Annotated in this window: 56 protein-coding genes and 3 tRNA genes (1 of these 59 cut by a window edge); 26 read left to right on the forward strand and 33 right to left on the reverse strand. The window is 66.8% G+C overall.

The features are described 5' to 3' along the window. Window positions 1–210: 210 nt before the first annotated feature. The 6 genes from EPN29_00005 (at window position 211) to groL (ending at window position 5,645) form a co-directional block, all read left to right on the forward strand. Window positions 211–564 (forward strand): LuxR family transcriptional regulator, encoded by a 354-nt coding sequence (locus EPN29_00005; GenBank protein TAN35050.1) that lies wholly within the window; start codon window positions 211–213, stop codon window positions 562–564. Between the two features lie 17 nt (window positions 565–581). Beyond that, window positions 582–1,340: an ABC transporter ATP-binding protein gene (locus EPN29_00010; protein ID TAN35051.1), complete on the forward strand. Its 759-nt coding sequence runs from the start codon at window positions 582–584 to the stop codon at window positions 1,338–1,340. Beyond that, window positions 1,337–2,302 (forward strand): hypothetical protein, encoded by a 966-nt coding sequence (locus tag EPN29_00015; protein TAN35052.1) that lies wholly within the window; start codon window positions 1,337–1,339, stop codon window positions 2,300–2,302. Before EPN29_00010 ends, EPN29_00015 begins: the two co-directional genes overlap by 4 nt. A 512-nt stretch (window positions 2,303–2,814) precedes the next feature. Continuing rightward, complete coding sequence (locus tag EPN29_00020; GenBank protein ID TAN35053.1) at window positions 2,815–3,294, forward strand: Hsp20/alpha crystallin family protein; 480 nt, start codon at window positions 2,815–2,817, stop codon at window positions 3,292–3,294. Window positions 3,295–3,686: 392 nt separating this feature from the next. Further along, entirely contained in the window at window positions 3,687–4,004 is a 318-nt protein-coding gene (locus tag EPN29_00025) for a co-chaperone GroES (protein TAN35054.1), read from the forward strand. A gap of 21 nt (window positions 4,005–4,025) precedes the next feature. Continuing rightward, window positions 4,026–5,645 (forward strand): chaperonin GroEL, encoded by a 1,620-nt coding sequence (gene groL / locus EPN29_00030; protein ID TAN35055.1) that lies wholly within the window; start codon window positions 4,026–4,028, stop codon window positions 5,643–5,645. A 112-nt stretch (window positions 5,646–5,757) separates the two neighbouring features. On the opposite strand, the gene EPN29_00035 is transcribed toward groL, so the two are convergent. Next, window positions 5,758–6,189 (reverse strand): hypothetical protein, encoded by a 432-nt coding sequence (locus EPN29_00035; GenBank protein TAN35056.1) that lies wholly within the window; start codon window positions 6,187–6,189, stop codon window positions 5,758–5,760. A 150-nt stretch (window positions 6,190–6,339) separates the two neighbouring features. On the opposite strand from EPN29_00035, the gene EPN29_00040 reads away from it, so the two are divergent. Next, entirely contained in the window at window positions 6,340–6,633 is a 294-nt protein-coding gene (locus tag EPN29_00040; protein TAN35057.1) for a helix-turn-helix domain-containing protein, read from the forward strand. 796 nt (window positions 6,634–7,429) lie between these two features. Here EPN29_00040 and EPN29_00045 read toward each other — a convergent pair. The 9 genes from EPN29_00045 to msrB form a co-directional block, all read right to left on the reverse strand. Further along, a complete protein-coding gene (locus EPN29_00045) occupies window positions 7,430–8,563 on the reverse strand; it encodes a HAMP domain-containing histidine kinase (GenBank protein TAN35058.1) in 1,134 nt (377 codons plus the stop codon). Further along, entirely contained in the window at window positions 8,560–9,261 is a 702-nt protein-coding gene (locus EPN29_00050; protein ID TAN35059.1) for a response regulator transcription factor, read from the reverse strand. Before EPN29_00050 ends, EPN29_00045 begins: the two co-directional genes overlap by 4 nt. Window positions 9,262–9,314: 53 nt before the next feature. Further along, window positions 9,315–9,737 (reverse strand): hypothetical protein, encoded by a 423-nt coding sequence (locus EPN29_00055; GenBank protein TAN35060.1) that lies wholly within the window; start codon window positions 9,735–9,737, stop codon window positions 9,315–9,317. Between the two features lie 121 nt (window positions 9,738–9,858). After that, on the reverse strand, window positions 9,859–10,686 hold the full coding sequence (locus EPN29_00060) for an SDR family NAD(P)-dependent oxidoreductase (protein TAN35061.1): 828 nt from the start codon (window positions 10,684–10,686) through the stop codon (window positions 9,859–9,861). Between the two features lie 3 nt (window positions 10,687–10,689). Next, window positions 10,690–11,181, reverse strand: a complete 492-nt coding sequence (locus tag EPN29_00065; protein TAN35062.1) for a hypothetical protein — start codon at window positions 11,179–11,181, stop codon at window positions 10,690–10,692. Between the two features lie 14 nt (window positions 11,182–11,195). Then, entirely contained in the window at window positions 11,196–12,053 is an 858-nt protein-coding gene (locus tag EPN29_00070) for an LLM class flavin-dependent oxidoreductase (GenBank protein TAN35063.1), read from the reverse strand. Between the two features lie 18 nt (window positions 12,054–12,071). Next, window positions 12,072–12,770: an ABC transporter ATP-binding protein gene (locus tag EPN29_00075; protein TAN35064.1), complete on the reverse strand. Its 699-nt coding sequence runs from the start codon at window positions 12,768–12,770 to the stop codon at window positions 12,072–12,074. Then, window positions 12,771–13,970 (reverse strand): ABC transporter permease, encoded by a 1,200-nt coding sequence (locus EPN29_00080; protein ID TAN35065.1) that lies wholly within the window; start codon window positions 13,968–13,970, stop codon window positions 12,771–12,773. Window positions 13,971–14,055: 85 nt separating this feature from the next. Beyond that, window positions 14,056–14,460: a peptide-methionine (R)-S-oxide reductase gene (gene msrB, locus EPN29_00085; protein TAN35066.1), complete on the reverse strand. Its 405-nt coding sequence runs from the start codon at window positions 14,458–14,460 to the stop codon at window positions 14,056–14,058. Window positions 14,461–14,498: 38 nt separating this feature from the next. Between msrB and EPN29_00090 the strand changes: the two genes are divergently transcribed. Beyond that, a complete protein-coding gene (locus tag EPN29_00090; protein ID TAN35067.1) occupies window positions 14,499–15,362 on the forward strand; it encodes a TIGR03560 family F420-dependent LLM class oxidoreductase in 864 nt (287 codons plus the stop codon). 87 nt (window positions 15,363–15,449) lie between these two features. After that, window positions 15,450–15,668, forward strand: a complete 219-nt coding sequence (locus tag EPN29_00095) for a dodecin domain-containing protein (GenBank protein TAN35068.1) — start codon at window positions 15,450–15,452, stop codon at window positions 15,666–15,668. Between the two features lie 89 nt (window positions 15,669–15,757). Here the strand turns inward: EPN29_00095 and EPN29_00100 are convergent, their stop codons facing one another. Continuing rightward, complete coding sequence (locus tag EPN29_00100; GenBank protein TAN35069.1) at window positions 15,758–16,342, reverse strand: isochorismatase family protein; 585 nt, start codon at window positions 16,340–16,342, stop codon at window positions 15,758–15,760. A gap of 38 nt (window positions 16,343–16,380) precedes the next feature. On the opposite strand from EPN29_00100, the gene EPN29_00105 reads away from it, so the two are divergent. From EPN29_00105 to EPN29_00120, 4 genes are all read left to right on the forward strand, one after another. Further along, window positions 16,381–17,556, forward strand: a complete 1,176-nt coding sequence (locus tag EPN29_00105; protein ID TAN35143.1) for an acetyl-CoA C-acetyltransferase — start codon at window positions 16,381–16,383, stop codon at window positions 17,554–17,556. Further along, entirely contained in the window at window positions 17,553–19,490 is a 1,938-nt protein-coding gene (locus tag EPN29_00110) for a S9 family peptidase (GenBank protein TAN35070.1), read from the forward strand. The genes EPN29_00105 and EPN29_00110 overlap by 4 nt, the downstream gene beginning before the upstream one ends. Before the next feature lie 54 nt (window positions 19,491–19,544). Then, window positions 19,545–19,630 (forward strand) — tRNA-Leu (locus EPN29_00115). Between the two features lie 81 nt (window positions 19,631–19,711). Then, entirely contained in the window at window positions 19,712–20,764 is a 1,053-nt protein-coding gene (locus tag EPN29_00120; protein TAN35071.1) for a serine/threonine protein kinase, read from the forward strand. A gap of 43 nt (window positions 20,765–20,807) precedes the next feature. On the opposite strand, the gene EPN29_00125 is transcribed toward EPN29_00120, so the two are convergent. The 3 genes from EPN29_00125 to EPN29_00135 all read right to left on the reverse strand — a co-directional run bounded on the left by EPN29_00125 (window position 20,808) and on the right by EPN29_00135 (window position 24,300). Beyond that, window positions 20,808–22,190: a hypothetical protein gene (locus EPN29_00125; GenBank protein ID TAN35072.1), complete on the reverse strand. Its 1,383-nt coding sequence runs from the start codon at window positions 22,188–22,190 to the stop codon at window positions 20,808–20,810. A gap of 88 nt (window positions 22,191–22,278) precedes the next feature. Continuing rightward, entirely contained in the window at window positions 22,279–23,691 is a 1,413-nt protein-coding gene (locus EPN29_00130; GenBank protein ID TAN35073.1) for a hypothetical protein, read from the reverse strand. Between the two features lie 12 nt (window positions 23,692–23,703). Beyond that, a complete protein-coding gene (locus EPN29_00135) occupies window positions 23,704–24,300 on the reverse strand; it encodes a hypothetical protein (protein ID TAN35074.1) in 597 nt (198 codons plus the stop codon). Window positions 24,301–24,335: 35 nt separating this feature from the next. Between EPN29_00135 and EPN29_00140 the strand changes: the two genes are divergently transcribed. Beyond that, a tRNA-Leu gene (locus tag EPN29_00140) sits at window positions 24,336–24,422 on the forward strand. 278 nt (window positions 24,423–24,700) lie between these two features. Beyond that, window positions 24,701–25,789, forward strand: coding sequence for a hypothetical protein (locus EPN29_00145; GenBank protein TAN35075.1), 1,089 nt, complete (start codon window positions 24,701–24,703; stop codon window positions 25,787–25,789). Between the two features lie 291 nt (window positions 25,790–26,080). On the opposite strand, the gene EPN29_00150 is transcribed toward EPN29_00145, so the two are convergent. Further along, entirely contained in the window at window positions 26,081–26,398 is a 318-nt protein-coding gene (locus EPN29_00150; GenBank protein TAN35076.1) for a hypothetical protein, read from the reverse strand. A gap of 15 nt (window positions 26,399–26,413) precedes the next feature. Continuing rightward, window positions 26,414–26,674, reverse strand: coding sequence for a helix-turn-helix domain-containing protein (locus tag EPN29_00155; GenBank protein ID TAN35077.1), 261 nt, complete (start codon window positions 26,672–26,674; stop codon window positions 26,414–26,416). A 382-nt stretch (window positions 26,675–27,056) separates the two neighbouring features. On the opposite strand from EPN29_00155, the gene EPN29_00160 reads away from it, so the two are divergent. Then, window positions 27,057–27,335 carry an XRE family transcriptional regulator gene (locus EPN29_00160; protein TAN35078.1) on the forward strand — a complete coding sequence of 93 codons (279 nt, stop codon included), beginning with the start codon at window positions 27,057–27,059 and terminating at the stop codon, window positions 27,333–27,335. Beyond that, the gene (locus tag EPN29_00165; protein ID TAN35079.1) at window positions 27,298–28,614 is read left to right on the forward strand and encodes a type II toxin-antitoxin system HipA family toxin; all 1,317 of its coding nucleotides are present in this window, start codon (window positions 27,298–27,300) and stop codon (window positions 28,612–28,614) included. Before EPN29_00160 ends, EPN29_00165 begins: the two co-directional genes overlap by 38 nt. 90 nt (window positions 28,615–28,704) lie before the next feature. Here EPN29_00165 and EPN29_00170 read toward each other — a convergent pair whose 3' ends face one another. Next, on the reverse strand, window positions 28,705–30,600 hold the full coding sequence (locus EPN29_00170) for an L-lactate permease (GenBank protein TAN35080.1): 1,896 nt from the start codon (window positions 30,598–30,600) through the stop codon (window positions 28,705–28,707). Window positions 30,601–30,688: 88 nt separating this feature from the next. Next, on the reverse strand, window positions 30,689–31,387 hold the full coding sequence (locus EPN29_00175; protein TAN35081.1) for a hypothetical protein: 699 nt from the start codon (window positions 31,385–31,387) through the stop codon (window positions 30,689–30,691). Window positions 31,388–31,481: 94 nt separating this feature from the next. On the opposite strand from EPN29_00175, the gene EPN29_00180 reads away from it, so the two are divergent. The 3 genes from EPN29_00180 (at window position 31,482) to EPN29_00190 (ending at window position 34,732) form a co-directional block, all read left to right on the forward strand. Beyond that, window positions 31,482–32,504, forward strand: a complete 1,023-nt coding sequence (locus EPN29_00180; protein TAN35144.1) for an acyl-CoA desaturase — start codon at window positions 31,482–31,484, stop codon at window positions 32,502–32,504. A gap of 75 nt (window positions 32,505–32,579) precedes the next feature. Next, complete coding sequence (gene typA / locus EPN29_00185; protein TAN35145.1) at window positions 32,580–34,403, forward strand: translational GTPase TypA; 1,824 nt, start codon at window positions 32,580–32,582, stop codon at window positions 34,401–34,403. Between the two features lie 131 nt (window positions 34,404–34,534). Continuing rightward, window positions 34,535–34,732, forward strand: a complete 198-nt coding sequence (locus tag EPN29_00190) for a cold shock domain-containing protein (GenBank protein TAN35082.1) — start codon at window positions 34,535–34,537, stop codon at window positions 34,730–34,732. 83 nt (window positions 34,733–34,815) lie between these two features. Here EPN29_00190 and EPN29_00195 read toward each other — a convergent pair whose 3' ends face one another. The 10 genes from EPN29_00195 to EPN29_00240 form a co-directional block, all read right to left on the reverse strand. Further along, a complete protein-coding gene (locus EPN29_00195) occupies window positions 34,816–36,375 on the reverse strand; it encodes an ATP-binding cassette domain-containing protein (protein TAN35146.1) in 1,560 nt (519 codons plus the stop codon). Beyond that, window positions 36,368–37,288, reverse strand: a complete 921-nt coding sequence (locus EPN29_00200; GenBank protein TAN35083.1) for a branched-chain amino acid ABC transporter permease — start codon at window positions 37,286–37,288, stop codon at window positions 36,368–36,370. Before EPN29_00200 ends, EPN29_00195 begins: the two co-directional genes overlap by 8 nt. Then, entirely contained in the window at window positions 37,288–38,265 is a 978-nt protein-coding gene (locus EPN29_00205) for a branched-chain amino acid ABC transporter permease (GenBank protein TAN35084.1), read from the reverse strand. The genes EPN29_00200 and EPN29_00205 overlap by 1 nt, the downstream gene beginning before the upstream one ends. 6 nt (window positions 38,266–38,271) lie before the next feature. Next, entirely contained in the window at window positions 38,272–39,474 is a 1,203-nt protein-coding gene (locus EPN29_00210) for a hypothetical protein (protein TAN35085.1), read from the reverse strand. Window positions 39,475–39,535: 61 nt separating this feature from the next. Beyond that, the gene (locus tag EPN29_00215) at window positions 39,536–40,495 is read right to left on the reverse strand and encodes a PDZ domain-containing protein (GenBank protein TAN35086.1); all 960 of its coding nucleotides are present in this window, start codon (window positions 40,493–40,495) and stop codon (window positions 39,536–39,538) included. Between the two features lie 80 nt (window positions 40,496–40,575). Continuing rightward, on the reverse strand, window positions 40,576–41,652 hold the full coding sequence (locus tag EPN29_00220) for an ABC transporter ATP-binding protein (GenBank protein ID TAN35087.1): 1,077 nt from the start codon (window positions 41,650–41,652) through the stop codon (window positions 40,576–40,578). Continuing rightward, a complete protein-coding gene (gene modB / locus EPN29_00225; protein ID TAN35088.1) occupies window positions 41,649–42,434 on the reverse strand; it encodes a molybdate ABC transporter permease subunit in 786 nt (261 codons plus the stop codon). The genes EPN29_00220 and modB overlap by 4 nt, the downstream gene beginning before the upstream one ends. Then, window positions 42,431–43,204 (reverse strand): molybdate ABC transporter substrate-binding protein, encoded by a 774-nt coding sequence (gene modA / locus EPN29_00230; protein ID TAN35089.1) that lies wholly within the window; start codon window positions 43,202–43,204, stop codon window positions 42,431–42,433. Before modA ends, modB begins: the two co-directional genes overlap by 4 nt. Beyond that, a complete protein-coding gene (locus tag EPN29_00235) occupies window positions 43,197–43,592 on the reverse strand; it encodes a helix-turn-helix domain-containing protein (protein ID TAN35090.1) in 396 nt (131 codons plus the stop codon). The genes modA and EPN29_00235 overlap by 8 nt, the downstream gene beginning before the upstream one ends. Before the next feature lie 200 nt (window positions 43,593–43,792). After that, window positions 43,793–44,221: a hypothetical protein gene (locus tag EPN29_00240; protein ID TAN35091.1), complete on the reverse strand. Its 429-nt coding sequence runs from the start codon at window positions 44,219–44,221 to the stop codon at window positions 43,793–43,795. A 22-nt stretch (window positions 44,222–44,243) separates the two neighbouring features. Between EPN29_00240 and EPN29_00245 the strand changes: the two genes are divergently transcribed. After that, window positions 44,244–46,154 carry an FAD-binding protein gene (locus tag EPN29_00245; GenBank protein TAN35092.1) on the forward strand — a complete coding sequence of 637 codons (1,911 nt, stop codon included), beginning with the start codon at window positions 44,244–44,246 and terminating at the stop codon, window positions 46,152–46,154. Here EPN29_00245 and EPN29_00250 read toward each other — a convergent pair whose 3' ends face one another. Further along, on the reverse strand, window positions 46,155–47,129 hold the full coding sequence (locus EPN29_00250; GenBank protein ID TAN35093.1) for a hypothetical protein: 975 nt from the start codon (window positions 47,127–47,129) through the stop codon (window positions 46,155–46,157). Between the two features lie 66 nt (window positions 47,130–47,195). Between EPN29_00250 and EPN29_00255 the strand changes: the two genes are divergently transcribed. The 5 genes from EPN29_00255 to EPN29_00275 are packed head-to-tail and all read left to right on the forward strand — an operon-like array spanning window position 47,196 to window position 51,618. Next, window positions 47,196–48,677, forward strand: coding sequence for a DUF1800 domain-containing protein (locus EPN29_00255; GenBank protein ID TAN35094.1), 1,482 nt, complete (start codon window positions 47,196–47,198; stop codon window positions 48,675–48,677). Window positions 48,678–48,688: 11 nt separating this feature from the next. Next, a complete protein-coding gene (locus EPN29_00260; GenBank protein TAN35095.1) occupies window positions 48,689–49,987 on the forward strand; it encodes a DUF1501 domain-containing protein in 1,299 nt (432 codons plus the stop codon). 2 nt (window positions 49,988–49,989) lie between these two features. Then, the gene (locus tag EPN29_00265; GenBank protein ID TAN35096.1) at window positions 49,990–50,220 is read left to right on the forward strand and encodes a hypothetical protein; all 231 of its coding nucleotides are present in this window, start codon (window positions 49,990–49,992) and stop codon (window positions 50,218–50,220) included. Continuing rightward, window positions 50,210–51,085 (forward strand): FAD:protein FMN transferase, encoded by an 876-nt coding sequence (locus EPN29_00270; protein TAN35097.1) that lies wholly within the window; start codon window positions 50,210–50,212, stop codon window positions 51,083–51,085. Before EPN29_00265 ends, EPN29_00270 begins: the two co-directional genes overlap by 11 nt. Further along, on the forward strand, window positions 51,082–51,618 hold the full coding sequence (locus EPN29_00275; protein ID TAN35098.1) for a hypothetical protein: 537 nt from the start codon (window positions 51,082–51,084) through the stop codon (window positions 51,616–51,618). The genes EPN29_00270 and EPN29_00275 overlap by 4 nt, the downstream gene beginning before the upstream one ends. A 4-nt stretch (window positions 51,619–51,622) precedes the next feature. Here EPN29_00275 and EPN29_00280 read toward each other — a convergent pair whose 3' ends face one another. The 4 genes from EPN29_00280 to EPN29_00295 all read right to left on the reverse strand — a co-directional run. Next, window positions 51,623–53,065: a PrsW family intramembrane metalloprotease gene (locus EPN29_00280; protein ID TAN35099.1), complete on the reverse strand. Its 1,443-nt coding sequence runs from the start codon at window positions 53,063–53,065 to the stop codon at window positions 51,623–51,625. After that, on the reverse strand, window positions 53,016–53,504 hold the full coding sequence (locus tag EPN29_00285; GenBank protein ID TAN35100.1) for a hypothetical protein: 489 nt from the start codon (window positions 53,502–53,504) through the stop codon (window positions 53,016–53,018). The genes EPN29_00280 and EPN29_00285 overlap by 50 nt, the downstream gene beginning before the upstream one ends. A 91-nt stretch (window positions 53,505–53,595) precedes the next feature. Then, a tRNA-Leu gene (locus EPN29_00290) sits at window positions 53,596–53,681 on the reverse strand. Between the two features lie 78 nt (window positions 53,682–53,759). Further along, a protein-coding gene (locus EPN29_00295) for a hypothetical protein (GenBank protein ID TAN35101.1) crosses the window boundary here: on the reverse strand, window positions 53,760–55,879 show its 3' portion. The gene runs 601 nt beyond the window's last position; 2,120 of the gene's 2,721 nt are visible here — the last part of the coding sequence; its start codon lies beyond the right edge, outside the window; its stop codon occupies window positions 53,760–53,762.

Below are 55,879 nucleotides of genomic sequence, written 5' to 3' on the forward strand. Positions count from 1 at the left end.
GGTACAAGTGTTTTGCTGGCAACGAGTTCTAGAACATCAACGCGGTGGAGGTTGATCTCTATGCGACGACTCTGTATTCGGTCCCGCTTGAAAAAGGCGCTCTTGATGCCGGCCCAGTGCTGATCCGGGGAGGCAGACTCGACGGGCAAGGACGTGTCGCATTCGAAGAACCGATAGCCTTTCCCGACGCCGACTTCCTAACCGCAGGCGATGCGCCGCCTGAATCGCCGAGCACAATTGTCAAGGTGTGCGACGATGCGTTGCCTTTCTAGGATGGCTTCCGTGATTGAACTCGATAGCGACCGACGTAGCCTGAACGATATTGCTCCGCATGTTCAATCGAAGGCGGAGATCTACTTCACGCGACGTGAAGCTCAGGTCGTTGCCCTGGTTGCGCAAGACAAGAGCAACAAGGAAATCGCCACCCGTCTCGGCCTATCCGTTAGGACCGTCTCCTCTCATCTCGGCCGAGTCTTCCTCCGGAACCGATTCCATACACGGACTGAGGCTGCGCTTGCCTGGGCCAAGCGGCCGCCACGCCAGCCTGACAGTGCCATCGGCTAAGGCTTAGCGTGCAGAGGATGAGCTCCATGCCGGTGGTTCTGGGAAAGGGGTTGTCAAAGCAATACGGACGAATCCACGCCCTCGAGAATTGCGACTTCTCGATTCCGGAAGGCTCCTTCACTGCACTCGTCGGGGCTAACGGAGCCGGCAAGTCCACGTTGCTTCTCACGCTAGTGGGGCTTCTTGCGCCGAGTGCCGGTGAGGTGACGGTCTTTGGTTTGATTCCCCACCGACAGCGCCGCGAGACCATCGAGAACATCGGATTCGTAGCCCAGGATCGGCCCCTATACCGAAGCCTAAGCGTTCGGGCGACGCTCACGATGGGCAAACGGCTCAATCCTCGATGGATGAGCGACCTGGCGACTGAACGCCTGGCGCGGTTGGGAATCCCTCTGGATCGAGAGGTCGGCCGGCTTTCCGGGGGCCAGCAAGCGCAGGTGGCGCTCTCGCTTGCCTTGGGCAAGCAGCCGCGCCTTCTCATCCTCGATGAGCCCATGGCGAGCCTCGATCCACTGGCGCGCCAACTCTTTCTCGATGAGCTGATCGGTATATCGCGCTCGTTGGCAGTGACGCTCATTCTCTCGTCGCATGTCTTGGCTGAGCTCGCGCGGGTCTGCGACCACGTAGTGATTCTGCAGGCTGGACGTGTCAAAGCATGCGGGACGGCCGAATCAATCGTCGCCACCGCTCCGGGGCGGCGGCATCCGCTGGCTGGTCGATTGACCGAGCTCGAAAATTCGGTGCTCGAGTACTTGAGACACGAGACAGTCGTATGACGTGGCTTCTGACGCATCTGTATCGCAGGTCGATCATTTTCTGGGTGGCGCTGGCCATGGTCATCTCGGCTCTGCTCATCGGGGCCTATTGGTTCATGGCCGATTCCATGTCGCACCCCGACGTTCAGCAATGCCTGAAGGTGCTCTCCGCGTTCGACCCGTCCTCACAAAGAGAAGGCGCCCCGCGGGCAGGCGGGGCCTGTTCGCCAGATGCCCTGTCGGTCCTTGATGAGTTCCGCGCTTTCGAGAGTGCGATCTCAGCAGTCCTGATCGCAATACCGCTTGCATTGGGCATGTTCCTGGGAGCGCCGTTGATCGGACGGGAATTAGAGAACGGAACGCATCGTCTAATCTGGGTGCAGTCGGTGACGCCAGTGCGCTGGATCATGGCCCGGATGGCGCTCGGTGTCACATTCGCGGGTGTATTACTGCTGCTTGTTTCCGGCGCCACACTTCCATGGCTGGCGCTCAGCGCAGTTGTTTGGCAGCACTCGCCCTGGCCCGGATTCGATATGCATGTGACCGTACTGTTGGCCTACGGCCTATTCGCCGTGGCGCTCGGTATAGCCGCCGCCACCGTGTCGGGAAGAACGGTCGTGGCCATGGCGGTGACCGTTTGCGTGTGGGCTGGAGTACGTGCTGCCTTCGAGATAATCCTGAGGCCGAACCTGATCCCACCTCTGATCGACAAGGGCGTCACGGCTGGCACGGCTGGCACCAACTGGTTTCTCGGAGTGACGTATATCGATAGTTCGGGCCACATCGTCAGTTGGGACCGCGTTAATGCCCTGCTGGCGTCGGGATCGCTCCAGAACTACGGCATCTCATTGGCGGGCATCGTTCAGCCCGCAGACAGGTTCTGGGCCTTTCAGTTGATCGAATCCGGTTTCTACATCGTGATGGCGGCCGTATGCGCGGGAATAGCCATTCAGTGGGTGAGGTTGAGGCTGGCGCGGCCCTAGCTGGCGCAAGTCGCGCTCAAATGCGGCGCAACGACCGGCTGACCGCGGCGCACACAGCTCAATCGCGAGTTTGTCCGTGAGCAGGTGGGCGGGCACCTCCAACCGGGCTGTGAGCCGGTTCGATGATTGGATGGGCATGCGGCACGCGTCGATGGCCAGGAGCAGCCGCTCCAGTCGAAGCTTTTGCCCTGCTTCTGCCCTCCTAGAAGCCGATAACTGAATTCGACCCGAGCCTTGTACCTGGGACCTCAAGGCCCGTCTCCCGCTCCAGCTGTTCCTACGAGATAGCAGTCGGCTGATGTGCCGCCGTGCTGCGCTGCATCGACATCGGGCCGCTCGCGATCGGGGTGGACCTTATTCATGCCTCAGAAATACTGAGCCCGGCATTAGAAAACCAGCAGCATTCCCGGCGTGCAGTGGCGAGTTCTGAAGACCGGTGTTTGAGACTGGCTACAGAAGGGTAGGAACCTGTAACTACAGTTCACATCTAATCCTACATCAGAGGTGTATTGATGATGACAGCAACACGAATGCTGGTGCCTGGCTCCAACCTTGTGACCGGTGCCAGCCCAATCGACCGCTTGTTCGAGCAATTCTTTGGCTATGGAGTCGCGAGTCATGAGGACGGCACTCCGACTTACGCTCTGCCTGTCGACATCCTGGAGACTGAAGACGCCTACGAGCTTCACGCCACCGTCGCGGGCGTTCCGCAGGACGATGTACAGGTGACGTTCGAGGTCGGCATGCTCAGCATCGCAGTGAAGGCGGTACCGTTTGAGATCCAGGGCAAGTTCATTCGTCAGGAGCGGCCATGGGGCAACTGGAGCCGCCAGCTGGAGCTGCCCAAGGAGATCGACTCCGCGAACATCGCCGCTCAATTTGAGAACGGTGTTCTGACGGTTCGTGTGCCTAAGGCGGCGAAGGTCGAGCCGGTGCGGATCGCGATCAGCGGAGCCGCCAAGGCGAGCCCACTTCCAAAGGGCCGCGGCTAAACGAGACCGATTCTCGACACGTGATACGGGAGCAATCCGAGAAGACATAAATTTGTTATCGGCGCCGCTAGAAGGTGACCCGAGGGGAAAGCCTAAGTCGTCCTGATGGTGATCGGAAAAGGGAAGCGCAGTATGAGCAATAGGATCTTGTTGGACAGGGAAACGGTCGACCGGATGATCCTGATCGGAATGGATGTGGACAGGTACCAAACACAGGTCATACCGGACCTACAGCAGAGGGTTGCACAGCTAACGCGTGCGCTGAAAGACCTCGTAGGAGCTGTCGGAGACGCGAGACAGGACCCAGCTCTTGCGAGTCACGTGGAAGGCGCGTCTTCTAGAGCGCAGCAGGTCCTCGAAGCCGGCCTTCTGCACACAAAGGGAGGGCAGTTGTGAATCTAAGGCCACTGGGCGATCGAGTAGTCCTGAAACCAGTCGATCGAGAAGAGATGACCAAGAGTGGGATCGTTATTCCCGACACCGCGAAAGAGAAACCACAAGAAGGGATCGTCGAGGCTGTCGGCACCGGCAGGATCCTGGACACCGGTCAGAGGGTTCCTATGGAACTGAAGGTCGGCGACAAGGTGCTCTATTCGAAGTATGCGGGCAGCGAGTTCAAGCCTGACGACGTCGAATACCTGATCGTTTCCGAGAAGGATGTCCTTGCGGTCGTCGCTACGCCGTCAAGCCGAAGAAGTAAGACCAAATAACCGTGAGGAGTAGCGAATCAGATGGCTAAGACCGTCCACTTCGACGTTGAGGCCCGGCAGGGCCTCAAGAAAGGCATCGACATCATCGCCCACTCGGTGCGAATCACTCTCGGCCCCAAGGGCCGTAACGTAGTCCTCGAGAAGAAGTACGGCGCTCCGACCGTCACCAACGATGGGGTGACGATCGTCCGTGAGATCGAGCTCAAAGACCCTTGGGAGAACACAGGCGCGCAGCTTCTTCGCGAGGTCGCCACCAAGACCAACGACGTCGCCGGAGACGGCACAACTACGGCCACCATCCTGGCCCAGACCATGATCGGTGAGGGCTTCCGTAACGTTGCCTCGGGCGCCAACCCGATACAGCTGAAGCTGGGCATCGAGAAGGCGGTTGAGGCAGTCGTGGCAGAGATCAAGCGGATGTCCGTTCCCGTGAAGGACCACGCGGACGTGGCCCACATCGCCACCATCTCATCGCAGGACGAGAAGATCGGCGAGCTCATCGCGGACGCCATGGACAAGGTCGGGAAGGACGGAGTGATCACGGTCGAGGACAACCAGGCAATCGCAACCGAACTCGAGGTCGTCGAGGGCATGCAGTTTGACCGCGGCTACACCTCGGCTTACATGGTCACCAACCCGGATCGGATGGAGGCAGTTCTCGAGGAGCCGTTTGTTCTGATCACCGACCGTAAGATCTCGGCCATCTCTGACCTGCTCCCCGTGCTGGAGAAAGTTGTCCAGCAGGGCAAACCGCTCCTGATCGTAGCCGAGGACGTTGAGGGTGAAGCGCTGGCGACTCTGATCGTCAACAAGCTGCGCGGCACTTTCACCGCCGTCGCGGTCAAGGCGCCGGGCTTCGGCGACCGGCGCAAGGCGATGCTCGAAGACATGGCCATCCTGACCGGTGGCAATGTCATTAGCGAGGACATGGGCCTCAAGCTCGACGAGACGAAGATCGAGCAGCTGGGCAAGGCTCGGCGGGTGACCGTCAACAAAGACGACACGACGATCGTGGAAGGTGCGGGCAACTCGGAGGCCATCCAGGGCCGGATCAAGGCGCTCAAAGCCCAGATCGAAGAGACCACCTCCGACTATGACAAGGAGAAGCTGCAGGAGCGGATGGCCAAGTTGGCCGGTGGCGTCGCGGTTATAAAGGTCGGCGCGCCCACAGAGGTCGAGCAGAAGGAGAAGAAGCACCGGATCGAAGACGCGCTCAGCGCCACCAAAGCCGGTGTCGAGGAGGGCATGGTCGCGGGCGGCGGCGTCGTGCTGTTACAAGCCCAGAAGGTGCTCGACAGCGGGCTCGGTCTCGACTCTGATGAGAAGACGGGCGTCGCAATCGTCCGCAAGGCCCTCGAGGAGCCGCTGCGGCAGATTGCCGCGAACGCGGGCGTGGAGGGCTCGGTGATTGTCGAGCAGGTTCGCAAGGGCAAGCCAGGGCACGGCTACGACGCCTTGAACAACAAGTTCGCCGACATGTTCGCCGCCGGCATCGTCGACCCCGCCAAGGTCACCCGCTCAGCGCTCCAGAACGCCGCCTCGGTCGCGGCCATGGTCCTTACGACCCAAGCCGTCATCACCGAGATTCCGGAGAAGAGCGGCAACGGAATGCGCGGCGGCATGTCTCCCGACATGATGTAAGCAAGGCGCAGTCAGGACGGGGATACCGGCGAGTAGGCTCACTGAAGACGCCACCCCAAGAGGAACAAAAAGGACCCGGCCCCCGACAGGGCCGGGTCCAAAACGTCGGCCGTTATAGAGCGGCCGGCGCAGGGATGAGACCGAGCTGGCTCATCTGGTCGAGCTGATCGAAGTAGATGCGAGCCTCAGCAATCTTTCCGTTCTCGACCTTGAGGATCTGGACTCCATAGCCCTTCACCTTCTTGTAGGTCGCGGGGATGGGGCCGTTTGGGCCCTCGAGGGGAGCGGTGTGTGTGCCCTCCATGGCGACTTCCTGGACGACCCAGGGGCCGCTGGTGAGCTCGGTCCGCACCGTCATCTTGCCGTCAGGGAACGCCTTCAGCCAGGTCATGGCGTATGCGGTGGCGTCCTTGGCGTTGGTGGCCTTGAATCCGCCCGGCGCATTGAACTTGATGTCGTCGGAGTGCAGCTCGTGCAGCGCTTTCTCGTCGTGGGCGTTGAATGCGGCTACGAAACGGGCGGTCGTGTCTTTGGATTCAGGCATTGCGTCTCCTCCTAAGGAGTACCGCGAAGCGGAGGGCCAAGAAGGCTACTGCCATCGTCAGGCCGGCAACCGCGAGGACTGTTACAGCCCCCGACTCAGTCCAGAACATTGCCACTGTAACAGAAAATGGTTGCGAGCTCGTGCTAATATTTGGCGATCGATCGTCCACGCTTGCTATCCGTCGCCGAGGCTGCTTCCGAGCTCAACGCATCGGAGGCTTACGTGCGCCGGCTGCTGCTGAGGCAGCGACTGTACGGAATCAAAGTCGGAAACGTGTGGGCCATTCTTCCCAACGACCTGGAAGCCTTCAGGCGCACGCGCCGCCCTCCTGGTCGGCCGCCCAAGCTCCTGGTTATTGCCGTTGACAAGGCGTCGAGCACACGCATCGCCCGGGAGCGGAAGCGCGCCGGAACGAATCGACTGCTCAGAAAGCTACGACGGTAGCCGTAGGATTCCGCGTCCGCCACCCGCGCGATCGCACTCGATGCGGGGCTGATTGTGGACGAAACATCACAAGCTCGGAGTTAGTCGGGCCGCTCGGCACTTCCGCCAATTTCAGCTCAAAGATGTAACGGGCTGGGGAGCGGTCCGCTGTAGCCACCATACACCTCAATTGGTCGGTGTGCGGAGTACACAAGAACTCTTGCCGAGGGCGGCGGAATGCCGCTGGGGATGCCAGCGAGTAGCCCCCGGCCAGGCTCGTTGACCACGTCAACCCAATGTCGCGATCGCCTACCCCAAACCTTTTGAGTAGCCAGGCTACGAAAAAAAGATGCGTGAGCAGAACCGTTGGGATTGGAGTACTGTGATCAGTGGCCCCGAGGGACACGGTCAACGGAGTCGGAGTTGGTCGCAAGGCCGGTTCCGAAGCCGGAGAGGCGGTCCGTTGGGGTCACTTCTTTTCCGGGGCGACATGCCGGTTTCGCAGCTTGGCATTGCATGACCAGGGCCAGGCCGAGTAGCTGCATCTCGGCGACGTAGAGGTGACCTCAGCCCCTCAGCTGAGTCGATAAGTGAACTGGATCGAGTGATTGGTACTCGGGGCGTCGAAGCCCGTCTCCCGCTCCAGCTTTGTCCCGCTGCACGCCAATGCAGATCTGGTCGCCGGGACTTGATACCAGGACTTGATGAGAGAAGCGGTACGCGCCAAGTGTCGAGTCGACCGTCCAGAGCCTTTCCACCCGGCGATCGTCATCGGCGCTCAGGAGGACGATCGCATCCACCCACGAAAAGGTCATGGTCAACAGGGGCGGCGAGCCCCAGGCACCTCCGGGAGCGCAAGCCTCACGGTGCTCCCATGATCGGCGGTGCTTTCCACGGCCAGAGTGCCGCCGTGGGCGGTGGTGATGTCGTGCGCGATGGCCAAGCCCAGGCCTGACCCGCTCGAGTTCGGGCCCTTGACGAAACGCTCGAACACGTGGGGCAGCAGGTCGGGCGGGATGCCCTCGCCTGTGTCGGTCACCGTGATGACCACCTGATCGTCCGCCGAGCTGACCGCGACTTTGACCGATCCGCCCGACGGGGTGTGGCGGATCGCGTTGGAGAGCAGGTTGCCGATCACGCTCCGGATGCGGGCTGGGTCGACCTCGACCGTTGGCAGGTTGCCGGCCACCTCGGCCGCCAAGGTCACACCGGCCGTTTCCGCCTGGGCCTTGAACGATTCCACGATGTCCTGCGCGAGAGCACCCAGGTCGGTCGACTCTTGGTTCAGCACCAGGTTCCCCGCGTCGGTGAGCACCAGCGTGCGCAGGTCCTCGACCAAACGACTCAGCGTCTCCGTCGCGTCCAGGATCGGCGCCACGTGGGCTGCGTCGCCCGGGTAGACGCCGTCCGCTATCGCCTCCGCCTGCCCCCGAATCACGGACAGCGGCGTCCGCAGCTCGTGCGCCACATCCGCCAGGAAGCTCCGGCGCTGCTCATCGCTCGTCTTCAGGCGCGCCGACATCGCGTTGAACGCCCTCGCCACCGAGCGCAGGTCCCCCGGTCCGTGTTCGCGGACCTCCGCCGAGTAGTCGCCCGCCTCGATCCGCCGCGCCGCCTCGATCAGGTCGTCCATCGGACGCGTCATCCGCCGCATGCCGCCCGCGCCGGCCGCAACCACGACGGCCGCGAAAGCGGTCGCCAGCAGCGCGACGGGCAGCAGGCCCAGCCGGGCGACCATGCCTCCCGCGGCCGCGCCCGCCAGCGCCGTCACCGCCAGGACCGCGAGGAACAGGCATCCGATCCGCCGCACGAAAGCCGGCGGGCGGCGCCGGCCCCAGCGCCGTGCCGGCGGGAACGGCTCGCCCTCCGGCCACCACGGCGGCCGGCGCGGGGGCGCCGGACCGTAATCCGCCCAACCCCGCCATCGCCCCCGTCCGCCCCCAGCCCTCATCTTTCGGGCGGCTCCGCGAAACGGTAGCCGACGCCGAACACCGTCAGTACATATCGGGGCGCGGGTGGCTCCGGCTCGATCTTCCGCCGGATGTTCTTGATGTGAGCGTCGATCGCCCGCTCGTACGACTCGAACGCGACCCCTCGCACGGCGTCCAGCAGCTGCGCCCGCGTGAACACCCGGCCCGGTTGCCGCGCCATCGTCGCCACCAGCTGGAACTCGGTCTTGGTCAGGTCCACTCTCCGCCCGCCGAACCGCGCCTCCATCCGTGGCACGTCCAGCTCGACAGCCGAGCCGACGCGAATGACGTCCGAGGGTGAACGCAGACCTTCCGCCCGCCGCAGCACCGCCCGCACCCGCGCCACCAGCTCCTTGGGGCTGAACGGCTTGGTCAGGTAGTCGTCCGCGCCGAGCTCCAGGCCCACCAGCTTGTCCGACTCCTCGGTCCGCGCCGTGAGCATGATGATCGGCACCTCGCCATCGCGCCGCAGCGCGCGTGCGACGTCCAATCCGTCCAGGCCGGGCAGGCCCAGGTCGAGGACGACCAGGTCGGGCCGGCCGGTGCGCGCCGACCGCAGAGCCGAAAGCCCGTCCGAGGCCACGAGCACCGTGAATCCACCGTGCTCGAGGTAGTCGCGGACCAGCTGGACGATGCGCGGCTCGTCGTCCACGACCAGGATGGTCGCCACGTTGAGCATCCTAGTTACAGCGAAGTGGGGGCGGGCGAGGCGCCCACCCGCACCTCGGCGGCTCACACCGTGCGCTGGTCAGGCGGCGGCGGTGGCGGAGTCGAGCCGGGAGGCTGCTCGCCATGCGCTCGCTTGTGCCACTCCTGCAACCGCTCCTCGATCCCTAGCGGCACGGCGCCATAGCCGTGGTGGCCCATGCCGCGCCCGTAGCCCCAGCCGCCGCCCCAGAACATGCGGCCGAAGAACGCCCGGCGCGCGACCCAGAACAGGATGAACAGGATGAGCAGCGCCCAGAACAGGCCGAACAGGCCGAAGCCCCAGAAATGCGGGCCGTAGCCGTAGTAGTAATACGGCGCCGCCGCCGCACCGGCCGGCACCTGGGTCGCCACGCCCTCCGACCAGCCCGCCTGGTAGGCGATCACGCCGACGATCGCGAGCAGGATGCCCGTCAGCACCAGCCCGATCCAACCGAAACCGCGTCTCATCGTCGCACCACTCCTTGAACGAAAAGTTGCCTGATGCCTCTCATCCTTCCGGCAACTTGTGAGGGCGGTGTGAAGAAATCGCGAGCGTGGGGTGGAGGTTGGGCCGCGCCCGGGCTGCGTGCTAGAAGCCGTGCTCCAGCTCCACCAGCTCTTCGGTGCGGCGCCACAAGGTGCTCTGCGCTTCCACGTCCTGCGTCGTCTTCGGCGGGTCGATCCGTCGCGTGCCCTTGAAGAACCAGCCCGTCGTCCCCGCGTGCGCCGGTGAGGTCGCGAGCTCTGCGAGGTCCTGCGCGGCGCGCTCCGGCGGTCGCGAGATGAGTCTCGACAGGATGCGCATCGGCCGCCGCGCCTCGCGCATCAGCTCGGAGCGCACCGGGCCCGGATGGAACGCGTTGGCGCGCACGTCCCACCGCTTCGCCCGCCGCGCCAGCTCGAACGAGAACATGAGACCGGCGGCCTTGGTCGCGCCAAAGGTGTGCAGCGCGTTGAACTCCATCCTGGAAAACAGCCTATGCATGTCGACGGGCGTCGTCGAAGGCGCCGCCACCGTGATCACCCGCCCGCCGCCCGCGAGCCGGTCGCGCAGCAGGTTGGTGAGCAGGAAGGGCCCGAAGTAGTTGGTGGCGAGCATGAGCTCGAACCCCTCGGCGGTCTTCCGATACGCAGGAGAAAAGATGGCCGCGACATTCAGCAGCGCATCGATGCGGCCGACCGCCCGGCTGAGAGCCCGCGCCGCCGCGCGCACCGACGACAGCGACGACAGGTCGACCGCCACGCTCGAGATGCGGTTGTCCGCGCCGCCCAGCCGCGAGACAGCCTGCTCCAGGCGGTCGGACGGGCGCGCCATCAGCACCACACGCGCGCCACGGCGGGCCAGCACCGCTGCGGTCGCCGATCCGATCGCGCCGGTCGCCCCGCTGACGACGACCACCCGATTCAGTGCCGCCATGCGCTAAAGCTCTGTGAGCATGATCTCGGCCTGGCAGCAGAACACCCCGAGGTCGGGCGACCACCGGAGGATGAGCGGTGGGGTTGCGGTGCTCACGCGAAAGCACACATTCAGCGGCCCGAACCTCGCGCCGTTGCTGAACTCGTGGCGGGCCCACGTGGCGCAGCCGGGCGGGCCGGTGATCAGGCCGGAGACATGGTGATTCGAGTCCACGAGCTGCAGGTCTTCGGGAGAGGCGTGCGTGGCGTCGCTCGAATTGCGAAAGGTGACCTGCATGCTCACGACAGCACCGACGACGTTGACGTTCGACACCCACAGCGTGTAGCCCTGCACGTTGGCGCAGGGAGCGGGCGCGCACGCCGCCACCGGGGTCGGACCGCTGCGGGTCGAGCTTTGCAGAGGCACATGGAGCGCTTGAAAGGCGAGCACCGCCACGATTGCCGCCACGACCAGGCCGGCGACCGTCGCGCCGTATGTCAGCCAGCGCCGGCTCATGGATGAGCGCCCGGCTACAGCACCGCCTCCGCCAGCCGCTCCGCCTGCACCACGTCTGGGGTGGTCATAAACATCAGGAGCTCGTCACAGCCGGTCTCCTCGTATCGGTTGACGCGCTCCTTCGCCTCCGCCGCGGTCTTGACCGTGCGCGTCCAGACCCCGGCGCCCCACTCGGCGTAGTAGTCCATGACGTTGGCGTGAGCCTCCGTGTGCGTCTCGTCGCCGATCGTGAAGTACGCCAGGGCTCGGAACTGCGGCTTGCCCGAGCGACCGGCTTCCAGCCACGCGGTATTGACGCTGTCCATCATGACCCTGAGCCCTTCCGGGGTCCCGCCGCCCTGCGTATAGCCGATTCCGTATCTGACGACGCGTGCGATCGACTGGTCCGCCCGGCCCCCGAACATCATCGGCACGGAGTGGTTGTTCACAGGCCGCGGGGTCACGGGCTTGTCCGTCCCCGGCACCTGCTCGCCGCGCCATGCCCGGTGCATGAGGTCGAGCGCCGCATCCAACCGCTTACCCCGGTCGTTGAAAGAATCTCCCGTGACGGCGTAATCGTCCGGCCGCGAGCCGACGCCCACGCCCAGGACGAAACGACCACCCGACACCTGGTCCAGCGTGGCCGCCTGTTTGGCCAGGAGCAGCGGATCGCGCGTGGGGGCGAGCAGGATGTCGGTCATCAGGCCGATCCGCTCGGTGGCGCCGGCCGCGGCCGCCAGCGCGATGAGCTCCTCGTGGCTGGGATATGCCATGCGGCCGATGGTCGCAAGCGACGAGAAGCCGAGCTCGTCGGCGCGACGGGCCAGCTCAACCAGGCGCCGCCCTTGGCGCAGGCTGTGAACCGCGTTTGGAAGTCCAAGTCCGATTTTCATGAAAGCGTTGAGCGCTGTCTAGGCTACTGGAATCGTCGCCGCCGCCTGGTCGCTTACGACCGTGCCGTCCTTGAGCCGGATCTGGCGGCTCGCCTGGCCGGCGATGTCGAGGTCATGCGTGACGATGACGACCGTGACTGAGTCCTCCTGATTGAGGCGCTTGAGCAGGTCGACCAGCTGCTGCGCCGTCTCGGTGTCGACTGCGCCGGTCGGCTCGTCCAGCAGGATGAGCGAGGGTTGATTGATCATCGCGCGGGCGATGGCGACGCGCTGGGCCTGGCCGCCCGAAAGCTCGGTCGGGCGGTGGCGTATGCGGTCGGTGAGGCCGACCCGCTCGAGCAGCTCGAGAGCGCGTAGCCGGCCGTCGCTGCCGTTCTTGACGTAGCGCAGCGGCATCATCACGTTCTCCAGGACGTCGAGCCCGGACAGCAGGTTGTATTCCTGGAAGACGAAGCCCACCTTCCGCGCGCGCACCTGCGCCCTCTGCCGGTCGCCGAGCTTGCTGGTGTCGACGCCGTCGATCACCAGCCGGCCGGCGGTGGGACGCAGCAGAAGGCCCATCAGGTCGAGCATGGTGGTCTTGCCGCTGCCGGACCGGCCGACGACGGCTAGGAACTCGCCCTTGCCGATCTCGAGCGTCACGCCGTCCAGGGCGCGGATCACCTCGGAGCCTCGCTTGTAGTGCTTGGTCAGGCTCTCGAGCTGGATGGCCGCCACCTATTCGTTCCTCAGCGCCGTGACGGGGTCGAGGCGGGCCGCGCGCCACGCGGGGAGGACGCCGGCGACCGCGCCCAGCACCGTGGCAAAACCGATCGCCAGGATCGTGAGGTTGGGCGTGATCAGGAACAGCGTCGACTGGCCAGGTGGCGTGGTCGCGTTGGCGAAGATCGTGATCCCGGCGCCGATGGCGTAGCCGACGATCCCGCCCACGAGACCGATCAGCGTCGCCTCGATCAGGAACTCGCCCATCACGTTCAAGGTCGTCGCCCCGACCGCCTTCTTGAGGCCGATCTCGCGCACCCGCTCGGCGACCGCCATGAACATGGTGTTCACGACCGAGAGGCCGCCGATGATCAGCGCCAGCAGGGCGGCGGCGGTCGTGATGGCGGTGAAGATCGCGCCGCCGGACTTGAAGCTGTTCACGATCTGGCTGGGTCTGATCGCCTTGACGCCGGGGACCTGCGCGTTGATGCGATCCGCGGTCTTGTCCAGCTCCCTGATCGGCGTCCCCGACTTGCCGTAGACATCGATGCCCTCCGCGATCTGGCTGACGTCGATCTGGCCGCGGATGGCGATGGGCAGGCTGTCCCTGAGCAGCATCTGCCCGTCGGTGATGTTGACGTAGGCGAACGTATCGGGCGCCGTGCGGGTCGGGTTGAGGATGCCCACGACCTTGAAGGTGTGGTTGACGAAGTCGGGCTTGGCGTCGGCGGGCTTGATCGGCAGGTCGATGGTGTCGCCGATCTTCTTTTTGAACTCCTTGTCGATGGTGGAGCCGAGGACGACCTCACCGCTTGAATCGGCGTCGATCGAATGCCCTTGAGCGTAGGACACCTTGAGGCCCGCCCAGGCGGCCTCGGCCGGGTCGGTGGCGACGATCGTGTCGGGCACGCCAAAGCTGACCGTCGTGATCGCGCCCGGCTTGGCCGAGAAGCCGTAGGAGGGAAATGCCGCGGCGACGCCCGGCACCTGCTTGATCTCCTCGATCTTCGAGATCGGGAGGAGCGAGGCCGATTCCCCGTCGGGCGGGCCGACCTGGATGTTGGAGCCGAAGTAGGTGACGCCGCCGTCCAGGAGCGCGTTGAAGTTTTCGGCCAGCGCCCCCATCGTCGTCAGGGCGAGGACACCGATGACGATGCCCGAGATCGTCAGAAAGCTGCGCAGCTTGTGGCGCGTGATGTTGCGGACGATCTCCATCGGGTTACGAGGATACCGTGCGCCTGCGCGCAAGCGAGGTGGGATGGCGGCCCACACGGCGCCTCCTGCCGCGCCAGCCTTCACGCTAGCGGGGAGGAGTGGGCTCGAGCTTGATCGACGCCGAGTTGATGCAGTAGCGCAGGCCCGTCGGCTCGGGGCCGTCGTCGAAGACGTGGCCGAGATGGCCGCCGCAGTTGGCGCATGTGACCTCGGTGCGGATCATGAGGTGGCTCTCGTCGCGGTGCTCGTCGATGGGCGCGTCATCGGCCGGGGCGTAAAAGCTCGGCCAGCCGCAGTGGGCGTCGAACTTGGTCTCCGATCCGAAGAGCTTGGCGCCGCAGCCGGCGCAGAGGTACACGCCCGGCGCGTGTGTGTCCCAGTACTCGCCGGTGAAGGGCCGCTCAGTGCCCTTCTCACGCAGCACGTGGTACTGCGTCGGGGTCAGCTCGCGCCTCCAATCCGCCTCGGTCTTCTTCAGCTTTGGATCCATCGCCACTATTCTTACCACCGGATGGGGGCTGACTCGCCATGACGCATCCACTCAGGTTCGGGCTGAAGCTGTCAGGGCAGGTCTGCACCATCGAAGCCCTGCGCACGGTTTGGCGCATCGCCGACGAGGCCGGCTTCGACCACGTCTGGGACTTCGACCATCTCGCGTCGATCGGCGACGGCGGCCCCGACCGGCCCATCTACGAAGGCTGGACGCTGCAGGCCGCGATGGCCGAGGCGACCAAGCGCGTGCGCATCGGCTGCCTGGTCACCGGCAACACCTATCGCAACCCCGCGTTGCTGGCGAAGATGGCCGTCACCGTCGACCACCTGTCGGGCGGCCGGCTGGAGTTCGGCCTCGGCGCCGCGTGGGCGGAGATCGAGCACCAGATGTACGGCATCGAGGGCCTCGACCATCGTGTCGGCCGCCTCAGCGAATCGCTGCAGATCATCAAGTCGCTTCTCACGCAGGAGCGCACCAACTTCGACGGCCGCTACTACCACCTCAAGGATGCGATCTCCAACCCGAAGCCCATCCAAAAACCCCACCCGCCGCTCTGGATCGGGGCCTCCGGGCCGAGCACCCTGCGCCTGGTCGCGCGCCACGCCGACGTGTGGAACATCTCCGGCGACAACGGCGTCGAGTTCTTGAGCGCCCTGATCGGGAGGTTCGATGAGGCATGTGGGGCCGTCGGGCGAGATCCGGCGGAGATTCGCCGGTCGATCCAGTTCAGCTGGGACGGCAAGGAGCGCGGCCGGCTCCTGGAGCAGTCCGCCGGGTACCTGGAATTGGGGATCACGGAGCAGGTCATCTACCTCCGGGGCTCAGAACCGGACGCGCTTGCGGGCCGGGTCGCCGAGTCGCTCTCGGACCTCCGCGGCCTCGCTCGCATCCGCCCCTGACCTGCGCGAGAATAGTCCCCTCCCCATTCGGGGCAGGGTCAGGGAGTGGGGCTCGAGCCAGCACCGCGATTCATAGGAGGTGGCACCATGGCTGACAGCGTCTACCGGGTGACCGAGCTGGTGGGGACCAGCAGCCAGTCCTGGGAAGCGGCCGCCAAGAGCGCCGTCGAGACCGCGTCGAAATCCCTGCGCGACCTCCGCGTCGCCGAGGTGGTGAGGCAGGACCTGACCATCGAGGACGGCCAGGTCGCCACCTACCGGGTGCGCCTGAACGTCTCGTTCAAATACGAGGGCACACCCGCCTAGACCCCCCAAGCGAGTTGACAGCCATCCCGCTCGCTCCCTCGGTGGAGGGGGTCGGCGTCAGCGCGTGCCGCCCTCCCGCCGGGGCGCGGCTAGGGCGCCGTCGCCGCCTGCAGCTGGCAGCCGGCCGCCTTGAGCTCGTCCATCGCCTGCTGCCCGGTCGCCTCGTTGACCGCCGCGCACAGGTTGACCAGGACGCGCACCTGGAAGGCGTTCTTGCGCGCGTCGAGCGCCGTCGCTCTGACGCAGTAGTCGGTGGCGATGCCGCAAACGTCGATGTGGTCGATCCGAGCCTCCTTCAGGACATCCACGAGGTGGTGGCCGCGGGGATCGAGCCCTTCGAAGCCGGAGTAGGCGGCCGCGTGCCGGCCCTTGCTGACCACGGTCTGGATGAGCTTCTCCCTGACCAGGTTGGCGATCGGGGGGACGAACGCCGCCCCGAGGGTGCCGATGACGCAGTGAGGCGGCCAGGTGGCGTGGTAGTCCGGCTGGGGGGAGAAGTGGTCTGCCGGATCCTCGTGGTAGTCGCGCGTCGCGACGACGAACGCGTACTCGGTCTTGAAATGCCGGATGTGACGGGCGATCTGCGCCGCGACCTGCAGGCCGTTGGGCACGGGTAGGTTGCCGCCCTGGACGAAATCGGCTTGGAGGTCGATCGCCAGTAAAGCGCTTCTCATGACCGAGCTAGCCTCCTTAGACTGGCCGTATGGCAACCATGATCGTAGCGGGCGCGCGCACACCTTTCGGCAAATTCGGGGGTGCCTTCAAGGACGTTTCGGCGGCCAGCCTGGGCGCCCGCGCCATCCGAGCCGCGCTCGAGCGGGCGGGCGTCAAAGGCTCCGAGGTTGACTACGTGATCATGGGCCAGGTCCTGCAGGCCGGTGCCGGGCAGATCACCGCGCGCCAGGCGGCGATCGAGGCCGGGATCCCGCCAGAGGTGCCCGCGCTCACCATCAACAAGGTCTGCCTTTCCGGCATCAACGCCATCGCCCTGGCCGACCAGCTCATCCGCGCGGGCGAGGTGGAGGTGGTGGTCGCGGGCGGCATGGAATCGATGTCCGAGGCGCCGTACCTCGTGCCCAAGGCGCGGTTTGGCGTCCGGATGGGCAACAGCGAGATGGTCGACTCCATGGTCCACGACGGCCTGTGGTCGACGTTCACCGGGCAGCACATGGGGGAGAGCTCCGACGAGGTCAACCGCGAGCTCGAGCTGAGCCGTGAGGAGCAGGACGCGTGGGCCGCGCGCTCCCACCAGAGAGCCCAGGCGGCGTGGGACAGTGGCGCGCTCGCGGGCGAGGTGGTCGCGGTCGCGCTGCCCCAGCGTCGAGGCGATCCAGTCAAGGTCGAGCGGGACGAGGGCGTGCGACCTGGGACGACGGTGGAGTCGTTGAGCAAGCTGGCGCCCGCCTTCAAGCGGGAGGGCACCATCACTGCCGGCAACGCGTCACAGATCTCTGACGGGGCGGCGGCGGTGGTCGTCATGTCGGAGGAGCGAGCCCGCAGGCTGGAGGTCGAGCCGCTCGCCGAGGTGGTGGCGCACGGGATGAGCGCCGACCGCTACGCGTGGCTGCACACCGTGCCCGCACTGGCGCTCAGCCACGCGCTCAAGAAGGCCGGTCTCGAAGTCGATGAGCTGGACCTGGTCGAGATCAACGAGGCGTTTGCCGCGGTCGCGCTCAACGCGACTCGCATGCTCGAGCTCGACGAGGAGCGCGTCAACGTCAACGGCGGGGCGGTCGCGCTCGGTCACCCCATCGGCGCCAGCGGAGCGCGACTCGTGCTTACGGTCGCCCATGAGCTGAAGCGGCGCGGGCTGCGCACCGGTGCGGCGGCGCTGTGCGGCGGTGGCGGCCAGGGCGATGCGTTGATCGTCCGCCGGCCGAAGCCATGAGCGAACGCAAGGTCGCGCCGTACGGGTCCTGGGCTTCGCCCATCACTCTCGACCTCGACCTCGAGAACACGGTGAGCTATCGCAACGCGATGGTGCGATGGGACGGCGACGACCTCTACTGGACCGAGCTGCGTCCGTACGAGCAGGGACGCGTCGTCGTCGTGCGCCGCGGTGCGGACGGCGCCGTCGCCGATGTGACCCCGCCCGGCTTCAACGCGCGCACGCGCGTCCATGAGTATGGCGGTGGTCAGTTTGCGGTGAGCGGCGGCAGCGTGTGGTTCGTCAACTTCAACGACCAAAGGCTGTACCGGCAAGAGCGGGGCGGCACGCCCAAGGCGATCACGGCGCTGGTCGACGTGCGGCACGCGGACGTGGTCGTGGATGCGCGGCGCGGACGGCTCTTTGCGGTTCGCGAGGACCACACCACGGGCGCTCGCGAGGCGGTGACCTCGCTCGTGGCGGTGGACGTCAATGGGGAGCACGCCGCCGTCACGGTCGCCACCGGCAACGACTTTTACTCATCGCCCAGGCTCAGCCCGGACGGCAGACGGCTCGCATGGCTCACGTGGAACCACCCGAACATGCCATGGGACGGCACCGAGCTGTGGGTTGGAGAGCTGGACGGCGAGGGACGTGTCACGTCGTCCCGCTTCGTCGCCGGCGGCAGAGCCGAATCCATCTACCAGCCGGAGTGGTCTCCCTCGGGTGAGCTGTACTTCGTCTCGGATCGCAGCGACTGGTGGAATCTCTACCGCGCGCGGGGCGAGGGCGACGAGCCCGTCTGCCCGCGTGCCGCCGAGTTCGGGGCGCCGCAGTGGGTCTTCGGCATGACGCATTACGGATTCTTCGGCGAGGACGAGATCGTGTGCGTGTTCTCGGAGACCGGAGGGACCAAGCTCGGCCGCATCGACCTCAATGGCGGCACGTTCAAGCAGGTCGAGCTTGGGTACACGTCCCTCAACAGCCTGGTCGTGAGCGGGCGGCGGGCGGCCACGTTCGCGGCTTCGCCCACCCTCTCGGAAAGGGTCCTGGTGGTCGACCTCGACACCGGCGCCCAGGAGGTGGCGAAGGTCTCCAACTCCGCTCACGTCGACGCCGGTTATTTCAGCATCCCGCAGGCGATCGAGTTCCCAACCGAAGGGGGGCTCAGCGCGCATGCCTTCTACTACGCACCGAAGAACACGGATTTCGAGGCGCCGCCTGAAGCCAAGCCGCCGCTGATGGTGCGCTGTCATGGCGGACCGACCGGCGCCGCCGGCCCGAACTTCAACCTCGAGTATCAGTATTGGACGAGCCGAGGCTTCGCCATCGTCGACGTTAACTACGGCGGCTCGAACGGTTTCGGCCGCGCGTACCGCCTGCGCTTGAACGGTAACTGGGGCGTGGTCGACGTCGATGACTGCATCAACGCCGCCCGCCACCTGGTCGAACGGGGCCTGGTCGACGCCGATCGCGTCTCGATCACCGGCGGTTCGGCTGGTGGATACACGACGCTGCTTTCCGTGACCAAGAGGCGCTTCTACAACGCCGGCGCCAGTCACTTCGGCGTCGGCGATCTGGAAACCTTCGTCCAGGACACGCACAAGTTCGAATCGCGCTACGTGGACACGCTCGTCGGCCCGTACCCGGAGCGCGCCGACCTCTATCGGGAGCGCTCCGCGGTCAATTTCGCGGACGACCTCAGCTGCCCGGTGATCCTGTTCCAGGGCCTCGAGGACAAGATCGTGCCACCCAGCCAGGCCGCGCAATTCGTCGCCGCCTGCGTGAAGAAGAAGCTGCCCTTCGCCTACGTGGCTTTCGAAGGTGAGCAGCACGGGTTTCGCCAGGACAAGAACATCCGGCGCTCCATCGAGGGGGAGATGAGCTTCCTAGCCCAGATCTTCGGTTTCGAGACCGCCGACGAGATCGAACCGGTGAAGATCGAGAACTTCTGAGCCGGTGCTCGCCAGCCATCGTTGGGTCCGCGGCGGACTATCTTTGGCGTCGTTGTCGGCGTGGCGGAATGGCAGACGCGCCAGCCTTAGGAGCTGGTGCCCGAAAGGGCGTGGAGGTTCAAATCCTCTCGCCGACACCAGAGGTGCCCGTGGCTGCGGGGCGGCTTCCGGGTAGGCGCCCTGCACCTGATCCGGGGCCCGTGGCCTAAAGTTCAAGTTTCGTGGGACAGGAAGGTCCGCAGCGGAATGGCTCCCAGCCCAAGGTCGAGAGTAACGGCCACCAACACGTTGGCGGGTATCGCGTGCTGCGGGAGCTCGAGACCGACAGCCTCGGCTCGTTGTACGAGGCGGAGCATCCGCGACTGCGGCGGCGCGTCGCGGTGCGAACCATCGGCGCGAGCGTCGCGCGCGATGTGAGTTTCTCGCGCCGGTTCCTGCTCCAGCTGCGCTCGTATGCGTCGCTCGAGCACGAGGCGATTCCGCGGCTGTACGAGCTGGCCTACGACGGCGGGTCTCCGTACCTGGTGACCGAGATGGTCGCCGGCCGCACGCTTGACGACGTTTTCGGAGCCGGCGATCGATACGAGCCGCTCGGCGTGATCGCCCTGCTGCGGCCGATTGCAAGCGCGCTTGACTACGCGCACTCGCGCGCGACCACTCACTGCGACGTCAAGCCGGCGAACATCCTGCTTGCGGACGACGGCCGCACGCTGCTGACGGGCTTCGGTCTCGCCACCGTCGCCTCGTTCAACACCGGTCCGGGCGCGGGCGGTCCGGGCGCGGGCGGTCCGGTCGCTCCTGACTACGTGGCGCCGGAGCGCCTGGTCGGACGCGACGTCGACGGCCGTGCCGATGTCTACTCGTTCGCCGCGATCATCTTCGAAGCGGTGACAGGGCGCCGTCCGTTCTCCTCCAAGAGCTGGATCGAAACTCTGAGCCGGCGCCTTTACGAAACCCCGCCCAGTGTGCTCGACGTCGTGCCCGACCTCCCGGCGCCGTTCGCCTCCGTGCTTCAGAACGCGATGGACCGGGATCCGGCTCGCCGGCCGGCGACCGCGGGCGCCCTGCTCGACAGCCTCGAGGGCACGATCACGTCTCCCGGCGGCGATCCCGCCCCGGTTCACTGGTTGCAGCCGGTCATGCACCGCGGCAGCATCGGGTTGAGCGCGGTGCTGGTGCTGGTGGTTGGGGCGGCTGAGATGGCGTGGCTGCTGGAGGGTTCCGGCCTATCCATCCTGATGCGGTTCACGCACCACCTGCTCGGCCAGCCCTGAGCACCGACCTCCCGCGCAGGCGATGAGCGGGGAGCGGGTTCTGTCAGCCGTGGCGGCCGTCGATCATCACGACGCCGGTGCACGTGAACAGGCGGTCGACGACGAAACCTGGATTCAGGTTTGACGGGTCCTGGCCGACCGCCGAGCCGATCTGCTGCACGATCTGCTGAGCGGGAACGTTCAATCCGAACACGGTCCCGCCCACGGCCGTGATCTCGATCAGACCGCCCCTCGCAACGAGCACCACCGAGCCCGTCCACCCGACGCCGTTGTAGGTCCCGGTGCCCGTGACGATCGCTCCCGCAAGCGTGTCGCCGGTGACCGTCAGGTTGAGATTGGAGAGGCCGTTGACCATGATCGCGCCCACCAGTTCCTTTGATGTGTAGCCGCGCCGGATCGCGCCGTTCTGGTCGATGTTGGAGGAGACGCACGGTTCCACTGCGGCCACCGCAAGGAACGGTTCCTCGCCGTCGGTCCCCAGCCCGCTGACTCCGATCACGACGATCGAGTAAATGCCGGCCGGTGCGTTGTTGACGACGACGACGATCGGTGAAGGGCCGCTGCCGGTGTACTTCTGGCCGTCAGGGGTCTCGACCCGAAGCTGCATGGCGCTGCCGGGATAGCCGAGCGCGGCTTTGACCAGGCCGCCGCCGGCGTAGCTGTACGTGTACTGATGCTGTTCGCCGTTGTGGAGGGGCGCGCCGATGAAGTCCTGCTCGGTGCCGGGCGTGGTCCCCGCGCTCGACGCATCAGACGCCGCCAGCGCGGGCCCGAACGGATCGCTGGGATCCAGCTGGATGGGGCCCGGGTTGCCGATGTTGCCCTGTGGGTCCGCCAGGGCCTGCTGGCCGGCGATGAGGTGGACGTGATTCTTGCCGTCGAAGTCCAGCTCGCCGTTGAAGAGCTTGACCAGCATCGAGCCATCGGCGTTGACGAGGATCTCGAACCTGGTGCCGCGCACGGAGGCGACGGCGGATTGCCCGGCCACCTGAAAGCTGGCGCCGGCCACCAGGCGCTGGACGTTGGTCAGCGTGCGGCCGATCTTCTGGGTGAGCCGGACGTCGTGAAGGTTGCCGGTCTTGGAGAAGTGGGCTGAGGTCAGGGTGATCTCCGTGTTGCTCGCCAGCCGCGTGAGCGTGCCGTCGGGGAGCTGGATCGACGCCCGGCCCTTGGCGTCGGTCTTGACGGAGTCGCCCGGTTGGACGAGGGCGCCGGTCGCCGCCGTCGAGTAACCGCCGCCGTCGCGCGCCACAGACGCCGCAGGCTGGAAGACCGTCAGCGTGGCCGCCGCGTTGACCGCCGCCTGGGCGACCGAGTCGAGCCAGAAAATCGCTCCGCCCACGAGCAGCGCGATGACCGTGAGCACGATGAGCAGGCGGCGGCCGCCTCGACGCTTGGGCGGCGTTCGGGCCTTTACGGCTGCCATGCTGCCCCGGAACGATACTTCAAGGATTGCCTAACGCAGCCCGCTTACGTCGCTTGCCTGGGCGCTCACCGGTGGCCCTCGATCACCATCATGTCCCCGCCCGCGCCGTTGCAGGAGTAGACCCGGTCGACGATGAAGTCGGAGGGGATCGAGGTGATGGACGTGCCGCGGCCGAGGTCAGCCTGGAGACGACTTCGGTGGTGACGTTGATGCCCTGGACGGCGACCTGGCTGATGACCGCCCCCAGGTTCGGCGTTGCCGCGTAGAAGACCACCGTCCAGGCGAGCGGGACGCCGCCGAGGTTGGAGTGGTAGTGGATGCGGGCCGAGGTGGCCGAGGTGCCCAGCACCTGGAGGGTGACTCCCGTCGCCCCCGACCGTTGCAGCGCCTGCGCGATCTCGGCGTTGCTCAGGGTCTGCCGGACCACCGTGCCGCTGTCGACGTTGCCCGCGGCGCAGCCGGCGTCGGTGGCGAAGCTGATCGAGTAGGGCTCGCCGCCTGACGGTAGGTTGAGGGCGCGCACGATCGCCCTGTAGAGGCCGGGCGGTCCGTTGGCGATCTTCAGGACGATCGGCGGCGGACCCTGCTTGAAGTGGGCCCGTCCGTTGGCATCGGTGACCATCACGCTCATCAAGCTGCCCGGGTAGCAGAAGGCAAGGCTCAGGTCGCCGCCGGGAGAGTTGTAGTCGCTCTCAGCCGTCTGGCCGGTGGTGAGGTTGTCTCCGCTCGCCGTCTGCACGGTCCCGGCGTTGTTGCCGGCCAAGGCCGCCTGGGTGCATTGGGTTGAGAGGGCGAAGGGATCCCGCACTTCGGGCTGGATCGGACGCGGGTTGGAGAGTTTGCCGTTGGCGTCGGCCTCGATCTGCTGCCCGGCGTGGATCGTGGCGGTGGTGGCGCCGCTGACCGTGACCGTGCCGTCGAAGACCTTGATGAGGTTGGAGTGGTCGGCTCGGACCAGGACCTCGAACTGGGTGCCGCGGACCGAGGCGCTCACGGAGTGGCCGCCGACCTGAAAGCTCGCGCCGCCGACCAGGTGCTGCACGTTCGAGAACGTTCGCCCGACCTTCTGCACCACGCCCGCCGATTGCAGCGTGCCGTCCTGCTTGAGCTGGGCGGCGGTGACCGTCACGGTCGTGCCGGGCGACAGGCGCACGTAGGAGCCGTCGGGGAACTGGATGGCGGCGTGGCCGTGCTGGTCTGACCGCACCGAGTTGCCGGCGTTGAGCTGCTGGCCCGCGACGCCGGCCCTGTAGTTGGAGTCGTGGTCGCCGACGTCGACGGCGGGGCTGAAGATGACCAGCGCCGCGGGCGCCGGGACGCCGGCCTGCGCTCGGACGACGAGGAAGTAGTAGCCGCCGCCTCCCCCCAGCAACAGCACCAGCAGCAATGCCACCAGACAGCCGCAGCCGCAGCCACGGCCGGAGCAGCCGGACTTTGGCGGCGCCCCCGGGGGCAGTGCCTGCTGTGTGGCGACCGGGGCCGGCGGTGGCTGAACGGCCATCGCCGGGGAAGGTTAGCCGGAGGCCGTCTGGAAGTCGACCACCAGGCGAGGCGGGTCGGCGAGCGTGAAGGTGCGCATGCAGGCCGCGCGGCTCAGGCCCAAGCCCCACGACACGTAGCCTTCGAAGTCCCCGGTCAGCCGGGCCTCGTTGAGCACGAGATATTCGGGCTGGGTGAAGGCCGTGGGGCCGGTGAAGGTGCTCGTGCCGGTGGCGGAGTGCACCTGCACCAGGACGCCCGCGTTGCCGCTGAGGGTGATCGTCTGGCCGCTGGCTCCGTTCGCAAAGACCGGCTTGGCCTGGCGCTTGACCGTGTACGTGGGCACGCTCGAGTCGAACTGGAGCACAAAGCGGTCAAAACCGGATTGCGCGGCGACCCTGGCGGCGACGGCGTTGGCGACCCCGGTCCTGCCGCCACCCGTGTCGGCGCAGGCAAACGAGGGCAGATTGGTGCCTGGGGCGGCCGGCGGGGATACCGGCGGCGGCTCGACCCTGGGGGCCGACGCGACCGAGCTTTGCGCGGTCCGCGGGGATCCCGCGGCGGAGGGGGCCAGCGACGGTCCACAGCCGGCGATGAGGACGGCCAAGCACGGGATCAGGGCGACTCGCATTGCCCAATGGTATGGTCGTGGCTCGTTACGGCATCGCCGAGGTGGCGGAACAGGCAGACGCGTCGGTCTCAAAAACCGATGTCCGCAAGGACGTGCGGGTTCGACTCCCGCTCTCGGCACCATGCAGCTGTAACGACCGGCTGCGGGGGCATCGTTACGGTGCTTTCTGGGAAGGCGCCTCAAGGCTAAATTGAATTCGGAACCCGGTCCTTTGGGCCGGGTTTCGGTGTCTTCAGGACTTCGGCAACCAGGTGCTGAAGGCGCCAGTAAAGGGAGGTGTCCCCAAAGTGTCCGTTTCGCCAGCCAGAAGCCAAAAACCGATGCGCTATTCAAAAACCGATGGCCTGCCTTTCGCGCCTCGCGGGGTCTCGGCGGCCGCCCGCGGGCGGTCCCCGAGCGGTTGGTCCGGGCCGCTCCGGAAACTGTCGAGCTCGCCCTGCCGGCACCCCTGCCTCATCCGGAGGCCGAGCTGGCCAGCCGTTACCGGATCGAGCCCCTGGTCCGGGAATGGCTGCTCGAGCTCCAGGTTCGCGGCCGCAGCCAGCGGACGATCGCCTGGTACGCGCACAAGATGGAGTGGTACCAGCGCTACGGCTCGGCCAAGACCCTGGCCGAGCTGACTGGCCTCGAGTTCAAGCGCTACCTGGCCCAGGAGCTGGAGCGCGGCATCGCTGACAATAGCCTGCACGGCCACTTCCAGGAGAGCTTCAGCCAGCAGCAGCTTGCCGCCGTCCTGGACGCGACCAGCGAGGGCTGGCCGCGGATCGCGGTTGGGATCTTGCTTGGCACCGGGATGCGAGTCGGCGAGCTCTGCGCCCTGACCAATGACGACGTCGAGGACGACGGCGACGCCGCCTTCCTGAAGATCAAGCGCGGCAAAGGCGCGAAATTCCGGCGCGTGCCGGTCAGCCGGCAGCTGCGCCGCGAGCTGGTCCGCTACGCCAATCGCCAGCGACCCGATTGCCGGTCGGATCGACTGCTAGTCCTATCGGATGGAACGCCGGTCACCGTCGGCTGCGTATCCCAGGGGCTTTCGCTCTCTGGTGACTTCTTGCAACTACGGTCCGGCTTCAAGCAAGCGCAGTACGACCTTGCCTGTGTCTCCGCCGTGGCTCAGACACAGAACGAAATCGAGCGTCGTGTCACGGCAACTCGGTTGCTCGCAGTCGGGGTGTTCGCGTTCGCTTGGAAGAAGCAAGCCGGCCATCACCACCAGTATCTGAACGTTGAATACGATGACGGCGCCCGTCGATTGGCTCTCGTCTTTGAGACTGACAAAGCACCGGGTCTCGCGCAGAAACTTCAAGATGCGTCCGGTGCCGCAAGGGAGCGTCGCGGAATCGGTTCTCAGTCGATAGCTGCACCTAGCCCGCCCCCAGTTGAGGATATTCCCGGCAAGATCAAGCAGCTTGCTGAGCTGCGCGACAACGGGCTACTCACCGATGAGGAGTTCGCGGCAAAGAAAGCCGATCTGCTGGCTCGCATGTGAGGTCTGCCCTTAGGTCGGTGGGCATCGAACAGCCCGCAAAGCGAAGCGTCTACTTCTAGTCGAGTGCCGGGGCGAACGTCGCGCGCGGTTCCTGCCACGAGGTTTCGAACCACACCAGCTTGCGGTGGAGTTGGCGAGCGCCTTCGACAGCGAGCTGGGTCGTTCGTAGGCCGTCAATGATGTCGTGGTGCATCGTGACGGGCATGTACAGGAGAGCTAGGCTCTCGGGCAGACCGCTGGCATCGTTGTGGGGAAGGTACATGTAGTTGATCAGGCCGTCGTACTTGCGTGCTAGCCCGAGCTTGCTGTCAGTTGTCCTTTCTCAAGCGCCCATTCGATCGGCATGATCGGAACCAGCGTGCGCACGGGATGCGCGTATTTTCCTGGTTCCTTCTGCGCGCGCATGGAGCAGGTTGGCGTGATGAGCATCGCCGGCCCGATCTCCAAAGGACCGGCCAGAAAATGACGCACACCGCCGCTCGTCTGCTCCTCAACGATCTGCCCGGGGACCGGGTACGCGAGCGGAACCTCTCGGAAGATGTCGCCTTGGCTCAGGAGCGGGATCCGTATTTCGTAATACGCCGAGTCGGCGGGTCGGATCTCCGGCACCGGCCAACTCTAGCGTCAGTCGTCGTCCCCGCGAACGATTCGGCCGCGTGCCCGTCGCTCAATCACGGGGCCCTCATCGAACGGCGCTAGTTGGGTGAGCATCTCCTGCCGCATACGCTCTATCTGGCCGACGTCGAAGCGTCGAAAGCCAGAGCCCGGAAGGCGGCCAGCTCGCAGCACACCTCGGTTAGCCCAGTTCCGGACGGTAGCCTCGGAAACGCCGAGCCGGCGTGCAGTCTCACGTACGTTGAGCAGAGTCGGGATCGCCGTTGCCATTGGCGCAATTTAGCATTCGATCGCGAGTTTGTCAACTTTAGCGACTTTGTCGACTGGTACTAACCCAATCATCACGGTTCTGCGCTACGAAACAATGTTCGGTCCGTTGGGCCTCAGGCACCCAACTTGAGAGAGACACCGGCGCCCTCACGCTGGTCGCGATCCAGAGCAGACCTCGGATCGGAGCAATCACGACGATCAGCAGCAGCTGAACGGCGGGGTTGGCTGAAGTTAGCCGGCTGAAGCGCGAGGGTCGGCATGATGGCCGTGGTCACCAGCTTGACGTCGAATCGAACCTGAGGTTCGCGCTTGCGATCGCAAGCAATCCTACCGATCAGAGCCAGATGCTTGCGATCACAAGCAACCTGAACGAGAACCTGATATGCTTGCGATCGCAAGCATGAAGAGTAAGGTCTTCGAACCGCGCGAGTTGGGACGAGCGCTGAGAAGCGCGCGACGTGCCAAACGAATGACTCAGATCGAGCTGGCTCAGCGCGCGAACGTAGCTCGAAGCGCCGTCCAGAAGATGGAAGAAGGCCGAGGAACCGTGAACCTGGATACGGTTCTGAAGCTGCTCCGGACCTTGTCGCTCGACTTGGAGGTTGTCTCGCGGAGCCGGGATTATGAGCGAACCTCGGGGGAGGGTGCCGGTGGTAGCTGAGCGCTTGTGGGTGACGCGCACCACTGAGCTTGTGGCGACCCTTGAACGCAACGGGGACGATCAGCTTCGGTTGATCTACCAGCCCGATTTGGTCAAGTCACGAGCGGAGCTACCGGTGATCAGCACGTCTCTTCCGGTCCGCGAAGCGCCGTATACACAGTCTGAACTTCTTCCATTCTTTGAAGGGCTGCTTCCCGAGGGATCCGCGCGTGATCGCCTCGCTGTTCGTCTGCGGCTTGAGCCGAATGACGTATTTGGCTTTCTCCGCGAAATCGGCCGCGACTGCGCGGGGGCGTACTCGATCGTTCCTGAGGGCACTGATCTCGAGGCCGCGCGTCATGAGGGCGTGGAATGGCTTAACGCCGACCAATTAGCTGAGACGGTCTCGGAACTCGCCACCAGGCCGCTCGCAGTCGAACCGGGAGAGGACATCCGCATAAGCCTGGCGGGAGCCCAAGACAAGATGGCGGTTGTTCGAGACGGAGAGCGGATAGGGCTGCCCAGAGGCACAACACCTTCAACGCACATTCTTAAGCCCTCATCTTCTGAACGCCGCGGCCGCCGCGGCCGCGAATTGGCTTATCCAGGGCTCGTCGCAAACGAGGGCTTCTGCATGACGCTTGCCCGCGAGTCTGGAATCGCGGCGCCTGACGTCAGCGTCATCGACATCGGCGGCGATCCCGCATTGCTGATTAGCCGATACGACCGAGCTTCAAGAAATGCTCAGGTAGAGCGAATACATCAGGAAGACCTCTGCCAGGCTCTCGGAGTCCCAGGGCGACTCAAGTACGAGAAGGATGGCGGCCCGGACGCAGGCCGCTACGTTTCGCTCCTCAACAGGTGGTCAGTCGATGTAGCTGATGACGTCCCCGAGCTCATCGACCGCATTGCGTTCAACTATCTGATCGGGAATTCAGATGCCCACGCCAAGAATTTCTCGATCCTTCATCAAGACGGTGTCAGACTGGCGCCGGCCTATGACCTCCTCTCGACCCACGTCTATGGGCATCTGACCAAAGACATGGCGACTTCAATCAACGGAATGTTCGATCCCAGAGCGATTCAGCCAGTCCACTGGCGCAAGGAGATGGCGAAGCTTGATCTTTCGGTGCGCTTGTACGCGAGTCGGCTCGCTCGTCTGGCGGACCGAGTCGAGGAGCGCCTGTCCGCGGCTGTGAGCTGGATCGAGACGCACTCCCTAGCGAATCGCCAGATCGAGAGGATCATCGCCCTAGTTCACGAGCGGGCGGACGTTCTGCGTGGGATCGAGGGGGACTAGCGCCCTGGGTTGGATGGAGGCTCTGGCCACCAGTGCGGTCTGTTGGCCCGGGCCCCCAGCCTGGGTTGAATTCGGAGCCGGTCCCCGGGCTCAAGGCGTGGGGATGATGCCGGGAATCACGTAAGCCTCGATCATCGCGACGACGCCGACCGCGCTGGTGAGGATGAGGCTGTAGCCGATGACCCGCCGGAAGATCTCGCCCTCGGAGCCGACCTTGTTGACGCCGGCGGCTCCGACCGAGAGGTTTTGAGGGCTGATCATCTTGCCCATGACCCCGCCTGATGAATTGGTGCCGGCGGTCAGAATCGGGCTCACGTTGCCGAGCTGCTGCGCGGTCTGCGCCTGGAGCGGGCCGAACAGCGTGTTCGAGGAGGTGTCGCTGCCGGTGAGGAAGACGCCCAGCCAGCCCAGGAACGCCGCCACGAACGGGAATATGAACCCGGTCTTCGACAACGCGATCGCCAGGCTGGAGGTCATGCCCGAATAGTTCATCAGTTGCGCGATCGCAAGGATCAGGGCAATCGTCGCGATCGGGAGCGCCAGCTGGCGAACCGTCCTGGCGTACACCGTCAGGAAGTTCACGGTCGAGCCACGGAGCCTCATCAGCAGGAAAGCGATGAATACCGCGTACAGGACCAGCGAGCCGGCCGCGGCCAGGAAGTTCCAATCGAATGTCAGCGGGTACTCGGTCGACTTGGAGACGATCGGCTTCTCGCGGAAGATCAGGGAGACGGGTTTGCCCTTCTTGATCTCGTATGTGCCGGGCCAGTAAAAGTTCCAGTCCGGGAACTTGAACGCCTGGCGGTCGTGGGCCGGCAGCGGCCCGAGCCAGGGCTCCGGGCAGAGCTTGAAGCTCGGCGTGCCGCACTTCAGGTCCGCCGTGACGTTGGCCGGCGCGGCGAGGGCGGTCTTGACGTCTCCCACCGGATGGCCCGCGAAGAAGGGCAGGTTGCCCATCTGGCCGACGAGGATGACGATGACCAGGATCAGGTACATCGAATAGGCGCGCAGGACCCGCCCCGTTGAATCCACGCGATCGAATGGAGGTGCCGGGCTCGTGCCGGTCTCGGCGCCGCCGGCCACTCGACGCGGGCCTCCGGCCGCCGTCTCGTGCGCAAACCGCCAGACCTCGGCCGGCCGCCAGTACCTCAGCAGCACGGCCAGGCAGCCCATCGAGACCAGCGCGGCGAGGATGTCGGTCAGCTCCGGGCCGACGAAGTTGGAGATCACGAACTGGACGACGGCGAACGAGATCCCGGTGACCAGCACAGCGGGCAGGATCTCGCGCATCCGCTTCCAGCCGGCGAGCACGACGATGAGGTAGGCCGGGATCAGGATCGAGAACAGCGGCAGCTGGCGGCCGACCATGGCCGACAGCGCCAGGGTGGTCGAAGTCGGGTCCTTGTGGCCGAGGATCGGCGCCACCAGGGCGCCCAGGGTCACCACCGGGATGCCGATCGAGCCGAAGGCCACGGGTGCGGTGTTGGCCAGTAGCGCCAGGACGGCGGCGGTCACCGGTTCGAAACCGAGGCTGGCCAGGATCGAAGCTGTGATCGCGACCGGCGCCCCGAAGCCCGCGATCCCTTCGAGGAGCGCCCCGAAGCTGAAGGCGACGAGGAGGGTCTGCAAGCGGCGGTCGACCGTGAGGCGGGTCAGCGAGCGCTTGATGACGTCGAAGTCGCCGCTGGCGACCGTCAGGTTATGGAAGAAGACGGCGTTGAGGACGATCCAGCTGATCGGCCACAGGCCGAAGGCCATGCCTTCGGTGGCCGTGCCGACCGTGACGCCGAAGGGCATGCCCCAGACCAACCAGGCGAGGACGGCGGCGGTGAGCATGGCGCCAAGCGCCGACAGCCAGGCCGCCAGCCGGAGCACGGCGAGCATGACGAATAGGACGTAGAGCGGAAGCCCGGCGACCAGGGCGGACAGCAAGATGCTGTCGAGCACCGGCTGATATGACTGATGAAAAGTCAGCAAGATCCCCATCGGCCCCTCCGGAAAAGGCGACAAGGGCGGCAGCGACTGCCAATTCAATCCTAAAGTCCCGCGGTTGGCAAGGGCCCCGAGCTGGAATTCAGTTGCGGCCGGCGCGCCTCCTTTGCGCGATCGTGACGCCGATGCTCAGAGCCCAGAGCGCGGCCGCGAGGCCGAGCAGGACCCACTCCGGGTCGCGCGGGAGGGCCGGCGGGACGTTGTTGGTGCGGCCGTACTCCGCAAACTGCGTCGGGTCCGGGGAGTCGGTGGACGCGAAATAAAGAGCGGCCGAGAAGAGCAGGGTCCACGTCAGACCGCGACTCCAGCGGCCGAGCCGGATCAAACCGTAACCAGGGATCGCGGTCCACAGCCAGAAGCCGGGGCCGATTGGAGTCTCGCGGTCGAGCAGGCCCTTGACGACGGCGCCCGCCGCCAGCAGCAGCGCGACAGCCGCCGCGTACCAGCCTGGACCGATGAGGTCGGTGCCGACGAATGGAAAGCCGAGGCTCGCGAAGCGGGGCGTGGTGACGACCCACATCGCCCAGCCGAACCAGGCGATCAGCGCCGCTTCCGCCACCGCGACCGCGATCACCGCCGCGCGAAGCTCGACGAACGCCGCGGCGATCAGGGCCAGGACGGCCAGCCAGCACGCGGGGGTCTGAAAGCCGAAGCTCAAGGCGGCATGAGCCGGAGGGATGCTGATCGACCACGGGGAGGCGATCGAAGCGAGCACGAGCACGAGCACGAGCACGCCGGGCAGCGAGAGCGGCCGCGTCCGAACGGCGCCAGAGGCTGACACGTCCCCAGATGGTATGGCCATCGCCTCACATCGACGTCCCAGCTCAAGAACTGTTAGGTTGGCGATCTTGACTGCAGAGGCACCGGCGCCGCCCATGGAGACGGGTGCCGTCAATCAGCGCGACTACGCGGTTCTCAAGCGACGTATCCAGGATGCGGGTTTGCTGAAGAAGCGACCGGGTTACTACGCCCTCAGCATCACGACGAATCTCATCCTTTTGGTCGGCTGTCTTGTGGCGCTGTTCGCGGTCACCTCGATCTGGGTCCAGGCGCTGGCTGCGATAGGCCTTGCGATCGTCACGGGACAGCTCGGATTCCAGCTCCATGACGCCGGCCACCGTCAGATGTTCGCGGCGGCTTGGAAGAACGCGCTCGTCGGCTTGCTCACCGCCGACCTCCTTCTCGGCATGAGCTACGGCTGGTGGGTGCACAAGCACAACCTGCATCACGGCAATCCGAATGACGTCGACCTCGACCCGGACATCAAGGTGGGTGCGATCGCCTACACCATGGATCATGCCCTCGCCCGACGCGGGGTCGGCCGGCTGGCAGCGATGTACCAGGCATACCTCTTCTTTCCACTGACGACTCTTCTGGCATGGAGCATGCACGTGACCGGGACCACGTACCTGGTGAGGGGGCCCTCGCGGTACCGGCGCCTGGAGACCGGACTTCTCATCGCGCACGCGGCCGTCTACCTGGGCGCGATGCTTTACTTCCTTGGTCCCTGGTCGGCCCTGCTGGTCGTGCTCATCCACAAAGGCGTGGGCGGCGCGTACATGGCGTCAGTCTTCGCCCCCAACCACAAGGGCATGCCGCAGACCGACAGCACCAGCCGGCTGGACTTTGTGCGTACTCAGGTGCTCACCGCCCGCAACATCCGCGGTCACCCGATCACGGACCTGTGGTACGGCTCGCTCAACTACCAGATCGAGCACCACCTCTTCCCGAGCATGCCCCGGCTCAACATGAGGCGCGCGCAGCCGATCGTCATGCAGTTCTGTGCGGAGCGTGGGATCGACTACCACGAGACGTCGTTCTCGCAGTCGTACCGGGAGCTGCTCGGCTTCCTGAACGAGGTCGGCGCCCCGCTGCGAGCCGCTCGAGTCGAAGCCTAGGCCTCCACCGGACGCGACCGTCCACCAGCCGGAACCTCGCGGCTCGTATAGTGGCCTGCTGCCCTTCCCATGACCCTGACGAAAGTTCGACATGACATCCGCAACGTGGCGATCATCGCCCACGTCGACCACGGGAAGACGACGCTCGTCGACGCCCTCCTGAAGCAGAGCCACACCTTCCGCGAGAACCAGGAGGTGGGCACCCTGATCATGGACAACAACGATCTCGAGCGCGAGAAGGGCATCACCATCCTGGCCAAAAACACCTCGGTCCGCCATGGGGACGTGACGATCAACATCATCGATACGCCCGGCCACGCCGACTTTGGCGGTGAGGTCGAGCGTGTCCTCAACATGGCGGACGGGTGCCTCCTGCTCGTCGATGCCGCCGAGGGCCCGATGCCTCAGACCCGTTTCGTCCTTCGCAAGGCCTTCGAGGTCGGGCTGCGGATCATCGTCGTCATCAACAAGGTCGATCGCGCCAACGCCGAGCCCAAGATCGCGCTCGACAAGGTCCACGACCTCTTCCTCGAGCTGGCCGAGGATGCGGATCAGCTCGAGGCGCCGGTGGTGTATGCGATCGCCAAGGAAGGCAGGGCGGGCCTGGACGTGGACAGCCTGGCGGCCGACCTCGAGCCGCTGTTCAAGACGATCATCGAGAACATCCCGCCTCCGGTCACCGAGCCCGGCGGGTTCCAGATGCTGATCGCCAACCGCGCCTACGACGACTACACCGGGACGATGGCGATCGGCCGCATCTCACGCGGCAGCGTCGCGCCGGGCGATGCCGTCGCCGTGCTCGATGCGGCCGGCGAGGCGCGGCGGGTGAAGGTGGTGCAGGTGCTGGTGTATCGCGGCCTGGACCGAGTCGCCGTGCAGAGCGCCAGCGCCGGCGACATCGTGCTGCTGACCGGCCTGGAGGAGATCGCCATCGGCGATACGCTCGCCGATCCCGAGTCGCCCGATCCGCTGCCGCGCATCGAGATCGACGAACCGACGGTCAGGATGACGTTCGGCGTCAACACCTCACCGTTCACGGGTCGCGAGGGCAAGTTCTCCACCACCCGGCAGCTGCGTGCGAGGTTGTACAAGGAGCTCGACGTCAACCTCGGCCTTCACATCGAAGACACCGATGCCGCCGAGCACTTCCTGGTGAGCGGTCGCGGAGAGCTGCATCTGGCGGTTTTCATCGAAACCATGCGCCGCGAGGGCTACGAGTTCGAGGTCTCGCGGCCGGAGGCCATCGTCAAGATCATCAACGGGCAGCGGATGGAGCCGGTCGAGCGGCTGACGGTCGACGTGCGCGAGCCCAACCTCGGCGCGGTGACCGAGGCTCTCGGCAAGCGCCGCGGCGAGATGATCGAGATCAGCTATGACGCCAGAGGTGGAGTGCGGCTCGAGTACCTGATCCCGACGCGCGGCCTGATCGGCTTCCGCAACAGCTTCCTCACGCTGACCGCGGGCACCGGCCTCATGGGCTCGATCGGCATCGGTTACCGGCCGTGGCTGGGAGAGTTTCGTGAGCAGCGCAACGGCGCCCTCACTGCGTCCTCCGCCGGCACGTCGCTCACATACGGCCTCGCCGGAGCGCAGGAGCGCGGCACCACGTTCATCGAGCCGGGCGAGGCGGTGTACGAGGGCATGATCGTCGGCATTCAAAAGCGGCCCGGGGACATCCGCGTCAACGTATGCCGCGAGAAGAAGCAGTCCAACGTGCGGTCGTCGACATCGGACATCTCGGTGCGGCTGACCCCGGCCAGCAGGCTGAGCCTGGAGCAGTCGCTCGACTTCCTTGCCGATGACGAGCTTTTGGAGGTGACGCCGAAGCATCTGCGGTTGCGCAAGCGGCATCTCACCGAGGTCGATCAGTCGCGGGCTCGTCGCTCCGTTGCAGGGTAGACGTTACAAACTGCCGTTGTAGGGTATACTCCTTTAGCTGGCACAGTGCTGGCGCTCACCGCAGGCTCCGTTTTCTCGAACAGGCCCGCCGAGTTGAGTTGGCCCCAGTTCGAGAAACATAGGAGATGGAAATGCCTACAGGCACCATCAAGAAACTTGTCGCGGACCGTGGCTTCGGCTTTATCGCAGCCGAGGACGGAAAGGAATTCTTCTTCCACAGGAGTGGCACCGAAGGTGACTTCGACAGCCTCCAGGGTGGCGAGAAGGTCTCCTTCGAGGTTGAGGCGAGCCCCAAGGGCCCGCGCGCGAAGAGCGTCCGAACCCTCTAAGGTCAGACGAAACGAACCCCGGGTCCTTGGACCCGGGGTTTTTTATTTTTAGACAGGCCTCGCTCACGTTCTCAGGCGAGCGGTCATCCGCCCAGATAGGCGCGGCGCACCGCCGGGTTGTGCAGCAGGTCGTCTCCGCTCCCGGTCAGCAGTATCCGGCCCGTCTCGATGACGTATGCCCGGTCTGCGATCGCCAGCGCGCGCAATGCGTTCTGCTCCACCAGGAGGATCGTCGTGCCCTCGCGATGGATCTCTTCGATCGCCGCGAACACCTCGTCGATCAGCTGCGGCGCCAACCCCAGCGACGGCTCGTCCAGCAGCAGCAGGCGAGGCTTGGCAAGCAGGCCTCTCGCGATCGCCAGCATCTGCTGCTCGCCCCCTGACAGGGTGCCCGCCCGCATCGCCCTCCGCTCACCCAGGATCCGGAAGCGTTTCATCACCGCCTCGATCTCCGCGCGCACGGAACCGCCGTTGGGCCGAGCCCAGGTGGCCAGCTCCAGGTTCTCGAGCACCGTCTGGCGGGCGAGTATCTCGCGTCCTTCGGGCACCTGCACCAGCCCGTGACGGACGATGGTGGACGGCTTGGCGGTGGTCAGGTCGAGGCCGTCGAAGATCGCTGTCCCGGAGGTGGTGCGGATGAGGCCGGACAGGGTGTTGAGGATGGTCGACTTGCCGGCGCCGTTGGCGCCGATGAGCGCCACCACCTCGCCGCTCGCCACCCGGAGCGAGGCGCCGCGCACCGCGTTGACGGCGCCGTAGCTGACGTTGAGCTCGTGGACGTCAAGGATCGCCTGCTTCGGCTCCATCGCCGGCTTGCTCACCGCGGCCGCCTCGACCACCTCGGTCGCCTCGTCGACGCCGCTCGCGCCGGGCGCGCTCGAGACCTCACGTTCGCCGCCGGTGCCCAGGTAAGCCTTGATCACGCCCGCATCGGTGGAAACCTCTTCGGGGGTGCCGTCCGCGATCTTCCGCCCGAAGTTGAGGACACACACCCGTCTGCACACGCCCATGACCAGGCGCATGTCGTGGTCGATGAGCAGAATCGTCAGGCCGTCCGCGTTGAGGCGCTCGATCAGCTCCCGGATCCCCTGCTTCTCTGACGGGTTCATGCCCGCCGCCGGCTCGTCGAGGATCAGGAGGCGGGGCCGGAGGGCGAGGGCGCGAGCGATCTCCAGGCGCCGCTGATCGCCGTACGGGAGCGTGCCGGCGGCTCGAGCGCCGACATCCCTGGCGGCGAGACCGACCGTGTCCATGAGCTGGTGGGCTTCGTGGATGCGGCCGCGCTGGTCGCGGCGGAACAGCGGCAGCGTCGCGACCTGCGCCAGGGTGTCGTCACGGCGGCGTGTGTGCATGCCCACGAGGATGTTTTCGAGCGCGGTCAGGTCCTTGAAGAGACGGATGTTCTGGAACGTGCGCGCGATCCCCAGGGCGGCGATGCGATGGGCCGGAAGCCCGGTCAGCTGGTCCGACTCGAGCCACCCGTGGCCCGACTGAAAGGGCACATAGCCAGTGACGATGTTGACCAGCGTCGTCTTGCCGGCGCCGTTGGGGCCGATGAGGCCGTGGATCGATCCTTGCTCCACCTCCAGCGACACTCCGTCCACGGCGCGCACGCCGCCGAAGTGGCGCTGGACGCTATCCAGGCGAAGGAGCACGGACCTGCCTGCGCGGCCACCAGCGAGGTCTGAACAGGGCCAGGCCGCCGCGGCCGACGATGCCCTGCGGCCGGAACACGATGACCGCGATCAGGAACGCCCCGCTGACGACGCCGATGTAGTCGTGGGCCTGCTGGAAGATATACGGCAGTGACGTGAGGAAGAGCGCTCCGACCACGGGTCCGAGGACGTATCCGCTCCCACCCAGGATGGCGAAGGTCAGGATCTGGATCGCGCGCGTGACTCCATATTCCGAATCTCCAGGGTCGACAAAGAAGTTGAGGTGCGCTTCCAAGCCGCCCGCGAAACCCGCCAGGACCGCGCTGAGGATGAACGCGATCATCTTGTAGCGCGCGACGTGAATGCCCTGGCTGAGCGCCGCCAGCTCATCCTGACGAATGGCTGCCCAGGCGCTGCCCAGGCGGCCTTTGGTGAGCCTCCAGACCAGGAAGATGGTCACCACCACCGAGACCAGAACCAGGTTGATGCCGCCCAGCGGGTCGGCGTGCGGGTTCTTGAGCCCGAGGCCTTCGCCTGTGATCGGCAGGTTGAGGATCACCCCGAGGCGCAGCGCCTCGATGAACCCGATGGTCGCGATGGCGAGGAACACGCCGCGCAGGCGCAGGACCGGCAGGCCGATGAGGACTCCGGCCCCGCCGGCGAGCAGCACGCCGACGGCGATGTTCAGCGCGAGTGGTGTGTGCCAGTACAGCTCCATCAGCACCGAGGTGTACGCGCCGATGGCCATGAAGCCGGGCGCGGCGAGGGAGAGCTGACCCGAGTAGAGGACCACGAACATCGACGAGGCGAGGATGCTGTTGATCCCGACCTGGGCGATCAGAAGCGTGTGTGAGTTCCAGAAAGCGAGCGGGTCGGTGAACAGCTGGATGAGGAAATCCATCAGATCTTCTCGCGCAGCTCAGCGCCGAAGAGTCCTTGCGGGCGGAGCACCAGCATCAGGAAGAGGGCGGCGAAGGCGACGCCGGCGCGCGCGTTGCTGCCCAGGACGACGAGCGCGGCCACTTCGATCAAGCCGAGCAGGTAGCCGCCCACCACCGCACCGGGGATGCTGCCCATGCCACCCAGGACGATCACCGCCAACCCGCGGATCTCGACGTTGTCGCGTCCGATATACGGGCTGATGTCGCCCAGGGCGACGCCGAACAGGATTCCGGCCAGCCCGCCGAGAGCGGAAGAGATGACCAGGGTGAGCGAGATCATGCGGTCGACGTCCAGGCCCATCAGACGTGCGGCACGCGGGTTCTCCGCCACCGCGCGCAGGGCGCGGCCGACCTGCGTGTAGCGGATCACGTAACCGAGCACGAGCATCAGCGCGACCGAGATCGGGATGATCGCCATCTTGCTGGCTTCGATGGTCAGGCCGGCGACGTGCCAGGTCGGGTTGGGGATCGTGCCCGGTGGAAAGCTCACCGAGTTCGCGCCGTCGACCCAGATCCAGGAAAGGAATGCGCCCGGCTGCCCCTGTTCGATGGCCGCGACGATGATGAGCGCCAGGCCGATGGTGGAGATGAGCGCCGCGATCGGCGGCGCGCTGCGGCGGCGCAGCGGCCGCAAGCACACGTGCTCGATCACCAGTCCCATGAGCGCGCTGGCGGCGATGCCGATGGCGCACGCGACCCAGAACGACTGGCCGTGGTTGATCACCAGCGAATAGGTGATGGCCGCGCCGAACATGAAGACCGCGCTGTGGGCGAGGTTGAGGATGTCCAGCACCCCGAAGACCAGGGTGTAGCCGACGGCGAAGAGGGCGTAGATGGATCCGATGAAGATGGCGTTGAGCAGCTGCTGGCCCAATCTGTCCCTATCTAAGCAGGTGGAAGGCAGAAGTTGGGGGGACGGCGGGTCCCCCCAACTCAGATCGCGCTAACTCGGCTTGATCTCGTGGACGAGGGTGAAGCCGCCGCTGCCATCCATGCCGATCACCCATACGGTCTGCCTGACATCGTGGGCGGCGGTGAACTGGAAGGGCCCGAGCGGGGTCTGGATGTTGACCGTCTCCATCGCGGCGCGGAGCCTGTCGCGGTCACCGGCGACGTCGGTGAACGTCAGGTTGGCGCGCTTGGCGGCGTCGGCGATGATCTTGATTCCGGTGTAGCCCTGGGCGGCGAACTGGTCCGGGTCCTTGTTGTACTCGGCTTTGAACGCGTTCACGAAGTCCGCGTTGGACGGAAACGTGTTGCCGATGTACCAGGCGCTGGCGCTGCGCGCGCCCTTGCCGGCGTCCCCAGCCTGCTTCGAGACGGTCGCGGTGTTGAAACCGTTCCCGCCCAGGAACTGGCCTTGCCAGCCCTGCTTGCGGGCCTCGGTCATGATCTTGGCGGGGATGGCGCCCAAGGAGGTGATGAAGATCACGTCCGGCTTGAGCTGTACAGCCTGCGTCACGTAGGGCGAGAGGTCGGGCTCGCCTTTGTTGAACTTGATCGTCGCCAGGAGGTTGATGCCGTTCGAGGCGACGTTGTCCTGGACGATCTTGCCGCCGTCACTCGAGAACTTGTCGTCCTGGGCAACCAGCAGCACGCCCGTCTTGGGGTGAGAGTCGTCGACGTAGGACTTGATGTTGTCCGGGATCGCGGTCTGCTCGCCCAGGCTGTCACGGAACACGTACTTGCACGCGGTCGTATCCGGGAAGTTGCAGTCGGGGACGATGTGGATGCCGGTGGTGCTGACCGCCAGGATCGGGGTCTTCAAGCTCTCGGCCAGCGGGTGCACGCCGACGGCGGAATTGGAGAGCGTGGGGCCGAGCAGGGCGAGGTCCTGGTCCTGCTGGATGGCGGTCTGCGCCAGCTGGGCCGACTGGGCCTTCAAGGAGGCGTCGTCGTCGACCTTCAGCTGGATGGTGGCGCCGTTGACACCGCCGGCCGCATTGATCTGTTTGACCGCGAGATTCATCCCGTCCCGGCTCATAGGTCCGTAGACGCCCCCCGGGCCGCTGATGGAGAGGATGGCCCCGAGCTTGATCACCTTGCCCGAGTAAGAGTTGCCGCCTCCGCCACCACCGCCAGTCGAGCCACAGGCCGCGACCACGATGCCCACCACCAGACAGCAAACCAAGCGCAATAGCTTCATCTCTTTCCCTCAAAAATGGCCTGTTGGCGTTGCTTAACGTACCAAACCGGCGGCCAGGGCCCTAGGTGAGCTCCACCGGCACGACTTCCAATGTGACCAGGTTGTCGGCGCGCACGATCGTCAGCGCCAGCTTCGACCCGATGCGCGCTTCGACCATCAACCGCTGCAGGTCACCCGCCTTGGCGACGGGGGTGTCGCCGACGGAGACGATGATGTCGCCGCTGTGCAACGCCGCCTGCGACGCGGGGCTGCCGCTCACGACTTCCTGCACCTCGACCCCGGCCTTGCGTCCCACACGCTGCCCGGCGGCCGGACTCAGCGCGCGCGTTCCTCCCGCGATTCCCAAATAGGCCCGGCGCACGCGTCCGTTGCGCATCAAAGCGGAGAGGATCGCCTGCGTCGTGGCGTTCATCGGCACCGCCAAGCCCAACCCCATCCCGGCGACGGCGGTGTTGACCCCGATCAGCTGCGCCTGCCAATCGGCGAGTGCGCCTCCGGAGTTGCCGGGATTCAGCGCCGCGTCGGTCTGGATGACGTCCTCGATGAAGCGGCGATGCCCGTTGCCGTCGGCGGTCGCCAGCGAGCGGCCTAACCCGCTGACGACCCCCGACGTGACGGACCCGGAAAATCCCATGGGGTTGCCGATGGCGACGACCAGCTGACCGACGCGCAGGTGGTCGGCGTTGCCGATGCGCACCGGCGCGAGCGTCGCCGCGCGGGCGCGCGCCACGGCGAGGTCCGACAGCGGGTCGGCGCCGACCACGTCGACGTCGTACTCGGTGCCGTCGAGGAAGGATGCGCTCGCGGACCCGGCCTGGGCGACGACGTGCGCCGAGGTCACCAGGAAACCGTCGGGGGTGATGGCCACACCCGAGCCGGCGCCGCCACCGGGGCGCCCAGGCCGGCCGATGCGAAGGCTGGCGACGGACGGGAGGACGCGTTCCGCGACCGCGGTGACGGTGGTCGAGTAGGCGTCGAGCGCGTCGCGCTCGGTTGGCATCACGGTCGCATGCTCGCCCATGCTGTTACAAGATTACCCAGCAACGGACAAGTTAAACCTGGGCGGTTGCGGAGGCGCCGCCAGTGGCAGCGGCCGCCGCGCTACGCCGGGTAGACGGAGATTTCGGTGGCTTTGACCGCCACCCACGTCTCGGCGCCGGTCTCGAGCCTGAGCTCGCGCACCGCGGCGGGCGTCACCTCCGCCACCAGTGACACGGGCCCGCTGACGCGCACCCTGACGCGATCGCCGTGAAGGTCGATCTCCTCGGCGCGGCCGCGCCAGACGTTGCGGGGAGTGCCCTCGGGCCGCGACGGGTAGAGGGCCACCGCGCGGGGATGGATGACGGCGAAGACGTCGCCCTCGCCCGCCTCGGGCGCCGTCAACAAGCCTCCTCCCGTCAATTCGATGTGGTCGCCGTGGGCATGGCCGCGAAGCAGGTTGACCCCGGCAAGGTCGGCGACGAAGCGCGACCTCGGGCGCGCGGTGACCTCGCCCGGAGCTCCGCTCTGAACGATGCGGCCGGCCTCGAGCACCACCAGCCGGTCGGCGAGGGCGATCGCCTCCAGCGGATCGTGCGTCACCAGCAGCCGCACGCCATTGAAGGCGGCGAGCTGCAGCGAAAGCTCGCGACGGACCTCGGCGCGCACGGTGACGTCGAGCGCGGACAGCGGTTCGTCCAGCAGGAGCAGCCCGGGCTCGGTCGCCAGCGTCCGCAGGAGGGCGACGCGTTGCGCCTGGCCGCCGGAGAGTGAGCGTGGCATCGAGCCCGCTCTGTCGCCGAGCCCGGCTCGGTTCAGCCAGGTGCGCGCGACCGCGGCCGCGTCATGCCGGCCTTGCGCACGCAGCCCGAACGCGACGTTGTCGAGCACCGTCAGGTGAGGGAAGAGGACGTGGTCTTGGAATACGAGCCCGACGCGACGCCGCTCGGTGGGCACGTGCACGTTCGTCGCGGAATCCTCGAGGACCTCGCCGCCGAGCTCGACGCGACCTTCCACCGGTATCAATCCGGCGAGCGCGCGCAGAAGCGTCGTCTTGCCGGCGCCATTGGGTCCCAGGACGGCGACCGTTTCGCCCGCCGCCACGGCGAGGTCCACGTCGAGGGCAAAACCCGCGCGCTTGACGCGCAGGCGCGCGGACAGGCTTTGAAGGCGCGCCGTTGGCGCCCCTACCGTGCTCACAGCGCGCCCAGCCAGCGCTCCCGCATGCCGACCAGGATCGCCAGCGAGACGGTTAGGAGGATGAGGCTCAAGACGATCGCGCTCTCGGGATGCGTCTCGAGCGCGACGTAGACGGCGATCGGCATCGTCTGCGTCCGCCCCGGGAGATTGCCCGCGAAGGTGATCGTGGCGCCGAACTCGCCGAGCGCCCGCGCCCAGCAGAGCACCGCGCCGGAGAAGATCGCCGGCCGCAGCAGCGGGAGCGTGACGCGAGCGAACACCATCCAGCCCCCTGCGCCGAGCGCGCGCGCCGCTTCCTCGTAGCGCTGGTCGAGAGAGCGCAGGCCGGCTTCGACCGCGATGACGAGGAAGGGCATGGCGACGAAGGTCTCCGCGATGACGGCGGCGGCGGTCGTGAAGGGGATCTGGATGCCGAACCCCGCGTAGAGAAGAGAGCCGACCAGGCCGCGGCGCCCGAAGGCGAGCAGCAGGGCGACCCCTCCGACCACGGGGGGAAGGACCATCGGCAGCGTCGTGAGGGCGCGAAGGAGGTTGCGCAGGGTGCCGTGCGTCCTGGCCAGGACGAGGGCAAGGGGGATGCCGAGCAGCATGGCGACCGCGGTGGCGGCAAGCGAGCAGAAAAGCGAGAGGCCCAGCGCGGTGAGCGTCTGGGGGGCGCTGATCGCGCTGATCGCCTGGTTCCAGGGAGCGCGGACGATCAGGCCGGCGAGGGGGAGGACGAAGAGAAGGAGTCCCAGCGCCGCCAGCAGCTTGAGGGGCGCCGGTACCCGGGTGGAGTTCACACTCCTTCGAAGCCGGCCGCTTTCAGGATCGCCTGGCCGCCGGCCGACAGGACGAAGCCGAGGAACGCGTTGGCGCCCGAGGGGTTGGAGGCCGACTTGAGGACCGCGATCGGATAGTCGGCGATCACGTTCTGGCCGTCCGGGATCGAAATCCCGTCGACCTGGCCGCTGGTGGCGATGTCGCTGACGTACACGATCCCCGCATCGGCTTCACCCAGTGCGACCTTGCTCAGCACCCCCGTGACCTGGGGCTCGAGGCTGGCGGGATGAACCGTGACGTGCCCCCTGGCCAACGCCTGCTGCGCGTATTTGCCGGCCGGGACGGAAGGATCCGCCAGCACCACGACCAGGCCTGGGCGGGCGAGGTCGGCGAGGCTGTGGATGCCCTTGGGGTTGCCGCGCTCGACCGCGATCTCAAGCCGGTTATGGGCGAAGACGTGCGACGAGCCCGAGATCAGTCCGCTCGAATCGACCGTGGCCATGTGCATCACGTCGGCGGAGGCGAACACGTCCGCCTGCGCTCCCTGCGCCAGCTGAGCGGTGAGGGTCTGCGAGCCCGCGTAGTTGAACGTGGTCGTGATGTTCTGCTGCGCCTGGAGCTGCCTGGCGATCTTGTCGAAAGCGGGTTGCAGGGATGAGGCGGCGAAGACCGTCAGGGTGGACGGCGAAGGTGTCACGCCGCAAGCGGCCTGCTTGCAGCCGCCGGTCTCGCCGCCGCCACACGCGACCGTCAACGTGCAGGCGAGCAGTGCGATCAGCCCCTTAAGCACCGGGCAGCTCCACGCCGACGTTGGTCGACTTCACGACTGCGACGGCCGGCATCCCCGGCTTGAGGTCGAGCTCGTCGACCGCTTCGCGGGTGAGGAGGGAGACCAGGCGGTGGGGCCCGGCCTGGATCTCGACCTGGGCCGCGACCTTGTCCTTGATGACGCGGGTCACGATGCCGGGAAAGCGATTGCGAGCCGATTGGGCGACGAAGACCTCGGGCGCCTGGGCGCGCTTGGGCTTGGCGACTCGAGCGAGGGAAGCGCCGTCGATCAGCCGCTGGCCGCCTGAGCTGCGGACCGCGAGCAGCCGGCCGTCATCGACCATGCGCCGGACGGTGTCGGCGCCGACCCCGAGCATCTTGGCGGCCTGCCCCAGCCGATAGCTAGGCATTCGGCTTCGAATCCTAGCAGGAGCGAGGTTCGCCTAGCATCTCCCCTGCGACCAGGCACGGCCCCACTTCGCGGGCCCTCCCTTCCCGTTCGGGCCCCTCCCCCAACCCGACTCACCGTACTCCAGCAGCCTAGGTTCGGCCCAGGTCGAATACCACCCTGCCGGTTAAGGGCACAAAACCCGGCGCGACCTCTGAAGTGTCAGGCCGGGTGGACGAGCTCCAGGCGTGCGGCGCGGTAAAACCAGAACGTGATCAACAGGATCGCCCCGTCGACGGCGAAATTGGCCAGGAAGGCATAGGGAAAGCCGCCGGACACGAAGAGCACCAGCGAAGTCAGGGAGCTCGATGCCTTGGCCAGCATCAGAAACTGCACCGGCTGGGCCGCGATCTTCACGCCTCGCTGTGCGACCCACGAGAACGCCGCCACCAGGACCATGTAGGGCGCGGCCAGCGTCAGCCAGAAATCCTGGCCGGCGTTGAGCGCCACCACCTCGTGCATGCCCAACGCTCGCGCGCCGGTGTTCAGGACGCGCACGGTCACGTAGGGAAAGACGAGGAAGTCGATCGCGCCCAGCGCGAAGACCACCGCCCACACGCGCAGCAGGAGCCGGAGTCGTGCCGTCGCCATGGCGCAGCCATAATCGCACGGCATGCCCTTGACGTCCGCGAGACGATCGACCCTGGCCGCGCTGGCGGACGCGATCCTGCCTGTGGGCGGCGCTCTGAAGCCGGGCGCGGCCGATATCAACGTCGCCGGGCAGATCGACGCCTACCTCGACCGCTGCTCACCCGGCACCCGCCGCACGGTCGATCTCATGCTGACCGCCTTCAACCTCTCTTCGATCGCGAGCCACCATCTCCGGCCCTTCCGGCAGCTGCCGGCTCCCGCGCGCGAGGCTTACGTCCTCGGCTGTGAGACCTCGCGCATCCGTCAGCGTCGCGAGACCCTGGTCGCGCTGAGGGCGCTGGTCCTCATGTTCTTCTGCTCGGACGATCGCATCAAGCCGCTCATCGGCCACGACGCCCAGCCCTTCAAGAAGGTCGAGAGCGATCCCGGCATCGTGCAACTCGCGGTGGAGGAGCCGGAGCGCGGTTTCTACGACACCGCGGACGTCGTCGTCGTCGGCAGCGGCGCGGGCGGCGCGGTGGCGGCCAGGCACCTGGCTGAAGCCGGCCTCAGGGTGATCGTGCTCGAGGAGGGCGAGCACTTCGACCGCCGCGACTTCAGCGGCCCCACAACGGAGCGGTTGCGTCGCTTCTATCGCGGCAACGGGCTCACGTTCACCATCGGGCTGCCCACGATCTCGCTTCCCATCGGCCGGGGAGTGGGGGGCACGACGCTCATCAACTCCGGTACGTGCTTCCGCACGCCCGATTTCGTCCTCGACGCGTGGGGCATCGACCGCGAGGAGATGGCGCCGCTGTTCGACGAGGTCGAGAAGATCCTTCACGTCGCGCCCGTCGGGGCCGACATCATGGGCGCCAACGGCGAAGTGATGGACGCGGGCCGCCGCGAGCTCGGCTACAGCGGCGGCCCCATCCGCCGCAACGCCCGCGGCTGCCATGGCTCCGGCGTGTGCGCCTTCGGTTGTCCGCTCGACGCCAAGCTGGGCATGCACGTCACCTACCTCCCGCTTGCCGCCCAGGCCGGCGCCCGCATCATCAGCGGCTGCCGCGTCGGCGGGATCGTGATCGAGGATGGGCGAGCGGTCGGGGTGAAAGGATCGATCCTCGACCCCGAGACGGGCGCCGTGCAGCGTGATGCTCGTTTCGAGGTCCGGGCGAAGTCCGTGGTTCTCGCCGCGGGTGCCGTTTACACGCCCGTCATGCTCATGCACCAGCGCCTGGCCAATTCGAGCGGCCAGGTCGGCCGCAACCTGCGCATCCACCCTGGCTGCGGCGTGCTGGGGGTCTTCGACCGCGACCTGCACGCCTGGAAGGGCGTGATGCAGAGTTACTACGTTGACGAGCGGCTGCGTGACGGCATCCTGGTCGAGGCCACGTATCCGCCTCCTGGGGTCGGCTACAGCACGGGCGGCATCAGCGGTAACGGAACCGATCTCAAGGACATGCTCGCGCGCTACAAGCAGACGGCCGCGGCCGGGCTGATCATCTCCGACACGGGTACCGGGCGCGTGCGCTCGGCGCCCGGAGCCGGGCTCCTCATCACCTACGACCTCCACCGCAACGACCTGCGCAAGACGCTCGAAGGCATCAGGCTCGCCGCGGAAATCTACCTGGCCGCGGGAGCGGAAGAGGTCCACACGCTGCTGCCGGGGATGCCCGCGGTGCGCAAGGCGGCAGAGCTCACCGCCGTCACCGAAGGTCGCTGGACCGCCGCCGACCTGAAGCTCTCCGCCTATCACCCGATGGGCACGTGCCGCATGGGCAAGGACCCGCGGACATCGGTCGTCGACGAGCACGGCCACGCTCATGACGTACCCGGGCTCGTCATCGCGGACGCGAGCGTGCTGCCGGGCTCGACCTACGTGAATCCGCAGATCACGATCATGGCGCTGGCGGCGCGAAGCGCCCAGCGCCTCGCCGCCGAGCTCACCTGATCAGGCCAACAGGGGCACCCCGGCCACCGCGGTCTCAGACGCGTACTCGAAGGCAGCGGCTGCCGGCCGGCTGATCCGCACCAGCGGTTCGTCGTGGCGCGTGAGCCGCAGCGAAAGGTCGGCGACCTCGGTGTGGTAACAGAATCGCGTGCCGCCCCGAGGATCCGTGTACGTCACACCGATGAGGTCTTCCCGCCTCGGCCTCACGGTCACGCTGAGCTCCCGTTCGCCGAGCCGGGCATGCGCCGTCCACGACTCCGGCGAGATGGGTCCGCGTGTCCGCAGCACCCGGATCGGCCCGTTGAAAAGGAAGCGGTGGTCTCGGGCGTGGGCGCCAACCGCCGTCCCGACGAGGACGCGCCCCAACCGCGACCGCACCCGCGACGTCGCGCCGTCGAGCCAGAAGTCGTCGCCCGCGGCAAAGCCCCAATTCCACTCCAGCGCATGGCTCGAGCCCCACGTGTGCTGCTGACCGCCGGGCGCGTGCTCGAGGTGGTGCGTCTGCCCGTTGATCTCGATCGTGCCCGAAATCCTCAGCGCCGGCTGCACCCCGATGTTGGCGACGGTCGACAGCATCTGCCAGCCTGGGCGCAGAAATGGAAAGGGCGGTTCGCGCGAGTCCCAACGCAGGTCCCAGCGCGCACTGCCGCGCTCGCTGTGAAGCTGGCCCGAGCATCCATTCCGCATCATCAGCGCACCGTTGAGTCGCAGCACAAACGGCCGTGATTCAACCCGCAGCGCCCGCAGCGGGAAGACCACCTTGGCTCCCCAGTTGGCGCCGGGGTCGTCGTGATCGAAGCTGAACGCCCACAGCGCTGAATGCGCCTGGGCATCGACTCCGGGCGCCGGGTTGAGAGTCGAATACCGGATCCAGTAGCCGCGCCGCTGCGCCGGCTCGGCCACCGTCACGTACCAGGCCTCGTAAGTCCCGGTCCGATCCTGACAGCGAGCGGCGTTGGCCGCATCCGGATTCATCTATGACCTGCGCCCTTACGAATTCTTCACATCCGGGTGATGCCATGCCTGGAACGCCCGGATTGAATGGTGCCCATGAGCCTCGCGGAAAGCCCGGACAAGGTGAGCCCCAAAGCCGTTCCGGCCCGCCGCGGGATCACGCGCCGGCAGGCGCTGGCGGCCGCCCTGGCAACCGGCGTTGGCGTCGGCGCCGTCCGCCTGCTGGGCGGTTCCATGCAGAACCTTGCCACGTCGCGATCCGGCTCGGGCACCGACTGGATCTCACCGCTTGGATCCGAGTCAGCGCGCGTCATGCAGCTGCTGCGCCGCACCAGCTTCGGCTACACCGCGGCTGATCTCGAGGCCGCGCTGGCCGACGGCTTCAGCAGGACCGTCGACCGGCTGATCGAGAGCCAGCCCGCGGAGCCACCCGTTCTCGCCGCGGCGGGCACCGCCGGCGGCCGGTTCGCCGTCGCTCAACTGCAGCAGTGGTGGATCGACCACATGCTCATGACGACGACGCCCTTTGCCGAGCGCATGACGCTCTTCTGGCACGGCCATTTCACGAGCGATTACCGCAAGACCGCCGACGGCACCTTCATGTACTGGCAGAACCTCACGTGGCGCCGCATGTCGATGACCAACCTGCGCTCGATGCTCATACGGGTCACCACCGACCCGGCGATGCTTCGCTACCTCGACCTCGCGACCTCGACCGGGCAGAGCCCCAACGAGAACTACTCGCGTGAGCTCATGGAGCTCTTCACGATGGGGCCTGGCAACTTCACGGAAGAGGACGTGCGGCAGAGCGCCAAGGCGCTGGCCGGATGGCAGCTGCCGCAGCCCGACTCCTACTCGACGGTGACCGTGGACAACGCCAACAAGGTCACCCGGCGATTGCCGGTCTACACGACCCAGAAACCGGGCGTCTTCAACCCGAGGCGGGCCTACAAAGGGAGCGTCACGTATCTCGGCCGGACCGGTCCACTGGACGCGCAGGGGGTCGTCGACCGCATCCTCGCGCAGCCGGCGACGGCGACCTTCATCGCCACCAAAGTGGCCCAGCACTTCGTCACGTCGCGGCCCGACACCGCCTATGTCCAGGGCCTCGCCGACGCCTTCCGCCGCAGCCAGTACGACATGAAGACCCTGATGCATGCGCTCTTCACGAGCCCGCAGTTCACGGCGGCCCAGAGCTACCGCACCCTGGTGAAAACGCCGACCGAGTTCATGGTCCACTCGGCAAGGGCTCTGGGTGCAACCGGCCTTTCGAAGCTGGTCGCAGCCGCCGGCTCGGGCATGGGCCAGGCGCTGTTCGACCCTCCGGACGTCAGCGGATGGCCCAACAACGAGAGCTGGATCTCTTCCAACACGGTGGTCGAGCGCGTCAACTTCGTGTCCGCCGCCCTGGGCCAGATCAAAGGCGCACCGCCCTCTGCCTCGGGTGCGCCGCGCACCCACCTCGACGGCGTCCTCAGCCCGCAGACAGCAGGCCTGTTCAACCAGGCGGCCGACGACCGGGCGCGCTGGTTCGTCCTCCTGGCCTCCCCGGAATTTCAGCTCAAGTAGGTGCACGCAACATGAGTCAAGAGATCGGCATCAACCAGCTCAAGCGGCGCGACTTTCTCAAGGCGGGCCTGGTTTTCGGCGCCGGGGCTGCCGGCCTAGCCGCCGGCTACGCCGCCGTGCCCGACGCTTTCGCGCGGGCGGTCTACGCCGCCAAGCGGGAGGGCATGACCAACGACAACGTCCTGGTCATGATCCAGCTCGCCGGCGGCAACGATGGACTGCGCACCGTCGTTCCCCTCGCCGACCCGACTTTGCATGACCTGCGCCCCAAGCTATCCGGGCCGATGGTCTCCCAGGCCCTGCCGCTCGACCACGAGTTCGGCCTCAATCACAACCTCGGCGGCATCAAGGGTTTGTGGGACAAGGGCAAGGTCGCCATCGTGCAGGGCGTCGGCTATCCGAACCCGACCTTCTCGCACTTCGAGTCCATTCGCATCTGGGAGACGGGCGATCCGACGCGCCGCCAGGTCGACGGCTGGCTCGGCCGCACGCTTGCCACCGCCTACGACTCCAACGGTCACCCACTCACCGGCTGCGCGTGCGGCGCCACCGACGTCCCTGGGGCCTTGCGCGATCTGCAGGCGACCATGACCGTGATCCAGAACCAGAAGACGTTCGGCTTCACCGGCGGCAGCGAGGTGGAGGCGGCCGTCGGCGCGCTCTACCAAGGGACGCCCGGCATCTACGGCGCGCTTTTCGACACCGCCATCGCCACCGCGACCGAGACGATGGCCACCCTGCGGACGTCGGCGGCCGCCTATCAACCGATGGCCGACTACTCGGACAGGGTCAAGCTCGTGTACTCGTCCAAGAACCAGCTCGCGGCGGCGCTGCAGCTGGCGGCCGAGCTGATCGTCACCGGCACCGGCGTCAAGCTGCTGCACGTCACGCTCGGAGGTTTCGACACGCATTACACCGAGCTCAACCGCCACGACGACCTGATGGGCTATCTCGACTCCGCGGTTGGCGCTTTCTACCAGGACCTGGCGGCGCACGGCAAGGCGGACAAGGTGCTCATCGCCACCTGGTCGGAGTTCGGCCGGCGGCCGAAGGAAAACGCGAGCGGCGGCACCGACCATGGCGCGGCCGCGCCGCTGCTCCTGATCGGCGACCCGGTCAAGGGCGGGCTCTATGGCGCCGCGCCCAGCCTGACGAGCCTGGACTCCACCGGCAACCTGAAGTACGCGGTGGACTTCCGCTCCGTGTACCAGGAGATCCTGGGCGGCCACCTGGGCGCCGATTCGGGCGAGGTCCTCGGAGCGACGTACGATCGCGTGCCGTTCCTGCAGGCGCCGGTGGCCGCGGTCTGACCGTGCGCGCTCTCGTCCTCAAAGTCGGTGCGACCGTCCTGACGGTCGCGACGACCATGCTCTCGGCGCTGTACGTGAGCGCCCACCTGAAGAATCCGGCGGCGCCGCTGCAGCCGCCGGTCCTCACGGCCGGGCCCGGAGCCGGCGTGAACACGCCGGCCGGCACCCTGACGGTCGGACCTTCGGTGCAGCGGAGCGACGTCCAGCCGGTGACGTCGACGTATGCCTCGTAACCGCGCGGTCGAGGCGCACCACTTCGAGGCGATGGGCACGAGCTGCAGCCTCTTCGCGGTCGGGCTGACGCGCGGCCGGCTGCTGGAGGGGGAGTTCTGGGTCCGGCGCCTGGGCGCCCGCCTCACGCGCTTCTCGCCCGACAGCGAGCTCTCGCGACTCAATGCCGCGGCCGGCCGCTGGACCGGGGTCAGCCCGGAGCTGGAAGCGCTGCTCCGCGAGTCGCTTCGCGCCTATGAGATGAGCGCCGGCCTGGTCAACGTCGGCGTCCTGCCGTCGTTGCTCGCCATCGGCTACACGCGGTCGCTGGATCTCGGGCCGCCCACCGAACCAAGGATGGGAGCGGCGGGTCCAACCACTCAAGCACCGAGCGTCCCAATTGTCACGGCGCCGCCCCTGCCGCCGCTGCCGGAAGTGCTGAGCGTGCGGCCGGGTGAGGCCCTCATCAAAGCCGGGTCAGGGGTCGATCTGGGAGGTGTGGCCAAGGGCTGGATGGCGGACCGTCTGCGCGAGCAGCTGGGGCCGAACGCCCTCGCCAACCTCGGCGGCGACCTCAGCGCGGGCGGGCCCGGACCCCATGGCGATGGCTGGCCGGTCGGGCTTGCCGGAGTGACGGTGATGCTGCGGGACCGGGGCGCCGCCACCAGCAGCGTCCGCCGCCGCCGTTGGGGCGACCTTCATCACCTCATCGACCCGCGCAGCGGCGTGCCGGCACGCACCGGGCTCGAGGAGGTGTCTGTGGTCGCCGATGACGGGTTCGAAGCCGAGGTCGTGGCCAAGACCGCGCTCTTGCTCGGACCCGAGCTGGCGGCCACCTACTGCGCCGCCAACGCCCTCGCGTGGTGGCTGAGGGAGGCGGTGAGATGACCGCCGATCAGTTCTTCTGGGTGCTGGCGCGAGTCGCCGGCCTCGGCTCGTACGCGGCGCTAGCCATCGTGGTGGTCACGGGGATCGCGCTCCGGTCCGCCGTGCTCGACTGGCTGGGCAGCAACCGCGCGCTGCGTTCGCTGCACGAGTACACCACCGCCCTGTGGATCCCGCTGGCGGGGCTGCACCTCGTATCCCTGTTGCTCGACACGACCGCGCGGATCGGCCTCATCGACCTGTTCGTCCCCTTCCATTCGAGCTACGGGACGCTGGCCATCGGGCTGGGCGCCCTGTCGGTGGATGTGCTGCTGGTCGTGACCGTGACCGCGCTCCTCAAACGCCAGATCAACCAGCCGGCCTGGAAATGGCTGCACCGCCTGGCCTATGTCGCGTTCGCGCTGATCTTCTTCCACGCCGTCCTGAGCGGCACCGATTTCAGCGACCCCGCGGTGTCGGCGATCAGCTGGGCGGCCGCCGCGACGCTGGCTGCGCTCGGGCTCGCGCGCGTCTTCTGGGGACGGCTTCCCGCATAGACGCCTAGCCGCGCTGGGCGATGACCCGGCGGCGGAGCGCGTCCTCCGCCTCGAGCGGCGTATCGATCTCCTGCCGCTCGCGGTGCCAGCGCTCCATCGCGAGGTCGAGCTGGGCGGACTGCAGGCGGGCGAGCTTCAGGTAAGCGCGAAAGCCGCCGTGGCTGAGGGCGCGCAGCCGGTGGCGAAGCCGCCGCCAGGGGCTGGCGAGGATCGGGATCTCATCGGGGAGGATCGTCCCGGTACCGTTCGCCGCTTCCTTTTTGAACTGGTCGACCAGGCTCTGCGCCTCGTAGTGGATCCCGAAGAGGAGGAGCGCGATCACGGCGGCGGTGAACGGTCCGGTCATGATCAGCGTCCGCAGGTGGATCTCGACCAGCCCGAACACCGAGTTCTGGATCGGGAAGAACGTGAGCCAGGCGTCCCATGAGAAGTGGGCCGCGACGGCGACCAGGAATCCGCTCACGATCGCGAACACCTTCTGCCGCGGGTTGGGCAGCTGGCGCGCGATGCCGATGCCGGCGCCGATGAATGCGGTGTAGGTCGCGTGGCCGAAGAAGAGGCCCAGCACCTGCCGGCCGTACCACTGGAAGCCCGCGGCGAACCCGCCCAGACCTTCGGGCGAGTAGATGGCGTAGAGGTTCGTCATGTACGTGATGCTCTCCATGAAGTTGAAGCCGAGACCCACCGCGGCGCCGTAGACGATTCCGTCGACGACGTCGTCGAAGTCGTCGCGCATGACGAGGAACAGCAGCAGCACCGCGGCTCCCTTGGCCAGCTCCTCCATGACGCCGGCCGAGAAGGCGGTCGAGGCATCGAGCCCTGGACCTGGCACCAGCGTTCGCGCCGCCGAAGCCTGCCAGAGCGTCTCGCCCCAGATCACAAGGCTCGTGGCGACGATGGCGCCCCACGCGGCGGCGACCAGGACCAGGCGCCACGGCTCCTTCTCGTTGCGGTCCATGCGGCGCACGACGAGCAGACCGAAGCCGGTGGTCGGGATGCACGCGAGCGCGCACGCGGCCGCGACCTCCGGCCCCGCCGATTGGGTGAAGACGAAGACATCGATCAGGAGCAACCAGAGCAGCACGCCGAGACCCAGGAGGACGCCGGCGCGGATGAGATGCTTCCGCCGGCTCGCTCGATCGCGGTTGAAGGCCCGCACACCGAAGTAGGTGCCGAGCGCGATCAACCCGACGGCGAGCAGGCCGTAGAGGGAGGCGCGGCCGGGGATCGTGTCCAGGTAGACGTAATTCAGGACCGAGCTGGCGATCAGCGCGATCACGACGAGCGCGGCGATGCCCGCGGCGATGCCGTACCGGCCGGGGCGCAGCCGGGGGTGGGGGTTGGCCGCCGGAGGCGTCGTCAGGGTGCTACTCATCGATGTGCGGCCGGGCGGGACACTATCGCTCCACCAGGATGAATCGCCGCGCCAGGACCTCGACCGGCACATCGCCGTTGAAGCGCTCGACGACGAAGGTGTAGCGCCCGGGCAGGCTGTGCTTGAACCCCTGAGGCACGCTGACCGGGATGACCGTCTGGTCCACGAGCTTGTCCGGAGTGCTGGGACCGACTCGACCGACGATGTCGCCGAAGGTGTCGTACCACCGCGCGTCGACGGTGATGCCGGGCGGCAGTGAAGACCAGTCGACCACGGCGGCGAAATCCTGCGTCCGGGCGAACCCACTCTGATCCGGCCCGTATGTCAGACGGGTGGCCGGGTCGTATTCATAGACACCCGTGATGCGCGCCCTGGCGCCGCTCGACTGACCTGGTGGTTCGAAGTGCACGAACTCGACCAGGCCGATGGTGAGGATGATGACGCCGGCCGTGGCGAACACGAGGAGGGTGCGGTAGAGCGTGCGCACCTGGTCGTAGGAGGCGGCGTCCACCGCGGCCAGTTTAGCCAGGCCTAGGCTGCCACTCGACTTCCAGTGGCCGCTTGGGGATGCGCGAGCTCAGCTTGAGATCAGAGCTCACGTTTGGTGCGGCGGAGAGGAGTTGAACCTCCACGTCCTTGCGGACACTAGCTCCTGAAACTAGCGCGTCTGCCATTCCGCCACCGCCGCTTTTCGGGGCCGGGCGCGCGTCGGGCGCACCCCAGGCGACGGCAAGTATACCGAGGCTTCTGATCGACCCTGAGCGGCTCAGCTGGTGATGAACAGGGTGTGCCACGCGGCTTCGACCAGCTCCGGGGTGAGCTGGGGCGGCACCCCGCGCGCCGACGACACGTCGACCAATCGCTCGAGCAGGTCGCGTGGGTGGTTGCCGCGCCGGGGGCGGCCGCTGTACAGGGCGGAGATCATCTCGAGCGCGCCCGGGTCGGGCGGGATGGTCAGCCGCTCCCGTTCCCGCTCGAAGATCCGGCACCACATCTCCCAGGAGGGGTCCGGCATCGCCACCTTGTAGGCGAGCCGCCGCAGGTAGGCCTCGTCGAGCAACTCGCCCGGCTTCAAGTTCGTCGACAGCGCGAGCTGTGCCCGGAACGGCACCTCGACCTTGCGCCCGCTGGCAGCGAGGTTCATGTAGTCGGTGTCCTGCTCGAGCGGCACCAGGAGCCGGTCGAGGATCTGCTTCGGCGAGACCCGCTGGCGGCCGAGGTCGTCGATGAGCAGCACGCCGCCGTTGGCTTTGAGCTGCAGCGGGGCGCCATACGTCCGGCTACCCTCCTCCCACGTCGGATCGAACATCTCCAGCTGGAACTCTCCGCCGACCTGGACCAGCGGGCGTGCCACGCGCCGCCAGCGCCGGTCGACCGGCTGGTGCGGCTCCAGGCGGTGCACGGCGCTGTCAAAGATCGTCATGACCTCGCCGCCGCCGATATCGAGCGCCATCGGGATGACGATCGGCGCGCCGAGCAGGCCGGGAATGCGCCGCGCCAGGGTGGTCTTGCCGTTGCCCGGGGCGCCATAGATGAAGATCGAGGAGCGCGAGTTGACGGCGGCTCGCACCGCCTCGGAGACGCCGGGTGCAAGCTCGATGCCGCTGAGCGCCCGGCTGACCTTGACCAGGTCCAGGGTGCTGGGTTTGGCCGCCTCGGCAAGCACGGCCCTGTACTCCTGAAGCGAGACGGGAGCCGGCCCCGTGTAGCGCGTGCTGGCGGCGGCGATCTGGTCGCTGTGCGCGCGGCCCTGCCTGGTCAACGAATAAGCCATGCGCTCGGGCAGCGGCCGGCCCAGCCACGGACCCTGCTCCGGGGCCAGCCCGAGCGCGTCGAGGAAGTTTGAGCCGGTCAGCGATTTGAGCATGGGCTCCACGGCGGCGAACGGCAGCGCCAGCTGCTCGGCGACCTCGAAGCCGGTGATTCGCGCGACCGACGAGGCGAGCCGAAGGATCATGCCCTCGATGAGCGTCCGGTTGATCTCCGGCGGTGGCGGTGGCTCCATCTCCTGGCTGGAGACGGGCGTGGTCGACGGCACGGGCTGCGGTTCGTCGACGTGCTCGAGGATGGCGCCGAACAGCTTCTTGCCGAAGCGCGCCCGGTCGGCGTGGTCGGGCGGTTCGCCCTCGCGGCGGCGGCTGATCCAGTCGGGCACTTCTTTGAACACGACCGTGTTGCCGATCAGCAGCTGCACCGTGTCAGGCTCGTCGGTGGTGACGCGCACGGAGATGCGCACCAGGTAGCCCTGGCTCTTCAGCGCCGCCCAGCTCCGTTCCCAGGCGACGTCATTGCGCCCGGACCAGGTCTGGCGGACGGTGCGGTCGCGCGCGAGGGTGACGTCCTTGCGGTTCTGGTAGCGGCGGCGCACGAGCTCGGTCACGTCCTTATCGAGGTCCTCGGCCACCAGGGCCGCCAGGGGCAGAGCGCGGTCGTCGACGGCCGGCCTGTTCTTGATCTCGAAGATGGTGTTCGCGGTCGGCGCGAGGACGCGGATGACGCTGGCGTGGCGGGGGCAGAAGGGCGTGCGTTCGATGAACTGAATGTGGTGCCGGCACCACCAGCTCTTGCACTCGCGGCCGGTGAGGTCCTTGTAGGCGCACGCCCAGCCGCGGCGCTCCTGGCAGTCGCTGTACGTGCACACGCCGGCCGGCTTCTGGCCGTCCGTCCGAGCCGGCGGGGCCTTGGCCTCGCCGACCTCCGAGATCTCGTTGGAGATCGCCTCCGCCGGCGGCTGCGCAACTCCCGGCTTCGGCATGTAGTGGAAGGCGCCCGAGAATTCTTCGCACGTCTGGAAGCGCTGGGCGCGGTCTTTGGCGGTCGCCTTCCAGATGATCTCCATGATCGGCGAGGGGATGGCCGTGGATGCGCGCGGCCGGTCGAACACCT

It is taken from the genome of bacterium, assembly GCA_004299235.1.
Lineage (GTDB): Bacteria > Chloroflexota > Dormibacteria > Dormibacterales > Dormibacteraceae > SCQL01.

What these genes read in the sequence shown, in the direction of transcription:
- EPN29_00210 (TAN35085.1), bottom strand. Translation starts at nt 39,474, where the DNA reads ATGAAGCTATTGCGCTTGGTTTGCTGTCTGGTGGTGGGCATCGTGGTC.
- EPN29_00165 (TAN35079.1), top strand. Translation starts at nt 27,298, where the DNA reads ATGAGCGAACCTCGGGGGAGGGTGCCGGTGGTAGCTGAGCGCTTGTGG.
- EPN29_00100 (TAN35069.1), bottom strand. Translation starts at nt 16,342, where the DNA reads ATGAGAAGCGCTTTACTGGCGATCGACCTCCAAGCCGATTTCGTCCAG.
- EPN29_00010 (TAN35051.1), top strand. Translation starts at nt 582, where the DNA reads ATGAGCTCCATGCCGGTGGTTCTGGGAAAGGGGTTGTCAAAGCAATAC.
- EPN29_00245 (TAN35092.1), top strand. Translation starts at nt 44,244, where the DNA reads ATGCCCTTGACGTCCGCGAGACGATCGACCCTGGCCGCGCTGGCGGAC.
- EPN29_00055 (TAN35060.1), bottom strand. Translation starts at nt 9,737, where the DNA reads ATGAGACGCGGTTTCGGTTGGATCGGGCTGGTGCTGACGGGCATCCTG.
- EPN29_00260 (TAN35095.1), top strand. Translation starts at nt 48,689, where the DNA reads ATGAGTCAAGAGATCGGCATCAACCAGCTCAAGCGGCGCGACTTTCTC.
- EPN29_00090 (TAN35067.1), top strand. Translation starts at nt 14,499, where the DNA reads ATGACGCATCCACTCAGGTTCGGGCTGAAGCTGTCAGGGCAGGTCTGC.
- EPN29_00235 (TAN35090.1), bottom strand. Translation starts at nt 43,592, where the DNA reads ATGCCTAGCTATCGGCTGGGGCAGGCCGCCAAGATGCTCGGGGTCGGC.
- EPN29_00110 (TAN35070.1), top strand. Translation starts at nt 17,553, where the DNA reads ATGAGCGAACGCAAGGTCGCGCCGTACGGGTCCTGGGCTTCGCCCATC.
- EPN29_00070 (TAN35063.1), bottom strand. Translation starts at nt 12,053, where the DNA reads ATGAAAATCGGACTTGGACTTCCAAACGCGGTTCACAGCCTGCGCCAA.
- EPN29_00170 (TAN35080.1), bottom strand. Translation starts at nt 30,600, where the DNA reads ATGGGGATCTTGCTGACTTTTCATCAGTCATATCAGCCGGTGCTCGAC.
- EPN29_00155 (TAN35077.1), bottom strand. Translation starts at nt 26,674, where the DNA reads ATGGCAACGGCGATCCCGACTCTGCTCAACGTACGTGAGACTGCACGC.
- EPN29_00105 (TAN35143.1), top strand. Translation starts at nt 16,381, where the DNA reads ATGATCGTAGCGGGCGCGCGCACACCTTTCGGCAAATTCGGGGGTGCC.
- EPN29_00275 (TAN35098.1), top strand. Translation starts at nt 51,082, where the DNA reads ATGACCGCCGATCAGTTCTTCTGGGTGCTGGCGCGAGTCGCCGGCCTC.
- EPN29_00255 (TAN35094.1), top strand. Translation starts at nt 47,196, where the DNA reads ATGGTGCCCATGAGCCTCGCGGAAAGCCCGGACAAGGTGAGCCCCAAA.
- EPN29_00005 (TAN35050.1), top strand. Translation starts at nt 211, where the DNA reads ATGCGCCGCCTGAATCGCCGAGCACAATTGTCAAGGTGTGCGACGATG.
- EPN29_00035 (TAN35056.1), bottom strand. Translation starts at nt 6,189, where the DNA reads ATGCCTGAATCCAAAGACACGACCGCCCGTTTCGTAGCCGCATTCAAC.
- EPN29_00135 (TAN35074.1), bottom strand. Translation starts at nt 24,300, where the DNA reads ATGCGAGTCGCCCTGATCCCGTGCTTGGCCGTCCTCATCGCCGGCTGT.
- EPN29_00045 (TAN35058.1), bottom strand. Translation starts at nt 8,563, where the DNA reads ATGAGGGCTGGGGGCGGACGGGGGCGATGGCGGGGTTGGGCGGATTAC.
- EPN29_00215 (TAN35086.1), bottom strand. Translation starts at nt 40,495, where the DNA reads ATGGGCGAGCATGCGACCGTGATGCCAACCGAGCGCGACGCGCTCGAC.
- EPN29_00200 (TAN35083.1), bottom strand. Translation starts at nt 37,288, where the DNA reads ATGGATTTCCTCATCCAGCTGTTCACCGACCCGCTCGCTTTCTGGAAC.
- EPN29_00280 (TAN35099.1), bottom strand. Translation starts at nt 53,065, where the DNA reads ATGTGCCGGTCGAGGTCCTGGCGCGGCGATTCATCCTGGTGGAGCGAT.
- EPN29_00060 (TAN35061.1), bottom strand. Translation starts at nt 10,686, where the DNA reads ATGGCGGCACTGAATCGGGTGGTCGTCGTCAGCGGGGCGACCGGCGCG.
- EPN29_00130 (TAN35073.1), bottom strand. Translation starts at nt 23,691, where the DNA reads ATGGCCGTTCAGCCACCGCCGGCCCCGGTCGCCACACAGCAGGCACTG.
- msrB (TAN35066.1), bottom strand. Translation starts at nt 14,460, where the DNA reads ATGGATCCAAAGCTGAAGAAGACCGAGGCGGATTGGAGGCGCGAGCTG.
- groL (TAN35055.1), top strand. Translation starts at nt 4,026, where the DNA reads ATGGCTAAGACCGTCCACTTCGACGTTGAGGCCCGGCAGGGCCTCAAG.
- EPN29_00080 (TAN35065.1), bottom strand. Translation starts at nt 13,970, where the DNA reads ATGGAGATCGTCCGCAACATCACGCGCCACAAGCTGCGCAGCTTTCTG.
- EPN29_00020 (TAN35053.1), top strand. Translation starts at nt 2,815, where the DNA reads ATGATGACAGCAACACGAATGCTGGTGCCTGGCTCCAACCTTGTGACC.
- EPN29_00190 (TAN35082.1), top strand. Translation starts at nt 34,535, where the DNA reads ATGCCTACAGGCACCATCAAGAAACTTGTCGCGGACCGTGGCTTCGGC.
- EPN29_00095 (TAN35068.1), top strand. Translation starts at nt 15,450, where the DNA reads ATGGCTGACAGCGTCTACCGGGTGACCGAGCTGGTGGGGACCAGCAGC.
- EPN29_00160 (TAN35078.1), top strand. Translation starts at nt 27,057, where the DNA reads ATGCTTGCGATCGCAAGCATGAAGAGTAAGGTCTTCGAACCGCGCGAG.
- EPN29_00065 (TAN35062.1), bottom strand. Translation starts at nt 11,181, where the DNA reads ATGAGCCGGCGCTGGCTGACATACGGCGCGACGGTCGCCGGCCTGGTC.
- EPN29_00250 (TAN35093.1), bottom strand. Translation starts at nt 47,129, where the DNA reads ATGAATCCGGATGCGGCCAACGCCGCTCGCTGTCAGGATCGGACCGGG.
- EPN29_00240 (TAN35091.1), bottom strand. Translation starts at nt 44,221, where the DNA reads ATGGCGACGGCACGACTCCGGCTCCTGCTGCGCGTGTGGGCGGTGGTC.
- EPN29_00180 (TAN35144.1), top strand. Translation starts at nt 31,482, where the DNA reads ATGGAGACGGGTGCCGTCAATCAGCGCGACTACGCGGTTCTCAAGCGA.
- EPN29_00270 (TAN35097.1), top strand. Translation starts at nt 50,210, where the DNA reads ATGCCTCGTAACCGCGCGGTCGAGGCGCACCACTTCGAGGCGATGGGC.
- EPN29_00015 (TAN35052.1), top strand. Translation starts at nt 1,337, where the DNA reads ATGACGTGGCTTCTGACGCATCTGTATCGCAGGTCGATCATTTTCTGG.
- EPN29_00125 (TAN35072.1), bottom strand. Translation starts at nt 22,190, where the DNA reads ATGGCAGCCGTAAAGGCCCGAACGCCGCCCAAGCGTCGAGGCGGCCGC.
- EPN29_00050 (TAN35059.1), bottom strand. Translation starts at nt 9,261, where the DNA reads ATGCTCAACGTGGCGACCATCCTGGTCGTGGACGACGAGCCGCGCATC.